Genomic DNA, 44,456 nt, shown 5'->3' on the forward strand with positions numbered 1-44,456 from the left:
CCCGCCTGCCAGCACTCGTACACGTCCTCCGCGATCTCCGCCGGCGTCATCGGCACGTTCGGGTTGTTCTCCTTCTTCGGCCACGCACCTGTCGTCGCTATCGTGATGATTCTTTTGTTTGTCATAACAAAGCACCTCATTTTCTGTTTTGCTTGTATTTCTCGTACCGGATACTTTTATAAGCAAACTTTGTGCCATTTTTGCGTTTCCCGCTCAAAAAAGGCTGCAAACAACTGGGGCACCTTGTTTTTTCTTTTTCTGTCTCTGCCTGTGCAAAAGATCAATTTAAAGCGGGCGGTGAAATTATTCACCGCCCGCTTTAAATTGATTGTCCGCTTTTTCGTTTTATTTGTTCAAAATTTTCTGTTTTTTACTTCATATTTTGCCTATTTTGCTTAACTATTCCCTCTTTGACTGGTGGTGATATTTTCCACCGACCGGTGAAAAATGTCACCGTCCATCTCCCTGTGCATTTTTTCTGCACGGCATTTCTTGACCAGTGTGGAATGATCCACGCCCAAGGCTGCGGCGGCGCGGCGCAGCGATCCCTCCCGGGCCACGGTCCGCTGGATCAGCTCCTGCTCAAAGGCACGCACCTGTTCTTTTAAGGTGCCGCCCGTGAGCGCGGCGTCCCGTGGAGGCATTTCCCCGGGATAAAGCGCACTGGCGATCTGCCGGCTGGACAGGGGACCATCCGGGTTCGTGACTACCAGGCGCTCCACCAGGTTCTCCAGCTCCCGGATATTACCCGGCCATGCATACTCCATCAGCAGTTCCAGCCCCTCCGGCGTGAAAGAGGCATCCTTATTGTATTTTTTGCCGAAGCTCTCACAAAATACCTTTGCCAGATAGGGAATGTCCTCCTGCCGCTCTCTCAGCGGCTTAAGTTCAATGGGTACCACATTCAGCCGGTAAAACAGGTCCTCCCGAAAACTCCCCCTGCGCACCTGCTCCCGAAGATCCCGGTTTGTAGAGGCAATCACCCGTATATCCAGCTTCACCGGGCGGCTTCCGCCGATGCGCATGAGCTCACGCTGCTGGATGACCCGGAGCAGCTTGCTCTGAAGGCTGTATGGCATTTCTCCAATCTCATCCAGGAGCAGCACCCCCGTGTTCGCCAGTTCAAACAGGCCGGCTTTGCCCGCCTTTCCCGCTCCTGTAAAGGCCCCCGCCTCATAGCCAAAGAGCTCGCTCTCCAGCAGCTCTGCGGGAATGGCGGCACAGTTTACCTTGATAAAAGGTTTTCCCACGCGGGCGCTGTTCTGATAGATCTCATTGGCCGCCAGCTCCTTTCCCGTTCCCGACTCTCCGGTGATCAGGACGGTCACATCGGCCGCGGCCACGGTATGGATCAGCTCCACTACCTTGCGCATGGCTTCGCTGTGGTAAAACAGGCGCTTGTCGCCCGCCTGCTGCCGGCGCAGGTAAGCCAGCTCCTCATTGGCCTTTTTGCTCTCCTCTGTGAGCGTGTGCAGCTGCTTTTCCAAATTCTTCAGTCCAGAGATGTCCCGGGTATTGGTGACCACCAGCGCCACATTGCCCTGTTCGTCAAACACCGGTGTTCCGGTAACCAGTACCTCCCGATTGAGTCCGAAGATGACGGCCACTGAGTTGACCCGTTCCTTTCGCTGAAGTACCCGCTCCGTGACCGAGCCTTTGTACAGTTTCCCCTCTGTCTCAATTTCCGACACCCGGCGACCCAATATCTGTTCCGGACGAATGCCGGTGGTGCGGGTATAGGCCTCATTGATAAACAGGACTCTGCCCTCGCCGTCGGTAATATGAATTCCATCGTAGAGATTTTCGCAGACTTTTCGGAAGTCCACCCGCCCTGGACACAGCTGCACCACCAGCCGGAACAGGGCGTCTCCCTCTTCTCGCGCTCCGCCCGAGGCCAGGAAGGCCTCCGTCCGCTCCCGCAGCGCCCGGCACATCTGTTTGTTGTCCATCCGTCCCCCTCCTGTTCTCCTGCCCGCTTACTTTGTCTGTTTTATTATTATACATGCCGAATCCGCCCCCGCGCAACTTTTTCCCGCCCTGCTCCGTCTTTTCTTTGGCGGGGCACTGTGTCTGTTTCGCTAAGGCGGCAGGTACCGCATTGGCCACCGCCAGCTCTTCCCGGGCAAAGTAATCCAGGATGGTCAACCCCCGCCGCTCCGCCAGGTCCCGGGCCGCCTGGCTCACCCTTCCGCCGCAGAGCACCTGTTCCGGCCGGAGGGCCGCCAGCACCCGCTCCAACGGCCAGCTTTGCGTGGAAAGCGGCGTATTGAGCCGCAGGTCTTCTCCCACCGCCGGCAGGGGAAGCACCACGCAGTCGGCCTGTGAAATTCCCTCCAACCCGCTCTCCGCCCGCACGCCGGGCAGCGCGCCCGCTTCTTCCAGGGCTAAGGTGTGGACCGCGTGGCCGTCGCCTGCCAGCAGCTCTGCCAGCTTGCTCTGGCGCAGGTCTCCGCCCAGCACCCAGATATTCCATCGATGTCTCATGGCACTCTCCTCCGTTATCCTGGCTGTTCCATCCTATTCCGGCGCCGGAAAAGGGTGCGCAGGTTTGACATTCCGCCTTCTCTCCGTTACAATCTCTTTAGCGCTGCGCGGAGATCCCACTTGCGCGGCCACGGAAAAAGAGGTATTCTAATATGATAGATCTTCCCTCCCTGCGCGCGCTTGTGCTTGCGCTGATTGCCGGCCTGTCCACGCTGCTGGGCGCCCTGGCCGTATTTACCACGCGGCAGCGCAGCCAGCGGCTTCTGGCCGTCAGCCTTGGCTTTGCCGCGGGTGTGATGCTGTCGGTGTCTTTTACCGATCTGTTCCCCAATGCCCGGGAGCTGCTCAGCGCAGCCTCCGGCACCCGGCCCGGCGCGGTACTCTCGGTGGCCGCCCTGGCCGGCGGCATCCTGCTGGCAATGGCTCTGGACCATTTGGTCCCCCACGAGGCCTTTGACCAGGCCACCGGAGAGGCTCCTCACAAAAACCTGCTTCGGGTGGGCGTGGTATCCACGCTGGCCATTGCCCTGCACAATCTGCCCGAAGGCATGGCTACCTTTATGGCCGGCTATGAGGACGCGACCCTGGGGCTGACCATTGCCTTCGCCATCGCCATGCACAACATTCCGGAGGGCATTACGGTAGCCATGCCCATCTGGTACGCCACTGGCAGCCGCAGACGTGCCTTTCGCTACACCCTGCTCTCCGCTCTGGCCGAGCCGGCGGGCGCGGGGCTGGCCTTTCTGGTGCTCCGCCCGTTCATCAGCGACATGCTGCTGGGCAGTCTGTTCGGCGTGGTGTCCGGCATCATGATCTATATCGCGGTGGAGGAGCTGATTCCCTCCTCCCGGCAGTACGGCCACGACCGCAGCGCCCTGTGGGCTACCTTCGCGGGCATCTGTCTGATGCCTCTGACGCACTTGTTCTGATGTTTGACAGGGTGGTGTTCGCCTTTGCCTTTGGACTATGACAAGTTAATGGCTCTCTCCGCGGAGCTGGGCTACCGTCTGATGGAGAGCGGCGCGGAGATTTACCGGGTAGAAGAGTCCATGCAGCTGCTGCTCCACGCTTACGGCGTCACCTTCGGCGAGGTATTCGCCATTCCCAACTGCATTATCGTGACGCTCACCGCCCCGGACGGCCGCCCTGTCACACAGATCCGCCGCGTCCCCGCCCACGGCACGAATCTGGACCAGGTGGAGCGGCTCAACGACCTGTGCCGCCGCCTGTGCCGGGGCACCCCGCCCCTGGACGAGGCGGCCGCCCTGCTGGAGGAAACCCTCCGCCGGCCGCGCAGCTACTCCCTGCCGGTACAGCTGTTCGCCTACTTTCTGGGCTGCGGCTCCTTCGTGCTGTTTTTTGGCGGCAGCTGGCGGGACGGCCTGTGTGGCGGGGTATGCGGCACGATTCTGGGTCTGTGTCTGACCGGGATGAACCGGCTGCGCACTAACGCCTTCTTTAAAACCATTGCCGGGGCGCTGATCTCCGCACTGATCGCTGTGCTTCTGGTCGGGCTGCGCCTTGGCGCGCATCAGGACCGGATCATTATCGGCACGCTGATGGTCCTGGTTCCGGGGATCGCGTTCACCAACGCCATGCGGGATGTGATGGCCGGAGACATGGTGGCAGGCATCAGCAAAATTACCGAGGCGCTGTTCATTGGCGCGGCCATTGCTCTGGGCACCGCGCTTGCCCTGGGCCTGGCGCGGATGCTGGGGGGTGGCTGAGATGGCGGTGTGGAACTCACTCCTCTTCCCCTGCCTGTGCGCCTTTGGGGGCTGTCTGGGCTTCTGCTTCCTCTTCAATGTCCACGGGCCGAACATGCTTCTGTGCGCCCTGGGCGGGACGCTGGGCTGGATGGCCTATCTGCTCTGCGCGCCGCTGGTGCACAGCGACATCATTCAGTCCTTTCTGGCCGCCCTGGTGATCTCCGTCTGGTCGGAGGTCATGGCCCGGCTGCGCAAGTGCCCGGTCACTACCTATCTGCTGCTGGCCCTGTTTCCCCTGGTCCCCGGCGGCGGCATCTACTATACCATGGAGCACGCCATGGCCGGAGAGACCCAGGCCTTTCTGGACTCACTGCTGCACACCCTCGGGCTTGCCGGCGCTCTGGCGGTGGGCGTGCTGATGGTGGCCTCGGTGGCGCGGCTGTTTACCGCCTGGCGGCAGCGCCGCCGCTGAAAGGAGGGCTCCCTGTGCCAAGCTATCAATATCTTCTCTTTGACGCGGACAACACGCTTTTTGACTTTGACCGCTCCGAACACGAGGCGCTCCGCCTCACGCTGGAGGAGGCGGGCTGTCCCTTCAACGATGTGACCGAAGGGCTCTATGTGGCCATCAACCGGGCGCTGTGGACCCGATTTGACCTGGGCGAAATTCCCCGGGAGCGGCTGGTGGTGGAGCGCTTTGACGCCTTCCTGCGTATCATGGGCCTGTCCGGCGATCCCCAGGCACTCAACCGCGCCTATCTGGACCATCTGGCCCACACCGTCATCCTCTATCCCGGCGCGGAGGACCTGTGCCGCCGTCTGGCCGGGCGGTATACCCTGGCCATTATTACCAACGGGGTGGCCCGTGCCCAGCGGGGCCGGTTTGAGCGCTCCCCCCTGCGGGATGTCATTCCCTGGCTGTTCATCTCTGAGGAGGTGGGCGCCAGCAAGCCCCAGCCGGCGTTTTTCCAGCGGGTCTTTCGGGATATGGGCATTGACGACCCCAGCCGCGCCCTGGTCATCGGGGACAACCTGCTCACTGATGTGTGGGGAGGGCTGAACGCGGGGGCGGACGCATGCTGGCTGAATCCCCGCCGCCTGCCAGTCGCTCCGGACGTGCGCCCCACCTGGGAGGCCGACGGCTTTCCCGCCCTGGAGGCGCTGCTCCTTGGGTAATTTTTTTACCCGGAACGTCGAAATCTGACCATTTCGGTCTCTTGATTTTATACATAAATGAGGTGTTCCTTTTTATGGCTTCCCACACGCCCCGTCACCTGGAACCGTCCCGCAAGAAGCGGCCCCGCTCCCCGAAGCTGCCCCTGCTGCTGGCCGCCGCCGCAGTTGTGGTCTGCGCGATTGCTCTCCCCTCCATCGGCGCGCCCGCCTCACCCGGCCCCAGCTCCTCCACCTCCTCGCCCCAGGCGGCTGCCACACCAACTCCCACGCCGGAGCCGACGCCCGCCCCACCCCCCACGCCTACCCCCACGCCGGAGCCGGTCTATGACTTTTCCCAGGCCGCGCCCGCATCCGACCCGGTGGAGATGGACTACTTTGCAGATGCGCTGTTTATCGGGGACTCCCGCACCGACGGCCTGCAGCTGTACAGCGGCATCAAAGGCGCCACCTTTTACTGTTACAAGGGGCTGACCGTGTTTGAGCTGCAGGACCGCAAGGTGGTGGAGCTGGACGGCGGCACCTATTCCGTGGCCGAGGCCCTGGAGCGGCGTCAATACGCCAAGGTATACATCTCCCTGGGCATCAATGAGCTGGGCTATTTTAACGATCAGGCATTTGAAGATACCTTCCGCGCCTTTCTCCGGCAGCTCAGGCAGCTGCAGCCCGACGCCGTGATCTATCTGGAAAATCTGGTTCCTGTCAATCCGGATAAGTGCAAGGAATACAAGCAACCCTACTATGTGACCAATGAACAGGTGGCGGTCTATAACGAAATCTTCTCCCGGCTAGCTCCGGAGGAGCATGTGGTGCTTCTGGACGTGGCCTCCGCCCTCAGCGACGAGACCGGCATTCTGGCCCGGGAGAACACGGTGGACGGCGTACACTTTACCAAGGCCTGGTACAAGACCTGGCTGGACTATCTGATGACCCATACGGTGGACCCGTTGGAATATCAGGCGGGGCAGAGCGCGCCCGTCGCTGAGGAAGGAGAAACTGCAAATGAAGCTTAAAAACCTGCGGCTGCTGCCGCTGCTGCTGGCCCTCTGTCTGGCCCTGGCCGCCTGCGGCAGTGGGGACAGCAAGGCCGGCGTGGACCCGGCCAAGACCGCCCAAGCCCTGCTGGACTCCGGCGCGTTTGCCGGCGCCCTGGACACCATGGACACTGAGACCGCCTGCCAGCTTTACGGCATCGACTACGGGGACGTGACCGACGGTATTGTCTACGGCTCCCTCTCCTCCGGTGCGGAGGAGATCGCCATCTTCCGCATGAAGAGCACCGACGCGGCCCAGGCCGCCCTGTCCGGCCTGGAGCAGCGGGTGGAGGATCAGCGCGCCGCCCTGAAGGACTACATGCCCGAGGAGGTGGCCAAGCTGGACGGGGCCATTGTGACCCAATTGGGAGACTCCGCCATCCTGGTGGTGGCCGCGGACCCGGATTTGGCCCAAAAAACGCTGGACGCACAATAACCTTTCCATCAGAAAAAGGGAGCGGACGAAATCGTCCGCTCCCTTTTTTATTTTTTTGCCTGTATAAAACAACTTTTCCCGCCCTATCCTGGTCTATTAGATAGAGCAACAGACAGAAAGGATGACCCGCCATGCCCCCCACCCGCAGAAAGCGCCGGAGGCGCCGCCCTTTTCTCCCCTATTTTTTTCGCGTTCTGGCCGCCGGGCTTCTGCTGGCGCTACTCCTGACCGGCGGTGTCACCCTGGCCCGCCAGGGGGAAGCGGTGCTGCCCACCCCTACCGCCGCCGCTCCCCTTCCCGAGTCCAGCTCCGCCCCACTCCCCTCTTCCACACCTGCCCCTGCGCCCATGCCGGAGCCGGAGGCTCCCTATGACTACGCTGCGCCGGTACCCGAAGCCGAGGCGGTGGGGGACGACTGGTTTTCCGACGCGGCTTTTGTGGGGGATTCCCGGACGGAGGGCCTCTGTCTCTACTCCGGGGTCCAGCCCGGCGCATGCCTGGCCTACCGCGGGCTGACCGTACAGTCCGCCCGCACCGAGGCCTCCATCCGGGTGAACGGAGAAAAGATGACCGCCCTGGAGGGCCTGGAGCGGGGCGCCTACGGGAAGGTATACGTGATGCTGGGCGTCAACGAGCTGGGCTGGTACAATGACCAGCGCTATTACGACAACTATGCCGACCTGATCGACCTGATCCGGGAGGTGCAGCCCGAGGCGCAGATCTATCTCCAAACCCTGATTCCGGTGACGAGCAAAAAATCCGCCGGCTCCTATATCAACAATCCGCAGATTCTGGTGTATAATGACATTATCGCTCAGCTGGCGGAGGAAAAGCAGGTTTTTCTGGTGGATGTGTGGTCGGCCTTTGCCGAGGCTGACGGCGCGCTGGACGAGGCGGGCAGTGTGGACGGCGTGCATCTGACCAGGTCGTACTATCAGCGCTGGCTGGACTACCTCAAGGCCCACACGGTGGCAGAATAAGCGAGCAAAGGAGCGCCGGGCGCTTTGGAACAGACCATTTTAAGCCCCCACCAGCAGCTGGTGGATTATCTGGTGTCCGGACAGGCGGATTTTTACCGTCTGGCGTTCAGCTATGTAAAAAACCGGGACGCGGCCCTGGACGTGGTGCAGGAGAGCATCGTCAAGGCTCTGTCCAAATCGGATACCCTGCGGGAAACCGCCTACCTGAAAACCTGGTTTTACCGCATCCTGCTCAATGAGAGCATGAACTATTTTCGCCGGGGAAGGCGGCTGGTCCCGTTTCCCGAGCAGCAGGAGGAGCCCGCCGCCCCTGACCCGGACGTGGGGGAGCGGCTGGACCTGTACGATGCCATTGACCGGCTGAGCCTGCAGGAGCAGGCTGTCATCCGTCTGCGCTTTTTTGAGGATATGAAGCTGGAGGAGATCGCCCAGGCAACCGGGGCAAATCTGAACACCGTCAAATCCCGTCTGTACAAGAGCCTGCGCAAGCTACGGGAGTGGACTGGAGAGGAGCTTAGCGATGAATGAGTCATGGACGCGCGCCAAAGCGCGCTACGAATCCGAAGGCGCGCCGCCCCCGGTGCTGGATTTTGCGGTGGCTTCGGCAGTGCGCGCCGGGGAACGCCGCCGCCGAAGCCGCCGGGCCGTCCGGCGAAGCCTTACCGCCGCCGCAGCCTGCTGCGCCTGCTTTGTCCTGCTGGTCAATGCCAGCCCTGGCTTTGCACACGCGGTGGACGCGGTCCCAGTATTAGGGCAGCTGGCCCGCATTTTTACGGTGGAGCAGTACACGGTGGACGATCGGGACCACCTCATCGACGTGCGTCTGCCCGCCCTGGAGCTGTCCGGCCATACTGATCTGGAGCAGCGGATCAACGTGGAGATTCAGTCCCGGATCAACGCGCTCCTGGACGAGGCGGAGGCCCGCGCCCGGAAAGCCCGGGAGGCCTATGTGGAAACCGGTGGCGAGGAGATTGACTTTATCCCCATTATCATCGATGTGGACTATGAGATCAAATGCCAGAACGGCCAGTACCTCTCCTTCCTGGTCACGGAGACGGAGACCCTGGCCAGCGCCTATACCCAGACCTATGCCTATAACATCGACCTGGAGGCAGGGCGGGAGATCACCCTGCGCGATCTGTTGGGCCCCGATTACGTGGAGATCGCCAACGCCGCCGTCCGGGCCGGCATTGCCGAGCGCAGCAAGGACCCGGACCAGGTATATTTCTCCCCAGGGGAGGGCGGCTTCCAGTCAATTGACCCCAATCAGCGCTTTTACCTCAATCAGGCCGGCCATCCGGTCATCCTCTTTGACAAATACGAGATTGCCCCCGGCTCCATGGGGCAGCAGGAATTTGAAGTTGTGCCGTAAAAAGAGGCAGGGGCCCGGCTTCGCCGGGCCCCTGCCTCTTACAGTTGAAGTTGCACTCCCGTCACCTGCGGCGGCCATTGAAATGGAGAATAAAAGCTCCCATGGTACAGACTGCGGCCAATGTGCTCACCGGCCATCCCAGGAATACCTCAATGTAGAAACCGCCAAACCAGGCCACAGCAGTAACAGAAACCGCAAGTGCAATTTTATTCATTGGGTCTCTCCATTCAGCGCTAGGGCACATAATGCAGTTCTAACAGCACTGAGCGTGGTTCCTTAATCCCCGCTACAGTGATTCCAATCGAGCCGCTTGGTTTACTGCCGCTTGAATCTATTGTCACTGTTAACGTTGGAATCCCAGAGATCCCAACCGTAGCGTGTGTATATGTTCCTGTGCTATTAAACCACGTCTCCAATTCTGGATACATAAGGTGGCCCTGGTACTCAAAGTGAACTTTAAAGTCGTAGAAAGTAGTTGATTGGGCCTCACTTATAACAACATCATTTGGAAGATTAAATACAGCGCCTGCACCATAAAAGCTTCCATTTGACGCATACTTTATATCACTCGTTTCTATTGCCTCATAACGGTCAAGGGTTGTGGTCTGTAATCCTGATATGCTTTGCTGCTTAAACTCCATATAGCCAGATGCCGTCCCTGGTGTAACTGTAGTATTCATGGAACAGGACCCAATCGAATCCGTCCCTCTGAAAAAGGGCATTGTCAACCAGCGGGCATCTGTGACAAATTTATAGTTAGAGGCACCTAGGTTGGTAACCGCATGCCATACCCGCATATAGGTGTCCTGAATATAGTCTTGGGCCATTTCTCCAATAGCGGGATCAGAAGTTACAGCCGCCGCCCCTCGCAATGCCTCTTCTTCCGAAATACAAGTCATTTCGCCGCTTACGCCATCTACCACAAAACAGGAAACTGCCGCCTTAATGCTCGGGCTGGAGGCGTATACATTCAAATCCTCAACAGAAGGGCTTTCAATGAAATCCTGTTCCATCCCTAAAGCTGATAGTGTCTCTTTCGTTTTTACATAGTTGTTAGCGGCCTCTTCCACCATAGCGCTTGCAGTCATTGGCTCTCTTTCCAGAATGCGAATTACTGTGTGGTTTTGACTAACCATCTCAAACACATTCTCTGTATCAGCGATTTCTTTAAGCTGACCTATAGGTGTGTCCACTTATGCGGCATACGCCGGAAGAGTAAGAAGTATTGTCAGACACGCAAGAATAGAAATAAGTCTTCTCCTATGCTTAAACATCTTTGTACTCCTCCATTCTTCCATAAATAGCTATCATGTGATTGAGCTGTTATAATCATCTGGTTATTTGCCAATCCATACTAGCCCATCGGTCTGCTCCTTTCCCAGCGCCGTAATCCAGCTGTCATTGTGGCTTCCTCTCTTGTTTCAATTTATCATGTCGTCGTTTAATTGTCAACAATTTTCTCATCCGCCCCCTTTTTGTTTTTGTTCATTTTTACAAGTATAACAAATTAGGCCTGTTGCAAAATAAAAATTTTGAAACAGGCCCAGGAAAAAGTTGGCGAGAACCGCCGCCGTGACGGTTCTCGCTAACTTTTTTAATGCACAAATTTTTCCGTTTGGGTCTGAAAACTGCATTTTGCGACAGACTCATCCTTGTCCCTTCATTTCTTCCACACCCCGGCGATGATCTTAACGATCTGGATGACCAGGGTGGGCAGGAAGGCCAGCAGGGCGATCTCACCCAGGCAGGCCGCGCTGAACAGGGGTGAGATGGCAAACAGGCCGGTCAGCCCGGGGATGAAGAGCACTGCCAGCAGCAGCAGGACACCGGCGAAGAAGGCCATCACCGAGTACTTGTTGGTGGAGAGCTTCAGCTTGAAGATGGACTCCTCCCCCCGGCAGTTGAAGCCGTGGAACAGGCGGGCCAGGGTGAGGGTGGAGAAAGCCATGGTAGAGGCCAAGGCCGCGTCCCCATTCCGGTACCCCAGGTAGAAGGCAATCATGGTGACAATTGCGATAAGCAGGCCCTGCCCGCCGATGCGCAGCAGGAGGGGCTTGTTGAGAATGGGCTCCTTGGGGTCCCGGGGCTTCTGACGCAGCAGCCCCCGCCGGGCGGGCTCCATGCCGATGGCAATGGCGGGCAGGGAGTCGGTGAGCAGATTGATAAACAGCAGATGCACCGGCTGGAAGGGCACGGGCAGGGCCATCAGCGAGGCGTAGAGCACGCAGAAAATGCCCGCCGCGTTGCCTGAGAGCAGGAACTGAATGGCATTTTTGATATTGGTGTACACGCTGCGGCCGTTGACCACGGCCTTGACGATGGTGGCAAAGTTGTCGTCGGCCAGGATCATGGAGGCCGCATCCTTGCTCACCTCGGTGCCTGTGATGCCCATGGCCACGCCGATGTCCGCCTTTTTCAGGGCCGGGGCGTCGTTGACGCCGTCGCCGGTCATGGAGACAATGCATCCCCGCCGTTGCCAGGCGTTGACAATGCGGATCTTATGCTCCGGAGACACCCGGGCATACACGGAAATCTTGGCCAGCCGCTGGTCCAGCTCCTTGTCGGTCATGGCGTCCAACTCCACCCCGGAGAGGGCCTCGTCTCCCTCCCGGAAGATGCCCAGCTGGCGCGCGATGGCAGCGGCGGTCACCTTGTGGTCGCCGGTAATCATGATGGTGCGGATGCCGCCCTCCTTTGCGTCGGCCACCGCCTGCACCGCCTCGGGCCGGGGCGGGTCAATCATGGAGATCAGACCAATGAAGGTAAAATCATTCTCATCCTCCAGGGTCAGCGGCCGCACTCCGTCAAGCTCCTTATAGGCAAAGGAGAGCACCCGCAGCCCCTCCATGGACAGCTCCATGTTAACCCGGGAGATCTCCTCTCGCCGCTCCGGGGTCATCTCCACCGGCCCCTGGCGGGTCAGTAGGTATTTGGACCGCTGGAGCAGCACGTCGATGGCGCCCTTGGTGAACAGGGTGGGAGTGCCGTCAATGTTGTGGAGGGTGCTCATCAGCTTGCGGTCGGAATCAAAGGCCAGCTCCCCCAGGCGGGGGTGCTGCTCCCGATAGGCCACCTCGTCCACGCCAAACTTTTCTCCCAGTATGACCAGGGCTACCTCAGTAGGGTCGCCGATGGAGGCACCGGTCTCTTGGTTGTTGGTGGCATCGCTGGCCAGCAGGGCGGCCTTGAGCAGCAGCCGCTGCACATCGTTGACCAGCTCCAGATCCGCCCCCTCCAGTAGGGAGCCGTCGGCGTACACCTTCTGGGGGGTCATCTTGTTCTGGGTGAGGGTGCCCGTCTTGTCCGAGCAGATGACGCTCACCGCACCCAGGCTCTCCACCGCTTTCAGGTCCTTCATAATCGCGTTCTGCCGGGCCATCTTCTGGGTCCCCATGGCCAGCACGATGGTGACGATGGAGGAGAGCGCCTCTGGAATGGCGGCCACGGCCAGAGCCACAGCAAACATCAGGGAGTCCAGTATGCCCATGTGGGTGCGGAAGATGGACAGCACAAACACCAGGGCGCAGATGGCCATGATCACCGTGGCCAACCCGGCGCTGAACTTGTCCAGGCTCTCCTGCAGGGGCGTCTTACGCTGCTGGGTCTGGTTCATCAGGGAGGCAATTTTGCCCAGTTCCGTGTCCATACCGGTAGCAGTCACCGCCACCGTGGCCCGGCCGTAAGTGACCAGGCTGCCGGAAAAAACCATATTCTTCTGGTCGCCCAGGGCCACCTTCTCATGTTCAATGGCCTGGTCGGTCTTATCCACGCCCTCACTCTCACCGGTGAGGGAGCTTTCGTTGACCTTCAGGGAGAAATTTTCCAGAATACGGCCGTCGGCCACCACCATGTCCCCGGCCTCCAGCAGCACAATGTCGCCGGGCACTACATCCTGGGAGGGGATCTCCACCCGCACGCCCCCCCGCATGACTTTGGCCGAGGGGGAGGACATGGCCTTTAGGCTCTCCAGCGATTTTTCCGCCTTGAGATACTGCACGGTGCCCAGAATGGCGTTGAGGATGAGCACGGCAAAGATCACAATGGTGCTCTCCGCATTGCCGGAGAAGGCGGAAATCAGGGCCGCGATGATCAGAATGACCACCATCAGGTCCTTAAACTGCTCCAGGAACACCTGGGCCACGCTCTTTTTCTTTCCCTCGGAGAGCTTGTTGGGACCGAACTGCTCCGCCCGGCGGCGGACCTCCTCAGCCCCCAGGCCCTCCGGGGCAGTCCGCAGGCATTCCTGCGTCTCCTGCCCGGTCTTGTTAAAATAGGTCTCCTGCATGTCAAAATCCGCTCCTTCCGGTAGATGAGGCAAACAAAAAAAGACCTCCCGGCAGCCAGCGCGTACAGCGCGGCCGCCGAAAAGTCTTGTTACCGCATCGGGCGCATACCGCCAGGTCCGCGCACGCGGGCCGTGATGTTGACGGCATGACTTTCAAACTACTCCCTTTTCAACTAAATGTTACTATACCACAGCCGGTCAGGCCTGTCAAATCTTTTTTAGCATGTCCTAACTTTTGCCCGGATATGCGGGGACAGCCCCCTTTTCCGGTCCGGCCTCAGCGCTGGTACTCGAACTCCAGGTTATACAGGGACACGGTGTCTCCGTCCTGGATGCCCATCTCCTCCAGCCGGTCAAAGAGACCGGACTGCCGCAGCATTTTATCAAACCAGTTGCGGGACTCGTAGTCCCCGAAATTTACGTTGGCCATCAGCCGCTGGAGGGCAGGGCCCTCCACAATCCAGGTGTCGTCCTCATGAAGGATGGTCATGGGCTCGGACAGGTCCACCTCCGGCGGGCGCTCCACATAGGTGGGCTCGTACACCGTGATGGGGGGCAGGCTCTCCAGTTCCCGGGCGGCCGCGTACATCAGCTCCCGGGTGCCCTGTTGGGCGGCGGCGGAGATTTCGTAAAAGGGCATCCCCAGCGCCTCCACATGGGCCCGCAGGGCCTCCAGCCCCGTCCGCTCCTGGGCAATGTCCGCCTTGTTGCCCGCCACGAGCATCCGGCGGGAGGCCAGCTCGGGGGAGTACTCCTTCAGCTCGGCCTGAATGGCCTCAAAATCGGCCACCGGGTCACGGCCCTCGCTGCCCGACACATCCACCACGTGGATGAGCAGGCGGCAGCGGTCAATGTGCCGCAGAAAGTCGTGGCCCAGGCCGGCCCCATCGGCCGCCCCCTCAATGATGCCGGGGATGTCCGCCAGCACAAAGGAGACCCCCTCCTCCACGTACACCACGCCCAGGTTGGGAAACAGGGTGGTAAAGTGGTAGTTGGCGATCTTGGGCCGTGCCTTGCTCACCACGCTGAGCAGGGTAGATTTGCCCACATTGGGGAAGCCTACCAACCCCACATCGGCCAGGAGCTTGAGTTCCAGCACCACCTCCCGGCTGATCCCGGGCAGCCCCGCCTTGGCAAAGCGGGGCACCTGGCGGGTGGGGGTGGCAAAATGCTTGTTGCCCCAGCCGCCATTGCCCCCCCGGCAGAGCACAAAGGGCTCCCCCGAGGACATGTCGGCGATGATCTCCCCGCTCTCGGCGTCCCGCACCACGGTCCCCCGGGGCACCTTGATCACCAGGTTCTCTCCGTCCTTGCCGGAGCAGCGCTTGCCCTGACCGTCCCCGCCGTTGCCCGCCACGTATTTGCGCTTGTAGCGGAAATCCATCAGGGTGGACATGTGGTCGTCCACCTGGAGAATCACATCGCCGCCCCGGCCGCCGTCGCCGCCGTCCGGGCCGCCTGCGGCCACATATTTTTCCCGGTGGAAGGCCACCGCGCCGTTTCCGCCGCTGCCCGCCCGGACCGCGATCTTGGCCGTATCTACAAATGAAGCTGCCATCGGCATCTCCCTCCTCTCAAAGGAAAAGCCCCGAACGGAGCCGTTCGGGGCTTAGTATACCCATATTACTGGGCGATCTCCACAATGGAGACCTGCTTGCGGTCCTTGCCCAAGCGCTCAAACTTGACCTTGCCGCTCTTGAGAGCAAACAGGGTGTCGTCGCTGCCCTTACCCACGTTGACGCCGGGATGAATATGGGTGCCCCGCTGGCGGACCAGGATGTTGCCGGCCAGCACGAACTGGCCGTCGCCCCGCTTCACGCCCAAGCGCTTGGACTCGGAGTCGCGGCCGTTGCGGGTGGAGCCCACGCCCTTTTTATGGGCGAAAAACTGAAGACCGATATTCAGCATTTTGTTACACCTCCAAACGAGTGTTGTCCGTTGCCGCAGGGAGGATCATTCTTCCTCCACTACGATGATATTTTCAGGGTACTCCTCGTGCAGCTGGGCCAGATAGACCATCAGGGCCGCCAAAAGGGTCTGGCAGGTCTCCTCATTGGTCGGGCTCAGTCCGCCGGGAAGCTTGAGGGTGATGGAAGCGTCCCGCTCCCGTACCTTGACCGAGGCCCCAAGGCCCAGCACGTCGTTGACGGCGCACTCGGTCAGACGCACGGCGCTGGTCACCGCGGCGCACACCAGGTCGGCGCCCGCCTGGGCGGAGCCGCTGTGGCCCTTCACGGTAAAGCCCGTGATGCGCTCACCCTCCATGGTGAATGACGCTGTAGTCATTACACAGAGATCTTGCCGATGGTCACCTTGGTGTAGGGCTGACGATGGCCCTGCTTACGGCGGTAGCCCTTCTTCGGCTTATACTTAAAGACGATGATCTTCTTGCCCTTGCCGTTCTTGACAACGGACCCGTCCACCTTGGCGCCCTCCACCACTGGAGTGCCCACGGTGATCTTGTCCCCGTCGATGACTGCCAGCACCTTGTCGAAGGTCACGGCCTCACCGGCCTCCACGGGCAGCTTCTCGATGAAGAGGGTGTCGCCCTCGGTCACCTTGTACTGCTTGCCGCCGGTCTCAATGATCGCATGCATGTAGTTTCAACTCCTTCATTACGGGCTCGCTGTCGGGGGAGAGAGAAGCGCGGAGTGTGCGCAGCGTGACAGCCTGGTCACGGCTTCTCTTCTTGCAATCCCATTCAAAGCGGCTTTGATAGTATATCAGCCCGAAAACCGGAAGTCAAGCCCTTTTCTCCGTTTCCCCTTACAAAGCGGGGAAAAACGCCCCGCACGCCGCCGGGACCAGGTAGGCCTGCCCGTGGGCGCCCAGGCACGCCGCGGTGAAGAGAGCCAATCCCGCCGCCGCGGCTCCGCAGAAGATGCCAGCCCCCTTCAGGGAAACTGCCTCCCGGTTGCGCCCCATGCTGAAAAAGACGCAGCTGAGAAGAATCAGCCCGCACCACAGCCCCACTCTGAGGAACATGCCCCAGAAGGCCAGAAAGCCCGGTGCAATGGGCCGCGCCGCCGTCTCGGCCAGGGAAAAGGCCATAAAGTGCGCCCTGACGCACAGCCCGATGGAGAGCACACCCGCGGCCACCGGCGCCAGAAACAGCCAATAGGTTTTTTGTCTTTCCATATCGATCTCCCCTTTCGTATTGCAGCCAAATTTCCACTACATTATATAGTTGCAGGCTTTTTCCGTCAGGGGGCCTGCTCGCCCTCCGGCGTGTACCAGGCCGCGTCCCCCACCATAAGCTCCTGCGTCCAGGCGCTGAATTCCTCCTCCGTCACCGTCTGGCCAGCAATTGCGTACTCCCATGAGTCCGCATAGCCCAGGATCTCCAGCGCGGCTATGCCGTTTTCGAAATATAATCTGCAATAGTGGTTGCTGGCCGCCCCGCTGGAGCCCACAAACACGCCGTTGGTCTGGATGGCGTTCATGCCCCGGTGGACCATCTGCACCCCATAAAAGGCGTCCTCCTCCCGCTTCAGGACCAGATAATCGCCGCTGCCGGGGCCCGCGATGCAGAGGATCAGCTCCGCGCCCCCGTCCCCGTCCAGCTCCTGAAGAGTCAGCTTGAGAAGCTGCCCTGTCTCTGTGGGAAGCCCGGCGCAGTACTCGGCCAGGGTAAGGCTCTCGCTCTCAGGCTCCTCCGCCGCCATATCCAGGGTGTAGGCAAAGGAAGCGCCCTCCTGCAAAATGGGCAGGAAGCCCTGAAGGGCCTCCCAGTCTCCGTCGGGGAGCCGCCCCTCCAGAGCGGCAGCGTTCAGCTGGGGGAACAGGGCCTCCGCCGCCAACTCAGGGGTGGGGGGGATGTCAGCGACCGGCGGCTTCGGAGCGGCGGCCGTGCAGGCGGACAGCAGCGCCAGCAGAAGCGCTGCCAGCAGAAGTGCAGGGGATCTCATAGAGACGCCTCCTTTATTTTTTATGTATAAAAGCATCCCAGTATAGCAGTCTACCCTGCGGGCGGTCTTTACACAGCGGCAACAAAGGGGTAAAAAAGGGTAACACCCGACCTGGGCCCCCGTTCACTCCGCCAGGCGGCCGAAATACCACCCGGTGACCCCCTCTTTCTTGGCCAGGCAGCCGCCCCGGACCCGCCGGACCACGCTGAGCACATCCCCCGGCTCCACCGGCAGGTGGTAGTCGGTGGAGTCCTCGCATTTGAGCATGCCGTCCTCCTCATACAAGTAGCTGTTGAGAATATCCAGCTCCCAGCCGGTCTCCAGGTGACGGCAGCGGGAGAACTCCCCGCCGTGCGACAGCAGCTCTACCCGGTTATGCCCCCAGCGGATGTTGATGGACCGCTCCGAGGGCGCCTGGGCATCCAGAGCGGCGGCCTTCGGCAGTCCGTCGTAGGCCGCCCAGGAAAAGGCCCCGCCCGGCTCCTCCGGCAGGATGAGGGCGTTGAGCTGCCCGTCCAGTTTGAGGACACAGCCCCCGTCGATGCTGGCGATGCGACTTTCCCCATCCAGCAGGGGCGCGGCAGAGGGCACATCCGGGTTGTAAAGGGTCACCGGCCAGTGGCCCACCACGCACCAGCGGCTAAAGTGGTGCCCCTGGTTGAGAAAGTCGTCGTTCTTCATGCAGTGCCAGGCGGACAGACGCTCCAGATCAGTCTCCCGGGGCACCCCGCCGTGGACAAACAGGTAGTGCTCGTTGACCAAAATCGTGGGCATGGCGCTCAGCCACGCCAGCTCCGCCGGAAACCGCGCCCGGAGCCGCCTGCGCATCTCCTCCAGGTCGTGGGGTGCCTGCCCCGCATAGCCCGCCGCCCGGGCCATCTGGAGCAGGAGGCTGCGCTCCCCCCACACCCCCAGATAGTGGTGGTAAAACGACTGGGGCAGCTGCGCCCCGTGGGCAAACTCCGCCACCAGACTGTCGCAGTTTCCGCTCAAGGCGTACACTGTCTGGTGTTTGGACAGCTCCATAAGAAAGCGCAGGGTGCCCAGGCTGTCCGGCCCCTTCTCAATTAGATCTCCCACCAGCACCAGAATATCGTCCCCGGTCACCCGGGCGGTCTGGAGCAGGCCCTTTAAAAACGGCAGATTGCCGTGAATATCGCTGATCGCCAGCACCCGCCGCCCGGCCGGGAATTGGGCGCGGAGGACTGCCGCCCGCTTTTCCATGGGATCACCTCTTTTTCAGGGATAGTGTATCACAGCGCCCCCCTCAGGGCAAGAAGGACCGGACGTTCTCCCGTGGAAACGTCCGGTCCGCGCTCGGTCATCTTCACTTCATACGGGCGGCAAAGGCCACCCAGCCCTTCTGCTCCCGGCGTTCCACCACTTCCAGCCCGTTTTTCTCCAGAGCGGCGCGCACCTCGGCGGCGCGGGTGTCAATGATGCCGGAGCATAGGAACACGCCCTCCGGGGCCAGGAACCGGCCCGCCTGGGCGGAGAGGGGGATGATTACGTCCGCCACGATGTTAGCCAGCACCAGGGCATACCGCCGCTCGGCCAGCTCCGCCGCCAAGGCCTCGTCCCCCAGCACATTGCCCGCACGCACGGTATAGCGGTCGGCCCCGATCCCGTTCATGGCGGCATTTTCATAGGCCACGCCCACCGCCTTGGGATCAATATCCACCGCCACGGCGGCAGAGGCTCCCAGGGCCAGGGCGGCAATGGACAGAATGCCGCTGCCGCAGCCCAGGTCCAGCACCGGCCGGCCGGGCACGGTATAGCGCTCCACCCCCATCAGGCACAGTTGGGTGGAGGCGTGGCTGCCCGTGCCGAAGGTGAGGCCGGGATTGAGGTACAGGGGCGTCCTGCCCGGGGGGACGGGCCGCCCCCGCTCCCACTCGGGCACAATGTAAAGCCGCTCCCCCACGGCCATTGGCCTATAGTACTTCTTCCAGCTGTGGGCCCAGTCGTTCTCCCCCAGTGCGGCGGAGGTGTAGTCCCGGTCCACGCCGGCCAGCCAGGCGTGCAGCTGGGCCTGGCCGTCCGCGTCGTCCGGCACATAGAACTTCACCCGGCACACGCCCCGCATCCGCTCCAGCAGCTCGTCGTCCACATAGTCCCAGTACTGACGGTTCTCCTCCAGGAAGCGCCGGAATTCCTCCTCGTCCTCGATCACCAGCCCTGTGACCCCGTTTCCGGTCAGCCGGGCGGTCAGATCGTCCAGCTCCTCCGGGCGGGCCTCCAGGGTGATCTCCAGCCAGCGAATATCCTCCATCAGCGCTGCCTCCCCAGGAAGAAGAGCGCCACAGTCCCCGGGCCGGAGTGGGCGCCGATGACCGGGCCTACCTGGTTGAGAAACACGGACTTGACGCCGAAGCGGCGCTTCACTTCCTCTGCCACCTTTTTGGCGTCCGCCTCGCAGTCGCCGTGGCTGATAAACACCACCTGCCCGGCCGGGTCCACCACACTCTCCTCCATGTGGTCCACCAGGGCGGTGAGGGAGGCGCCCCGCCCTCTGGCGGTCCCCACCTTTACCAGCCGCCCCTCGTTATCCATATGCATCACCGGCTTGATGGACAGCATGGTTCCCAGCACAGCGGTGGCAGCGGACACGCGGCCGCCCCGCTTCAGGAAATGCAGGTCCTCCACCGTAAACCAGTGGCACAGATGGAGCTTGTTTTCCTCTACCCAGTCCCGGATCTCGTCAATGCTCTTCCCCTGCCGCTTTTGGGCCACGGCGTGCCAGAGCAGCAGGCCCTGCCCCAGGGAGGCGCTCAGGGTGTCCACCACGTAGAACTTCCGCTCCGGATACTTTTCCGTGAGCTCCTTTGCCGCAATCCGGACCGAATCGCAGGTGGCGGAGAGGGCGGAGGAAAAGGTCAGGAACAGCACGTCCTTTCCGGCCGCCAGCACCGGCTCCAGCCGGGCGGTCACGTCGGCCACGTTGACCGCCGCCGTGGTGGCCATCTCCCCCTCGCGCAGAGCCTTGTAAAAGGCCTTTGGGGACATATCCCGGTTGTCCGGCCAGTTCAGATGGGTCTTCCCCTTGATCGTAAAGGAGAGCGGCAGCACCTCCAGCTCCATTTCCTTTACCATAGAAGCCGTCAGGTCTGCCGAGGAGTCGGTGGCCAGCAGATATTCGCTCATACGCGTCCCTCCAAAATCAATCTTTGGCGGTCTCCCGCTCATTTTTTCGCTTCAGCTTTTCCGCCTGACCGGCCAGAGGCGGCCGGCGGGCCATAATATCCAGCACCCGCTGGCAGGCCAGCTGGTCGGCATAGCTGCGCAGGGCCAGGCTTAAAGCCAGGCGGGGCAGCTCCTCTGCCCCGGCGCTGCCGTCCAGGCAGCCCGCCGTCACGTCCAGCGCCCGGTCCAACTCCTGCTGGAACATATCATAAAGGGCCTCCGGCTCCCGCCCCTCCGCAGCGGAGGAGAGCAGCCGGGCCGCGTCCTTCACCGAGAGCACCTGCTTGAGGGCGCACAGGGCGGTCAGATAGGCCAGATGGGTGCGGGAATACCGCTTCCCCTCCGCCCGGGGCAGGGCGCCGTCCTTGATATAGTTGTTTACCATGGCGGAAGTGAGGCTCTCCCCCTCCCCATAGTGGATCAGCTGCCGGGGCATATAGGAGATCAGCTGATCCATATACAGCCCGATATCCGGCAGCGCGTCCCATTCCGCCGGGCGCTCCCCCTCCAGGCGCCCCTTTAATTCCCGCAGTTCCTCCATGCTCGGCATCCCTTTCTAATCTTTAAAATGATATGATGCGGTTTTTGTTTTATTATAGCACGAGTCGCTCGCCTCTGTAAAGCACTTTTTTCCTGAAATTGGGTTTTTAAATTATAGTCAGTTTTGCACAATTTTTTTAGTTTTCGTTGACATTTTACCGTCGTTTTGGTATGTTAATTGTAAGGAAGCTGAAGCCAATGCTGCCATATACTGGCGCAGAGAAAGGAGCAGTCCAATGATTGATTAGTTAAGCCAGTTAGCGCCGTGATCCGTAAAGCCGATGAGACCTTAATCCTTTTATCTGACAACAATACAAAGGAGGATTTCCAAACGTTAAAACGGTTTAAACGAATCATCAGCTTACTTTTGTGCATGTCTTTGATTTTCGTGCCTGCCTCCGCGGTCGACTCTGAGGACCAGGATATGACCAGGAAAGTTTCGGTACTTATAACTGATACAGAGGCGATCCCTCTGGATGGCTTGGCTGCCTATGCGCTGACCAGAAGCGTTCCATCTGATGGTATTGTGCTTTCACTCCCGGTTACTACAAGGATAACCGAGGAAGCAACGAGTACCGTCATTGATTTGTCCGATACATATCAGCTTACCAGCCGTGAGCAGCAAATTGTCGCGGCAGACTATATCCTTGATCCCAGCGGATACTCTGCGGATTTTATTGCATCGACGGATTCGGACACAAAGTTGGAATTAACCACAGGCCTGGAATTCGGCGTAACCCGTGCCACTCCCAGTGCAAGCGGAGAGGATTATCAGGAACGGAATGACTGGTCCTCTACATTAAGCTATACCCGCAAAAGTGCAGAGCGATATTATTTCGGAAATCTTGCCGAAAATAACGGTTATCTCTATGACTGGGTACAATCTATTTGTATACAAGGGTTTGCACTAGAGCCTAGTAGCATTTCGCTCTCTTATAGCTATAATGTTTAAAGATGACTATGGAAATTTTGTAGAAAATATCATCGGAGTTTATCATAGGGATGATCCTGGTTTTAAGCCGCTCTCTGATAGTGCGGGATCCGGTGTTGCCTTTCAATATAAACCCGGAGTGCTCATATCTGCTTCCAGATTTTATCTGTCATGCTACGGAAACAACAGCAATATAAATCCGCCTGGGACCGCAGTTGGATCCACCGGAGGCTCCTTTAACATCTACGGAAATGTTGCTATGATTCCCAGAGAAGGGATTTCATTCTCCTATTCTTATCCCTTTGGAATTAGCGTTGGATCCTCCGGTCAGGATGTAGTCATAGATTGTCATACTATGCTTATGGCGCAGCTTTACCGCTAGCTATACCGCGAGAAGGTGAACACCTTGAATATTCCCTGCCTGATCGGCATCATTTTCCTCCCATTTTTGGTAAGGGAAATAATCCGCAATACCGTAAAACCGGATCCGCGGGACAAATTCCGGGACGCCCTTCCCTATTGCATAGTCATGGCCCTTGTCCTGATCCTGCTTTGGATCTCCGGCTGAACGGGATGCGGGAAGGAGGCTGATTTTTGAAGCGCAAAAGAATCCTGATTGTGATCGCCATAGTGTTCTGTGTGGTTTGTCTTACAGGAGGGATACTGTATACCGTGCTGGCCGCCCGGCTGCCATTTCTGACGTGGAGCAACAGTATTTCCGTCGATGCGCTCTCTGTAGCTGGTATGAACTATGGCTTTCAGTCGGGAGAACCATTTAGGACCTATACGCTGACCCGAGAAGAAGTGGACCAGGTGATCTCCTTACTCAACCAGCTCTCGCCAGAAAAAATCACATTTTATAATTCCGGCAGAGCGATAGGCGTGGACTTTCTTTTGTATCTGGAGGGAAACGGAAAACGTTATATTTTAAAATCCTACCTACAAACGCCAGAGCCACTTCTCTATGTTTCGGAAGATGATTGGGAGCCATCGTTTTACCCCGACCTATTTGGTTTTCGTTCCAGTACCTTTGTTAAGGACCCCGCGCTTTTTGAATTTCTGGTGAGCCTCATCCCCGAGGGCAGCCGCCACCCAGAATAAGACAGCAGACGTCCCCGCCCGGCCCGCTTTGAAAAGCGGGCCGGGCGTTTTTCCATTGCTCCTTTGCGCGGAGTGATCTTTTTCTTGACGCAAGTCCGAAATCGTACTATACTTTTCCATGCCGCAAGTCCAAAATCATACTTATCGAGAGGAGCCGCGCCCATGGAGCTTGAGCGGGAACTGCGTGCCTTTAACGCCTTTTTTAAAGAGATGGACGACCTGTATCACGATCTGGCGATAGGCGCGGGCCTGTCCGACAGCGCCTTTGACATTTTTTACACCCTGCGCACCCTGGGGGAGGGCTGCCTGCAGCGGGATGTGTGCGGCTGCTCCTTTGTGAGCAAGCAGACCGTCAACTCCTCCATCCGCACCCTGGAGCGCAGGGGGCTGCTCTCCCTGCGCCCCGGAAAGGGCCGAAATCTGCACATCTATCTGACCCCCGCCGGCCGGCAGCTGATGGAGGAGCGCATTGACCCGGTGCTCCGCATGGAGGTGCGGGCCTTTTCCACACTGTCCGCCGCAGACCGGGCCGAGCTGCTGCGGCTGAACCGGGCCTATCTGGACGCGCTCCGGTCCCACGCCGGAGCGCAAACCTTTGATCCACAGGAGAATCCGCTTTTATGAGAATTCAGCTTTCCGACCATTTCAACTACTCCCGCCTGCTGCGCTTTGTGCTGCCCTCCATCGTTATGATGGTCTTTACCTCTATCTACAGCGTGGTGGACGGGCTGTTTGTCTCCAATTTTGTGGGCAAGACCCCTTTTGCGGCCATCAACCTGATTATGCCCCTGCTGATGATGCTGGGCGCGCTGGGCTTTATGATCGGCACCGGCGGCAGCGCCCTGGTCTCACGCACCCTGGGAGAGGGAGATCAGGAGCGGGCCAACCGCTATTTCTCTATGCTGATCTATGTGACCTTCCTGCTGGGCGCGGCGCTCACCCTTCTGGGTCAGCTTTTCCTGAGGCCCATCGCCGGTTTCCTGGGCGCGCAGGGACCCATGCTGGAGCACTGCGTGCTCTATGGGCGCATCCTGCTGGTGGCCCTCATTCCCTTTATGCTGCAAAATGTCTTTCAGAGCTTCCTCATCACCGCCGAGCGCCCCCACCTGGGTCTGGCCACCACCGTGGCCGCCGGGGTGACCAATATCATTCTGGACTTTCTCTTTGTGGCGGTATTCCACTGGGGTCTGGCGGGGGCGGCTGTGGCCACCACCATCAGCCAGATGGTGGGTGGAATTTTCCCGCTGGTCTATTTCCTGCTGCCCAACCACAGCCTGCTGCGCCTTCGGCGGGCGCCCTTTGACGGACGCGCCCTGCTCAAAACCTGCGCCAACGGCTCCTCTGAGTTGATGACCAATCTCTCCGCCTCGCTGGTCAACATGCTCTACAATTTCCAGCTGATGCGCATCGCCGGAGAGGATGGCGTGGCCGCCTATGGCGTCATCATGTACACCAATTTCATTTTTGCCGCCATTTTTATCGGCTATTCCATCGGCAGCGCGCCCCTGGTGGGCTACCACTACGGCGCGGAGAACCGCCATGAGCTGCAGAACCTGTTCCGGAAAAGCCTCCTGCTCATCGGCCTGTTCGGGCTGGTCCTCACCGCCCTGGCCGAGCTGCTCTCCGGCCCCCTTACCGCGCTGTTTGTGGGCTACGACGCCCAGCTGCTGGACCTGACCCGGCGGGGCTTCCGCCTCTACTCCCTCTCTTTCCTGTTCAGCGGGTTCAGCATGTTCGGCTCCGCCTTCTTTACCGCGCTGAGCAACGGCCTGGTCTCAGCCGCCATCTCCTTCCTGCGCACGCTGGTATTCCAGGTGTCCGCCGTGCTGATTCTCCCCCTCCTCCTGGGCGTGGACGGGGTATGGCTGGCCATTGTGGCCGCCGAGCTGCTGGCCCTCGGGATAACCGTCCTCTTTCTGCTGTGCAACCGCTCCAAATATCATTACGCCTGAGCTTTTTCCCCTTTCCAGGCAAAAGGCCCCCGCTCCGCGCTTTCACGCGGAGCGGGGGCCTTTTTGAAAGCGTTATGCCGCGAATGAAATCAGCCGTTCTTGATGGCGGCCTGGGCGGCGGCCAGACGGGCGATGGGCACACGGAAGGGGGAGCAGGACACGTAGTCCAGGCCCACCTTGTGGCAGAACTCCACGGAGGAGGGGTCGCCGCCGTGCTCGCCGCAGATGCCCAGGTGCAGGTCAGGGTTGGCGGAGCGGCCCAGCTCAGCGGCCATCTTCACCAGCTTGCCCACGCCCTTTTGGTCCAGCTTGGCGAAGGGATCGTTCTCGTAGATCTTCTTGTCATAGTAGGCGCCCAGGAACTTGCCGGCGTCGTCGCGGGAGAAGCCGAAGGTCATCTGGGTCAGGTCGTTGGTACCGAAGGAGAAGAAGCCGGCCTCCTTGGCAATCTCATCGGCGGTGAGGGCCGCGCGGGGGATCTCGATCATGGTGCCCACCAGGTACTTCATGTCGGAACCGGCGGCCTTGATGATCTCGTCAGCGGTAGAGGTGACCACGTTCTTGACGTACTTGAGCTCCTTGACCTCGCCCACCAGGGGGATCATAATCTCGGGGATCATGTTCCAGTCGGGGTGACGCTTCTGGACGTTCAGGGCGGCCTTGATCACGGCACGGGTCTGCATAGCGGCAATCTCGGGGTAGGTGACCGCCAGACGGCAGCCCCGGTGGCCCATCATGGGGTTAAACTCATGCAGGCCAGCGATGATGTTCTTAATCTCCTGAACGCTCTTGCCCATGTCGCCGGCCAGCTTCTCAATGTCGGCCTCCTCAGTGGGCACGAACTCATGCAGCGGGGGATCCAGGAAGCGGATGGTGACCGGGCAGCCCTCCATGGCCTCGTAGATGCCCTCGAAGTCCGACTGCTGCATGGGCTCCAGCTTGGCCAGGGCCTTCTCCCGCTGCTCCACCGTATCAGAGCAGATCATCTCACGGATGGCGGGGATGCGGTCGGCGTCAAAGAACATGTGCTCGGTGCGGCACAGGCCGATGCCCTGGGCGCCGAAGGTCTTGGCCTGAGCGGCGTCGTGGGGGGTGTCGGCATTGGTGCGCACCTGGAGGCGGCGGTACTTGTCCGCCCAGCCCATGACCCGGCCGAACTCGCCGCCGATGGTGGCGTCCACCGTGGGCACGGCGCCGTCGTAAATGCTGCCGGTGGAGCCGTCCAGGCTGATCCAGTCGCCCTCTTTGTAGGTCTTGCCGGCCAGCTCAAACTGCTTGTTGGCCTCGTCCATCTTGATCTCGCCGCAGCCGGAGACACAGCACTTGCCCATGCCGCGGGCCACGACGGCGGCGTGGGAGGTCATGCCGCCGCGGACGGTGAGGATGCCCTGGGCGGCCTTCATGCCCTCGATGTCCTCAGGAGAGGTCTCCAGACGGACCAGGACCACCTTCTCGCCCCGCTCGGCCCAGGACTTGGCATCCTCGGCGGAGAAGACGATCTTGCCGCTGGCGGCGCCGGGAGAGGCGCCCAGCGCCTTACCGATGACCTTACTCTCCTTGAGCTTGGCCGCATCAAACTGGGGGTGCAGCAGGGTGTCCAGAGAGCGGGGCTCGATCATGGCGACCGCCTGCTTCTCATCAATGGCGCCCTCGTCCACCAGGTCGCAGGCGATCTTCAGGGCGGCGGCGGGGGTGCGCTTGCCGTTGCGGGTCTGGAGCATATACAGCTTGCCGTGCTCCACGGTAAACTCCATGTCCTGCATGTCGTGGTAGTGGTTCTCCAGGGTCTTGCAGACCTCCTGGAACTGGGCGAACGCTTCGGGGAACTTGTCGGCCATCTCGGAGATGGGCATGGGGGTGCGCACGCCGGCCACCACGTCCTCGCCTTGGGCGTTGGTCAAAAACTCACCGAAGAGCTTCTTCTCGCCGGTGGCTGGGTTACGGGTAAAGGCCACGCCGGTGCCGCAGTCGTCGCCCATGTTGCCGAAGGCCATGGACTGCACGTTGACCGCGGTGCCCCAGGAATAGGGGATGTCGTTGTCCCGGCGGTAGACATTGGCGCGTGGGTTGTCCCAGGAGCGGAACACGGCCTTGATGGCGCCCATGAGCTGCTCCTTGGGGTCGGAGGGGAAGTCCTGGCCGATCTTGGCCTTGTACTCGGCCTTAAACTGGCCGGCCAGCTCCTTCAGGTCGTCGGCGGTCAGGTCCACGTCCAGGGTGACGCCCTTCTTCTCCTTCATCTCGTCGATGAGCTGCTCAAAATACTTCTTGCCCACCTCCATAACCACGTCGGAGTACATCTGGATAAAGCGGCGGTAGCAGTCATAGGCCCAGCGGGGGTTGCCCGACTTCTTGGCCATGACCTCCACCACGTCCTCGTTCAGGCCCAGGTTGAGGATGGTGTCCATCATACCGGGCATGGAGGCACGGGCGCCGGAGCGTACGGAGACCAGCAGGGGATTTTCCAGATCGCCGAACTTCTTGCCGGTGATCTCCTCCATCTTGACGATGTAGTCCATAATCTGGGCCTGAATTTCATCGTTAATCTTCTGCCCGTCCTCATAGTACTGGGTGCAGGCCTCGGTGGTGATCGTAAAGCCCTGGGGCACGGGCAGGCCAATATTGGTCATCTCGGCCAGGTTGGCGCCCTTTCCGCCCAGCAGCTCACGCATGTTGGCATTTCCTTCGGAGAACAAATAGACATACTTGTTGGCCATGTTTCATATTCCTCCTAGATTTTTCATTCCGCCGCTCATTATACCATTTTCCTTGAAAAATGCAACCGAAATTGCATGTTTTTATTCATTTCTTATTCGATACGATTCCTTTTGATTCTACAGAAACATTAACTGTATTTATCTATCTTTAAGATTCTCTTCCAGGTGCGGCGCATCAATCGAACCTACGGCTTAACAGGGTTAATATGAATATAGACAAGACAAATAATGCATATTAATCCTTTTTGTCCGCCCGTTCGGTTGCAGCGGATTGGAGATCACCGCCTGGGGCAGCAGGTTCTATCTGGGCCAGGCCTATGAGGACGACTGCTATGTAAAGTTCATCCAGTACCCCCTGTCCAAGAAAGGACCGGTGTGCAAGACCCCGGCCGATCAGCAGGAGGCCATCCGGGGCCTTGAGGGCATAAAAAAGCCGGCCGTCCAGGCTTTTCTCGCCCAGACGGTCGGCTTTTTCTTAATTATACTCCATGTGGTAGGCTCCACATGATCCGTTAGTCATATGATGTTTCATTTATACCATGTGTAATAGCGTTTTGCCAAGCCCGCTCGGAAGAAGCCTGTGCTCAGTAATTGGACGCCACGACCGCTCCGCCGCCCAGAAGGGTGGTGGTGTTAGCCACGGCCATGATGGTAATGAGCACCGCACTGATGATGGCAAAGAGGTAGGGGTTCTTGGTACGCTTATACACCACACGGCTGAGAATGGGGGTCACAAACAGATAGACGATGGCAGGATAGAGCCAGATGCCGCTGATGCGCAGTCCCTCGGTGGCATACCACTTCAGAAGGCCGGTGCTGAAGAAGGTGCCGTACTGGATGGCCAGGAAGCCCAGCGCGCCCAGAATGTTAAACACCGCCAGGATCAGGATGTTGCCAAAGCCCTTCTTGCCGCCGATGGTATTGTAGTTGAAGCAGTTGACAGCCACGGAGTTGATGATGTAATAGATCAGGAACAGGGGCAGATAGCGCAGGGCAATGAGCACCTTGTCCGCATCAAAGGCCTTTAGGGTCAGGACCCACAGTCGGAAATCCGTCTTAAAGAAGTAATCGGCGAAGAACAGGATCAGGAACGCCAGGCCGCACGCCAGCAGCGCCAGCACGATGGTGCGCAGCAGCTTTCCGCCGCTCATCGTAATGCCGCGGGCAGCCGCGGAAAATCCGTGGCTCTTTCCATAGGTAAACGCATAGATGACCAGAAGAATCAGGGCAAACACACCGGACAGGACACACCACACACCCATGGTCAGCGGCCCGGTCTGGGGGAATACCGACGTGGTCTTGGAATAGATGTTCTGGATGGCCCACATATAGCTCACACCGGAAAACACGGCGCAGCAGGCCAGGGAGAGCCAGAACCAGAGCTTGCCGCCGCCGGACACAGACAGGGGCTGCACTAGCTCTTTTTCCTTCAGCACGGCAAAGAACGGGACATCCAGCATCACCAGGACGAAGGAGAGCAGGAACAGGACGATCCCCACCAGTCCGACAAAGTCAAAGGCCGTTTTCACCTGCCAGGCCTGGTCAGAGGCGGGCAGGGGATTGGGCGCGCCCAGCGCGTCCTGGAAGAATTGTACGCCGTAGCCCACGCACTCGCCGGAGAAATGCACCTGGGGGTGGGTGCAGTTGGGCTGATAGATCACCCGGAAGGCGTCTCCGTTCTCATAATACTGGCCGGGGACCACATCGCCGGCCACACCGTCGGCGCCCTGATTGAAGTTGACGAAATTCTTCGCGTCATTGGTGGACAGGAAGTCTCGGGGCGCCCCGGTCTCACCGTTCTCCCCTTCCGTCCAGAAGAAGAACTCATCATATTTGTCCGCGATGATGCCGACGTTTCTGTCACCGAAGTCCGCGCTGTGGTCATTGCCCAGATCGTCCACCCAGGTAGCTGCCTGGAACAGAACAGCGCTAATCAGGGGCTCCTCCCGCTCGTTGTCAATGGCCACCAGCATATTGCAGGAAGCGCCGCCGCTGGAATGGCCTGTGACGCCGATGCGGCTGGTATCCACATAGGGCAACGTACTGGCCTGTACCACCGCTGCGTCCACGCCTACGGCAGAGCTGTACAGATCCTCCGCACCCGTGGCCTCGCTGTCGCCGTGGCCGTGCATATCCACCGCCAGCACCACATAACCCCGGCGGGCATATTCGATGGAGTAAAGGTCCTGCATCTCCTTATTGTTATACCAGCCCTCCACCGTAATGATGCACGGGGCCGGGCTTTCCGCCGTGGCCGTGTCCGGCCGATACAGCTGCACACTGACAGCATATCCTGAAGAGTCAATGAGCCGGAGTTCTTCCACATGGACGCTTCCGAAACCGTCCTGAATGGCCGAGGATACGATCATACTGATCAGGCACAGGCACAGGGATATCGCCAACAAGATAGCAGGCCATTTCCGCCTAACGCTGCGGTTTTCTTTTGACATGGTGGTGCTCCTCCCTTTTTCTTTCACATTTTGTATTTACAGTTTCGGAACATACTCTGACACCAACACCCCCCCAGCGCGCAAAAAGAGCATGACACCCTGGCTGGCCGTCATGCTCTCTCCATTACTCACGAGCTTTATTGTGTTAAATTTATATTAGCAAAGCCGACTCATCTTGTCAAGCGCAACCTTTATTTTTTGTGCAAATTGCAATAAAATAGCAGGGGGTATTTTACACCCGGCACAGCCACCAGCCTCTTGCATTTCCCGGCGGAGCCTGCTATGATAAATATACACCGGTGCAGAGATGTTGAGATGCGCAGAGTGGTTCAGGCCGCTTTGCGCTTTTTCTTTGTGTCGGGCTGTTGGTTTGCATCTTGGAGGGACACAGTATGGATACCCATCAGCTTTTGGAGCTTCTGGACGCCGGGCCGGTGATCGCGGCAGTCAAGGACCCGGCCGGCCTGGCCCATGCCCTGGACAGCGACGTATCGGTCCTCTTTCTCCTCTATGGAGACATCCTCACCATCCGGGACACAGTGGCCCGGGTGCGGGAGGCGGGCAAGCGGGCCTTCGTCCACCTGGATCTGATCGAGGGCCTGTCCACCCGGGAGATCTCCGCCGACTTTATCGCCCGGAGCACCGCCGCCGACGGGGTGATCTCTACCAAGCCCGCCCTCACCCGCCGGGCCCGGGAGTTGGGTCTGGTGGCCATCCAGCGGATCTTTCTGCTGGACTCCATGGCCTTAAAAAGCGTAGAGCGCCACTTCTCTCAGGAGAGTGCCGATCTGGTGGAGGTACTGCCAGGGCTGATGCCCAAGATCATCCGGCAGCTCTGCCGCACCACCGGCCGGCCTATCATCGCCGGCGGACTCATTACCGACAAGGAGGACGTGACCGGGGCCCTGGGGGCCGGAGCGGTGGCGGTGTCCTCCACCAATCCCGCCGTCTGGAGCATGTAGCGGCGGACCAACTGCATAAGGATGTTTCCGGAGAGTGAGAGTGAAACAGCGCCAGCCCCTTGCCGGGGCGGTCCTGTTTTGCTCTTTTTTCTTTTTTAAGTAACGGTTTACGGGAGGTTTTGCTATGTACGACGTTCTCATCATCGGCTGCGGCATCGTGGGCGCGGCCACTGCCTTTGAGCTGTCCAAGTATCAGCTCAGGGTGGGGATCGTGGAGCGGGAAAACGATGTGGCCAACGGCACCACCAAGGCCAACTCCGCCATCATCCACGCCGGGTATGACCCCGTCCCCGGCTCCCTTATGGCGCGCCTCAACGTCCGGGGCTCCGCCCTGGCCCGGGAGCTGTGCGCCCAGCTGGATGTGCCCTATCTGGCCTGCGGGTCCCTGGTGCTGGGCTTCTCCCCGGAGGACAATGCCCACCTGGAGGAGCTGTACCGCCGCGGCGTACAAAACGGCGTCCCCGGCCTGGCTCTGCTGACGGGAGACCAGGCCCGGGACCTGGAGCCCAACCTCTCCCCCGCCGTCACCGCCGCCCTCCACGCCCCCTCCGCCGCCATCTGCTCCCCCTGGGAGTACTGTCTGGCCTTGGCGGAGACAGCGGTGCGCAACGGCGCTCAGCTTCATTTGGAGACCGCCGTCACCGGCCTGACCCCCGCGGAGGACGGCTGGCGGGTGGAGACCAGCCGGGGCGTGCTGGAGGCCCGGTATGTGGTCAACGCCGCCGGGCTGGACACTCAGGCCGTCCATGAGATGGCCGCACCCCCCGCCTTTACCATCCACCCCTCCCGAGGCCAGTACTTCCTGCTGGACAAGAGCGAAGGAGGCCGGGTGGGCCGGGTGATCTTCCAGTGTCCCAACGAAAACGGCAAGGGAGTATTGGTGGCTCCCACCGTCCACGGCAACCTGATCGTGGGCCCCAACGCCGAGCCGGTGGAGGGGGACGACACCGCCACCACCAGCTCCGGGCTGGCCTTTGTTCGGGAAACCGCCCTGCGCTCGGTGCCGTCGGTGGAGTTCCGCACCTCCATCCGCAACTTCGCCGGGGTGCGGGCTGTGGCTGACACCGGGGACTTTATTATTCAGGAGGCCGCCCCTCACTTCCTGGACCTGGCAGGCATCTGCTCCCCTGGCCTGTCCGCCGCCCCCGCCATCGGGGAGTACGCCGTGGAGCTGCTGGGGCAGGCGGGTCTGGCATTAGAGCGGAAAGCGGACTTCACCGCCAGCCGGAAACGGGTCCGGTTCCGGGAACTGCCGCCGGAGGAAAAGGCCAAACTAGCAGCGGAGCATCCGGCCTACGGCCGGGTGATCTGCCGGTGTGAAACCGTCACCGAGGGGGAGATCCTGGACGCCCTGGCCAGTCCTATCCCGCCCCGGTCGGTGGACGGAGTGAAGCGCCGGGCAGGGGCCGGTCTGGGCCGCTGCCAGGGGGGCTTCTGCGGTCCCCGGGTGGTGGAGCTGCTGGCCCGGGAGCAGAAGCGCTCACCGGGTGACATCCCCCAGGACAAGGCCGGCTCCTGGCTGCTGGCCTGTGAGACGAAAGGAGGGGCACGCTGATGTATGACCTCATTGTGATCGGCGGCGGCCCGGCCGGTCTGGCCGGGGCCTGCGCCGCGTGGGAGGCGGGTCTGCGCCGTATTCTCATCGTGGAGCGGGACAAGGAACTGGGGGGTATCCTCAACCAGTGCATCCACAACGGCTTCGGCCTGCACTATTTTAAAGAAGAGCTCACCGGCCCGGAGTACGCCGGGCGGTTTATCGAAATGCTCCGGGACACCGGCGTGGAGGTGCGGCTGGACACCATGGTGCTGGAAGTCACCGACCACCGGAAGGTCCACATGGTGGGCAAGGACACCGGCTACCGCATCGAGGAGGCCAGGAGCATCCTGCTGGCCATGGGCTGCCGGGAGCGCACCCGGGGTGCCATCGCTATCCCCGGCACCCGGCCCGCCGGCATCTTTACCGCCGGTGCCGCCCAGCGGTATGTGAATATGGAGGGCTGGCTCCCCGGCAGGCGGGTGGTCATCCTGGGCAGCGGCGATATCGGCCTCATCATGGCCCGGCGGATGACCCTGGAAGGCGCCAAGGTGCTGGCCTGCGTGGAGGTCATGCCCTACTCCGGCGGCCTGAACCGGAACATCGTCCAGTGCCTCCACGACTACGATATCCCCCTCTACCTCTCCCACACCGTCACTGACATCAGAGGTGTGGACCGGGTGGAACAGGTGGTGGTGTCCCAGGTGAACGACCGCCGCCAGCCCATTCCCGGCACCGAGATGGTATTCGACTGCGATACCCTGCTGCTCTCTGTGGGTCTGATCCCGGAGAACGAGCTGACCCGGCAGGCGGGCATCAACATTGATCCCCGGACCAACGGGGCGGTGGTGTGGGAGAATATGGAGACTTCCCTGCCCGGCGTATTCGCCTCGGGCAACGTGGCCCACGTCCACGACCTGGTGGACTTCGTCACCGCCGAGAGCCAGCGTGCGGGCAAGGCCGCCGCCCGGTACGTGCTGGAGGGGGAGGGCGAAACCGATTTCGCTCTGGAGATCGTCAACGGGGACGGGGTATCCTATACCGTCCCCCAGCACATCCGGCCGGGCCGGGTGGAAAAAGCCTGCGACCTGTTTTTCCGGGTGAACCGGGTGTGCGGCCCCAGCCGCATCAAGGTCACCTCCAACGGCGCGCAGATCGCCGCCTTTTCCAGGGACTATCTGGCCCCCGGCGAGATGGAGCACATCCTGCTGCCCCGCAAACTGCTGGACGGGGCCAGCGGCACCCTGACCGTATCCATTGAGGAGGTGGAGGCCAAATGAAAGAGCTGATCTGCATCGTCTGTCCCAAGGGCTGCCATCTGCAGGTGGATGAAGAGCATGACTACACCGTCACCGGCAACAGCTGCCCCCGGGGGGCGGAGTACGGCAAGGCGGAGCTGACCCATCCCACTCGGGTGGTTACCTCCACCGTCCGCTGTGAGGGCGGGGCCTACCCCCGCTGCCCCGTCAAGACCAACGGTCCCATCCCCAAGGGGGAGATCTTTGCGGCCATGGCCCTGCTGGACGACATTACCCTCACCGCCCCCGTCCGGGTGGGCCAGGTAGTGGTGGAAAATGTCCGGGACACCGGGGTGGATTTTGTAGCCACCCGGAATATGTAACGTGGAACGGAAGAGAGGGGCACAGTATTATGGCCAATTACATTCTGGCCCTGGATCAGGGCACCACCAGCTCCCGGGCCATTCTCTTTGACCGGGAGCAGAACATCCTGGGCGTGGCCCAGAAGGAGTTCACCCAGCTCTACCCCAGGGAGGGCTGGGTGGAGCACGATCCCATGGAGATCTGGTCCTCCCAGTACGGGGTGATGATGGAGGTCATCGCCCAGTCAGGTGTGGAGCCGGCGGACATCGCCGCCATCGGCATCACCAACCAGCGGGAGACCACCATTCTGTGGGATAAGGAGACCGGCCGGCCCATCTACAACGCCATCGTTTGGCAGTGCCGCCGGACGGCGGACATGGTGGACAAGCTCCTCACTGATGGGCTGGAGGACCACATCCGTAAGACCACCGGTCTTATTCCCGACGCCTATTTCTCCGCCACCAAGATCGCTTGGATTCTGGACCACGTAGAGGGTGCCAGGGAGAAGGCCCGCCGGGGTGAGATCCTCTTTGGCACAGTGGACTGCTGGCTGCTGTGGAAGCTCACCGGCGGAGCGGTCCACGCCACTGACGTGACCAACGCCTCCCGCACCATGCTTTACGACATCAAGAAGCTGGACTGGGACGACACCTTGCTGGAAGCCCTAGACATTCCCCGGGCCATGCTGCCAAAGGTGTGCTCCTCCAGCGAGATCTACGGCTATACCGATATTCAGGGGGCTCAGATCCCCATCGCCGGCATCGCCGGCGACCAGCAGGCGGCCTTGTTCGGCCAGGGCTGTTTCTCCCCCGGGGATGCCAAGAACACCTACGGTACCGGCTGCTTCCTGCTGATGAACACCGGGGAAAGGCCCTGCGACAGCGCCAACGGTCTGCTGACCACCATCGCGGTGGGGCTGGACGGCAAGGTGCAGTACGCTCTGGAGGGCTCTGTGTTCGTAGGCGGCGCGGTGATCCAATGGCTGCGGGACGAGATGCGGTTCTTCACCGACAGCCGGGACGCGGAGTACTACGCTCAAAAGGTGCCCGACAACGGCGGGGTCTACTTGGTGCCCGCCTTCACCGGCCTGGGCGCCCCCTACTGGGACATGTATGCCCGAGGGGTACTGGTGGGCCTGACCCGTGGCACCAAGCGGGAGCACATCATCCGGGCGGCCCAGGAATCCATCGCCTATCAGGTGGCTGACCTGGTCCACGCCATGGAGGGAGACACCGGCGTACCCCTCACCCAGCTGAAGGCCGACGGCGGCGCCAGCCGGGACGTGTTCTTGATGCAGTTCCAGGCGGACATCCTGGACCGTCAGGTCCTCCGTCCCGCCATCCGGGAGACCACCGCCCTGGGAGCCGCCTATCTGGCTGGCCTGGCAGCCGGGGTGTGGAAAGACTGTTCAGAGCTCTCCCGCCTGTGGCGGTGTGACACTACCTTTGCCCCGGCCATGGACTCCGGAAGCCGGGAAAAGCTGCTGACAGACTGGCACCGGGCGGTGGGCCGCTGCCGGGGCTGGATTTGCTGAAAAAAGAAAGCCTGGTGGCGAGCCCCATGGCCCCCCATCAGGCTTTTTCTCTGCATCAACCTGGATATGGAGCAGATCATGTAAGGCAGAAAGAGAAAAAGTGCACCGGACAGAAACTACTTCCTATCCGGTGCGCTTAAATCCTTTCCGGCCCTTTCCGCGTGTGGGTCGCGATGTGGGTCCGGCGGGTGATCCATATTGGGGCCCACACCAAAAATTATTTTTTACAATAAAAAACCCCCGAAAACCAAAGTTTTCAAGGATTTTTGGAGCTGCTGGGCGGATTCGAACCGCCGACCTCATCCTTACCAACTGATTGGGAGGGTGAGGTTTCTTGCTTTCGGGCGCTTTTGTGACCTTTCCGGTCCGGAGGGCCATACTCTTTGACACTCTTACATCCGTTGGTTCCGTCCGCTTGTTTCTCCGTGTGGGTCACGGTGTGGGTCAGGCGCGCATGGCCCGGACCAACGTCTTAAACTCCTGCTCGTCCCTGGCAAAGGTATAGGGCGCGTACTCACCGTAGGCCGTTGGACGGCTGATGGTCACCAGTTGGATACCCTTGGCTCCCACTTCCCGATCCAGAGTGCGCTTCAAATTTACAAGGCGTTCCCCATGGGTGGTTTTCAGGGCGTAGCAACCCCGCTTTTCCGTATCCTTAGCCACCAGATAACACATTCTCCAGCGCCTCCTCAAATTCTGACTGGTTTCTGATCTTCCCGTTTTCATAGCGGACTCTCAACTGCTGCCCGACCTCATTGGGGTATGCTTTTTTGTAGAGATAATCGTGCAGCCAGTTGTTGAGCTGTCGATCATACAGAGTGTTGAATTGGATCTCAATGGGATAGTGGTCGTTGTCCATCTGAAAGTATAGATGAACGCCTCGATAACCGTCATCCACTGCTTTGCCCTTGGACAGGTCCGCCACACTGAATGAGGGGGACGTTAGGGCCAGCACGCTGTCATAGCTGTCACAGAAAGCCCGAAATCCCAGAATGTCATTAAACACCTGGCTCACATGGCGGAAGGAATTGAGATACCGCTCATACTTTCCTACAATGGAGGCATAGCTCTTGATTCGGTAATCCAGTGCGATTTCGGAGAGTACGGTCTGCTCATCCAGCCATTCGGTCATGGACACCAGCTCCGCGATCAGCGCCTCTCGCTCAAAATGCCGCAATGTCCGTTCAGTGACAGGCCCAGTTGAGACCGATAGGAAAGCCGGGTAAGGAGCTCCATGGAGAGCCCGTTAAGCGCCAAAACATCTTCCGCCATCACTCCCACCTGCCCTTCTGCTGATAATATAGCATAGGCCGGTGCAAAAGAAAAGGGTACTTCCGGATCGGAAAAACGCATCCTTGCGATTCCCGATCCTGATTCAAGCAGCCTCGTATTTGCGATGGCATTCACAAGGTGGTCCCTACTCCGCCGCCACATCGTGCCGCCGGAGATGGCGGACGGCCAGGAAGGTGAACACCGCTGTGTAAACAAAAGCAGAGAGCAGAAAGGGCGCGAAGTTCAGTTCCATATTCGGGTTATTCGCCCGCATCCCAATGCACAGCAGAGAGTATGGGAAGGCATAGCCAAACCCTTGGGCCGTGACCAGCAGCCCGGCGATGCCGCCCACCAGCCCAAAGGCCACCGGCGGGGCAAATGCCCGGATGATGAGACTGAAATAGAGCTGCACCGCGCACACCGACACGCCGCCGACAGCCCCGCATGCCAGCCATTCGGGAAGTTCCGGCGGGATGGGAGCGGTGAGACCCACGATTTTCCCGCTGATGATAAACAGCGCCCCGATCCAGACCTGGGAGAGCAGGGACATGACTGCGGCCCAGATCAGCTTGGCAAGGCACAGGTCCCCCACCGGCACCGGCGCGGTGAGAAAGCTGTTCCAGTTGTGGTCCGTGTGCTCCAGCCGCCACTGCCAGGCGCAGAACACCCCTAAGAGGGCCGGCAGGAAGAACATGGAGGAGAACAGGGTGTGCTGGCTCCAAAGACTGTACCACTCGCTCTGCAGCAGCCCCAAATTCCCCAGATAGTTCATGGTACCCAGGATAGCCGGGAAAACGGGCAGCACTACAAAGGCCAGCCAAACCGGCGACCGGCGGAATTTGATCAGCTCTGCCCTCAGACAACGCAGCAGCATCCCTCACACCTCCTTCCGCACAAACAGCGCCCTGCCCACCAGCAGAAACAGCGCCGCCCACAGGCACAGGAGCACCAGGTCGGTGGGCACCGGCCACTCCCAGTAAAACCAGGTGAACCGGGTGTCCGGGTCCCAGTTCATCCCCACAAGGGATAAAAGGCCGTAGTAGCCCCAGGGGATACACCGGGTCAGAGCCGGCGGGAACAGGAGCGAAAGGATTCCGAGAAAGCTCCCGGAGATCCCGCACACCAGGGCCACCGCCTGGTTGGCAAAGCGCAGAGACAATCCCTGCTGCAGGGCGTAGACCATCATGGACACCGCCCAGGAGATCAGGGTGAAGAGCCCGAACCGCCCCCAGGGTACCTCCTCCGGGAACTGCCACAGGATGCCCACCCCCATGAAGAGCGCCCACCGGACCAGGAGCAGGGCGGCCAGCACCAGGGCGCCCCAGGCCAGTTTGGCCCCGTAAAGCCGCCCCGGCGCCGCCATGGTCTCCAGTAGTTTGAGGGTCGTACCCTTGTGCTCCAGCTCGCAGTTGCGGCTGGCGATGGTGGCCACGCTGATGGGCATGATGATGGCGTCCACCATGGCCAGGTCGTAAAGCAACAGCATCCAGCCCTGGACCAGATCCTCGGCGTCCTGCCGAAGGAAGGTGGAGACGATCCACAGCAGCTCCGCCGCCAGCACAGCGGCGCATACCAGCAGGATCTTCCGCCGGCGGCATTTGAAAAACTCCAGTCTCAGCAGTTTCACAGGCTCGCCGCCTTTCCCGTCAGCTCCAGGAAGATGTCCTCCAGACTCTTCTGCCGCTCCTCCAACCGGATGACGCCCAAATTGCGTACCCCCAGCAGGCGGGTGAGCTGGGCAGCCAGCTCATCGGAGAGGATGGGGAGGATGAGGTAGCCTTCTTCCTCCTGACAGGGGACGGACTTCTCCTTCAGGATAGCCCGGGCCACGGTGTTATTGGTGGTACGCAGGGCCAGGTGGTGGCGGCTGCGGCCGTGGAGGGCCTCCAGGGTGTCCTGGAACACCAGCTCTCCCTCCCGGATGATGGCCACATGATTGGCCATCTGGTCGATCTCGCTCAAGAGGTGGCTGGACACCACCACCGTCATGCCGAACCGCTCCGGCAGGGAGCAAATCAGTTCCCGCATCTCCTGGATGCCCGCCGGGTCCAGGCCGTTGGTGGGCTCGTCCAGGATCAGCAGCTTGGGATAGCCCAGCAGGGCCGCCGCCAGACCCAGCCGCTGCTTCATGCCGAGAGAGTAGTGGGCCACCTTCTTGCCCCGCTGGCCGTCCAGCCGGACGATCTGCAGCACCTCCCGGATGTTCTTCTCCGGCACGCCCCGGAGGGTCTGGACGATCCGCAGATTTTCCTCTCCGGTGAGGTGGCCGTAGTAGCTGGGGCTCTCGATGAGGCTCCCTACCTGCCGGAGCACAGAAAGGCGGTTCCCGCCGTCCATCTTCTTACCCAGCACCCGGATGTCCCCCGCCGTGGGGCGCACCAGGCCCAGGATCATTTTCAGGGTGGTGGACTTCCCCGCCCCGTTGGGGCCCAGGAAACCGTAGACGCTGCCCTCTGGCACATCCAGGTCCAGGTGGGCCACCCGCAGGGCGTTTCCATACTGCTTGCACAGGTCGTGTGTCTCAATGATGTTCATGGCAAGACCTCCTTATGTCCCCAAGGATAGCACCCCCGCCTTACGCCACGATGAAGCCTGCCTTACGTTTACCTTACTTCTCCGGCTGAGTCTGGACGGCTGGACAGGATTTGCTATAATGAGTGAAAGAACAGTAAAGGAGGCCGCAGTATGGCCTATCGCATTTTGATCGTGGACGACGAGGCCGCCCTGCAGAACATGGTGAGAGAGATCCTGGCCCAGGCGGGCTATGAGACGGTCTCCGCCCTCACCTGCACCCAGGCGCTGGATTAGTTCCGGATCATCCAGCCAGATGCGGTGCTGCTGGACGTGAACCTGCCGGATGGGGACGGTTTCTCCCTGTTCGGGGAGCTCCGGGAGGGCCGGGACGTGCCGGTGCTGTTCCTCTCTGCCCGGGACGAGGACGCCGACCGGCTCCAGGGGCTGGGCCTGGGGGCGGACGACTACATCACCAAGCCCTTTCTTCCCCAGGAGCTGCTGCTCCGTCTGAACGCGGTGCTCCGGCGGGTATATCGGGAGGAGGCCCAGGCCGCCCGGCTGAGGGACGTGGAGATGGACTGGGGCAAGAGCGCTGTCCGCCGAAACGGGGCGGAGACCGCTCTCACCGCCAAGGAGTTCACTCTGCTGAAGAAGCTGTGGGATGCCCGGGGCAACATCGTCACCATCGACGCCCTGTGCGCCGCGTTGTGGGACGGGCCCCTGGTGGGCTATGAGAACACCCTCATGGTCCACATCCGCCGCCTGCGGGAGAAGATCGAGGCGGACCCCTCCCACCCAAAATATCTGCTGACGGTGCGGGGTCTGGGCTACCGCCTGAACCGGGAGGGGGCGAAATGAGTCTGCGGAGCATTTTCAAAGGGGCCTTGCTGGTGACCGCTTCGGCGGCCCTGATCGCCGTCATCACCATAGTAGGAATCCTGGCCTTCGTCTTCTACCACTCCAATGGCGGTCGGAGCTGGGATGCCCCGGTGTCCAGAATTTCCTCCGCCCTGACCTGGGACGGGACGGATTATGACTTTTCCGGTGATGAACTGCTGGAGAATGACCGCTGGGCTGTCTTAATCAGCGAGGACGGTCGGGTGGTCTGGTCCCTCCGAAAACCCGCCGACGTGCCGGAGCAATATACTCTCACGGACGTGGCCTCCTTTACCCGGTGGTATCTCAATGACTACCCGGTGCAGTGCCGCATCCGGGATGACGGACTGCTGGTGGTGGGTTCGCCCAAGGGGAGCGTGTGGAAGCACGGCATCTCCACGCCCGCCCAGCTGCTTCACGCCGCGCCGCTGTGGTGCGGTATCATTTTCCTGCTGGCCCTGGGGTGCGTACTGCTGCTCCCCTACTTTGCGGTGCGCCGGTGGTCCCAGCAGGCCCAGCGGGTGCGGGATGCCGCCCGATCCGACTGGATCAACGGCGTGTCTCACGACATCCGCACCCCACTCTCCATGGTCATGGGCTACGCCGCCCAGATGGAGGAGGCGGAGGATCTGCTGCCGGAGCGCCGAAAACAGGCGGGGATCATCCGCTCCCAGAGCCAGGAGATCCGGAACCTGGTGAACGACCTGAATCTCACCATGCGGCTGGACTGCGCCATGCAGGCGCTGCGGAAGGAACCCATCCAGGTGGAGGTGTTCCTCCGCCAGACCGTTGCCGACTTCCTCAACGGCGGCATGGGAGAGGGCTTCGATTTCGAGATGGATCTTCCGGCGGAGCCTCTACCTCCCATCGAGGCAGATCCCTTCCTGCTCCGCCGGGCGGTGAACAATCTGCTGACCAACTGCGTGCGGCACAACGCTCCGGGCGGATCCATCCGCCTGGGGGCCAGGGCCGAAGGGAAATCGGTCGTCCTTTTTGTGGAGGGCGGCGCGGCGGCGGCTCCGGTGGAGGCCGCCCCTGCCCGCCATCTGGAAACGGACGGCGCCGCCGCCCACGGCACGGGCCTCAAGCTGGTGCGGCAGATCGCCGAGGCCCACGGCGGGAAAGCAGCGTTCAACGGCGGCCCGCCGTTCCGGTGCGAACTCTGGATGCCTGTAAAGCCTCGGTAAGGTGGAGAGACTAAGTCGGTTCCTTCGAAAACGAATTCTCCCACTCCTCGCTGGGATAGCAGAGCGCCTGGCTTACCATTGGCAGCCAGGTGTTTTTTTGTGAGAAGAAGTCCAGAGCCACTTTGGACGGCCTGTGGGCCGATTGCCCGAAAGAGCACGGAGCACGACTTCTACCGCATGTTAAATCCTGATACGCAATACAAACAAAGAGCAAATTTTTCTCTCTGCCGTTGTCCCCCTGTGCGTTCTCCCCCTGTTTGGCCGGGTAAGCGGCTGTGTGCCTCGATGACGGGAGGGACAGATCCCTGCCCCTCTCGGCGGGTACGGGCCGGATTTGGGCGCTGTTCGCGGATTTGTGAATGGGCACTTCCGGCCCTGCTGATGGCTCTGCGGAGGACGAAAATTATAGCAGGATAAAGACCGGGGTCGCCGGTGGCGCCTCCGGCCAGTCACATCTGTCCGCAGTGCGGGCAGTTACGAGGGTTTTGCGGTGTATCAAAAGTGGGGTCAAAATCCGGCCTGTGCTATCACCTCTGCGGTCACGATCCCTGAAATCCTACTGCCACAGCGAAAAAAACAGGGGTCACACCCCAGAAAGCAATTTATAGGCAGAAAAGAGAAAATTCGTCTTCCCTCCTCCCCCCAGAGCCATCTGTGTTGGGCTCCCCCCCTCAAAAATTGCGCCGCATGAAACAAAATAAGCCATTTTCTCCGCAGAACGTTGGGGCGGAGAAATGTGAATTGTTTGATAACTCTGCGCTTTGGTCCTGGCTATTCTTCTCTTTCTGCGGTATGCTGTGTCGTTGCAAAGGAGGCGATCACCATGGCAAAGAAGCGGGCCAACGGCGAGGGAAATATCAGAAAAAGGAAGGAGGGCCGGGAAAAGCTGAAAATCGCTATGGCTGAGTGTCAGGGGTTGGACGTCAGCAGAGAAGCCGAGGAGCACACCGTGGCCACCTGGCTGAAAATGTGGTACGAACTCTATGCCAAACCCAACGTTCGCACCGCCACCGCAAACCGCTACCAGCTCATCATCGACACCTACACTGTCCCCCGCATCGGGAATATCAAATTGAAAAAGCTGACCACCCGGCACCTGCAAAAGCTCTACAAGGAGTTATTAGAAAATGGCAGAATCCACATCGGAAAGAACCAGAGCAACGGACTCAGTACCACCACTGTTCGCAGCGTCCACCTGATGCTCCACGCCGCTCTAGACCGTGCGGTGAAAGAGCGGCTCATTCCCCGAAACCCCTGTGAGGACTGCGTGGTGCCAAAGCCCCGGAAGCTGGACATGAAGGTCCTCTCCCTGGAGCAGATGGGGGCCTATCTGGAGGCCGCCCAGCGGCGGGACCTGCTCCCCATGTTCTATCTGGAGCTGGTCAGCGGCCTGCAGAAGGGAGAACTGGTGGCCCTGCGGTGGGACGATCTGGATATCCCCAGCAAAACCATCTCGGTGAGCAGGCAGTATGTACGCAACCCGGATGGCTCACTGGAACTGACCCGCCCCAAGACAGAGAATTCCGTGCGGCTGGTGTCCATTCCGCAGACGGCGGTGGACCTGCTGATCCAGGAACACGAAAAGCACCCGGACAACCCATATCTGTTCCCCTCGCCCCTGACCGGAGAGATGTACCACCCAGACAGCGTGGTGAACCTCCACAAGAAGATCCTGAAAGACGCCGGATTGGAGCATCTCAGATTCCACGATCTCCGGCACACTTTCGCCACCACAGCCCTGCAAAACGGCGTAGACGTGAAGACGGTGTCCTCCATGCTGGGGCACTTCGATGCGGGTTTCACCCTCCGCACCTACACCCATGCTACTCGGCAGAAGCAGGACGAAGCTGCCCAAACCATGGGAGCCTTCATAGAGCAAGTCATGTAAAGAGAAAACGCACCAAAATGAGAAAGCGCACTGGTCGGGAAGCAAAACTTCCTATCCAGTGCGCTTCAAACCTTTCCGGCCGTTTCGGCATGTGGGTCACGGTGTGGGTCGCAATTTTTTTGGCATTCCAAAAACTCATTTTTTACAACAAAAAAACACCCGAAATCCGAAGATTTCAGGTGTTTTCTGGAGCTGCTGGGCAGATTCGAACTGCCGACCTCATCCTTACCAAGGATGCGCTCTACCTACTGAGCTACAGCAGCATTGGCGACGCGGAAGGGACTTGAACCCTCGACCTCCGGCGTGACAGGCCGGCGTTCTAACCAACTGAACTACCGCGCCATCTTTTGTATCAAAAGACAGCTGTCGCTGTTTTTCCTCTGGCAGGGGCAGAAGGATTCGAACCCTCGGCACTCGGTTTTGGAGACCGATGCTCTACCAGCTGAGCTATACCCCTATATGGTGGGCCTTCGGGGACTCGAACCCGGGACCGGCCGGTTATGAGCCGGCTGCTCTAACCAACTGAGCTAAAGGCCCATACCGTTCCACTGTATGAAAGAAACTGGCCTGCCGTCACGGCTACGTGGCGGCAAGCCGCATCTTTTGGCTCCCCAAGTTGGACTCGAACCAACGACCCTGCGGTTAACAGCCGCATGCTCTACCAACTGAGCTATTGAGGAATATGAAAGGGTCTGGCCTGGGCAGACCAGACCCTTTTCATGTTGGCGTTACCTATCTTTCCGGCCCGTCTCCAGGCAAGTATTTTCGGCGCAGGTGAGCTTAACTTCCGTGTTCGGGATGGGAACGGGTGGACCCTCACCGCAATCAACACC

The 44,456-nt window shown here is 60.3% G+C and carries 43 protein-coding genes, 5 tRNA genes, 1 rRNA gene, 1 pseudogene and 1 riboswitch; of the genes and pseudogenes, 21 read left to right on the plus strand and 29 right to left on the minus strand.

From position 1 onward, the window contains the following. From H9Q75_RS12140 to H9Q75_RS12725, 3 genes are all read right to left on the minus strand, one after another. Positions 1–140: 3-keto-5-aminohexanoate cleavage protein (locus H9Q75_RS12140; protein WP_341480950.1), on the minus strand; the 140-nt coding region annotated here is incomplete at its 3' end. A 255-nt stretch (positions 141–395) separates the two neighbouring features. Then, complete coding sequence (locus H9Q75_RS12145; protein WP_341480951.1) at positions 396–1,850, minus strand: sigma-54 interaction domain-containing protein; 1,455 nt, start codon at positions 1,848–1,850, stop codon at positions 396–398. After that, positions 1,744–2,484, minus strand: coding sequence for a dipicolinate synthase subunit A N-terminal domain-containing protein (locus tag H9Q75_RS12725; RefSeq protein ID WP_243200833.1), 741 nt, complete (start codon positions 2,482–2,484; stop codon positions 1,744–1,746). The genes H9Q75_RS12145 and H9Q75_RS12725 overlap by 107 nt, the downstream gene beginning before the upstream one ends. A gap of 152 nt (positions 2,485–2,636) precedes the next feature. Between H9Q75_RS12725 and zupT the strand changes: the two genes are divergently transcribed. The 9 genes from zupT to H9Q75_RS12190 all read left to right on the plus strand — a co-directional run bounded on the left by zupT (position 2,637) and on the right by H9Q75_RS12190 (position 9,188). Continuing rightward, on the plus strand, positions 2,637–3,413 hold the full coding sequence (zupT, locus tag H9Q75_RS12150) for a zinc transporter ZupT (RefSeq protein WP_186567500.1): 777 nt from the start codon (positions 2,637–2,639) through the stop codon (positions 3,411–3,413). A 24-nt stretch (positions 3,414–3,437) separates the two neighbouring features. Then, positions 3,438–4,211, plus strand: a complete 774-nt coding sequence (locus tag H9Q75_RS12155) for a threonine/serine exporter family protein (protein WP_207720851.1) — start codon at positions 3,438–3,440, stop codon at positions 4,209–4,211. Between the two features lies 1 nt (position 4,212). Continuing rightward, on the plus strand, positions 4,213–4,665 hold the full coding sequence (locus H9Q75_RS12160) for a threonine/serine exporter family protein (RefSeq protein ID WP_207720852.1): 453 nt from the start codon (positions 4,213–4,215) through the stop codon (positions 4,663–4,665). 14 nt (positions 4,666–4,679) lie between these two features. Beyond that, the gene (locus H9Q75_RS12165) at positions 4,680–5,369 is read left to right on the plus strand and encodes a YjjG family noncanonical pyrimidine nucleotidase (protein WP_186567502.1); all 690 of its coding nucleotides are present in this window, start codon (positions 4,680–4,682) and stop codon (positions 5,367–5,369) included. Between the two features lie 74 nt (positions 5,370–5,443). Then, entirely contained in the window at positions 5,444–6,379 is a 936-nt protein-coding gene (locus H9Q75_RS12170) for a GDSL-type esterase/lipase family protein (RefSeq protein ID WP_186567504.1), read from the plus strand. Then, positions 6,369–6,836 carry a DUF4358 domain-containing protein gene (locus H9Q75_RS12175; protein ID WP_186567506.1) on the plus strand — a complete coding sequence of 156 codons (468 nt, stop codon included), beginning with the start codon at positions 6,369–6,371 and terminating at the stop codon, positions 6,834–6,836. The genes H9Q75_RS12170 and H9Q75_RS12175 overlap by 11 nt, the downstream gene beginning before the upstream one ends. 131 nt (positions 6,837–6,967) lie before the next feature. Beyond that, on the plus strand, positions 6,968–7,816 hold the full coding sequence (locus H9Q75_RS12180; RefSeq protein ID WP_186567508.1) for a GDSL-type esterase/lipase family protein: 849 nt from the start codon (positions 6,968–6,970) through the stop codon (positions 7,814–7,816). Positions 7,817–7,840: 24 nt separating this feature from the next. After that, positions 7,841–8,344 carry an RNA polymerase sigma factor gene (locus H9Q75_RS12185; protein ID WP_186567510.1) on the plus strand — a complete coding sequence of 168 codons (504 nt, stop codon included), beginning with the start codon at positions 7,841–7,843 and terminating at the stop codon, positions 8,342–8,344. Next, complete coding sequence (locus H9Q75_RS12190) at positions 8,337–9,188, plus strand: DUF3298 and DUF4163 domain-containing protein (RefSeq protein ID WP_186567512.1); 852 nt, start codon at positions 8,337–8,339, stop codon at positions 9,186–9,188. The genes H9Q75_RS12185 and H9Q75_RS12190 overlap by 8 nt, the downstream gene beginning before the upstream one ends. Before the next feature lie 61 nt (positions 9,189–9,249). Here the strand turns inward: H9Q75_RS12190 and H9Q75_RS12195 are convergent, their stop codons facing one another. The 13 genes from H9Q75_RS12195 to H9Q75_RS12255 form a co-directional block, all read right to left on the minus strand. Beyond that, entirely contained in the window at positions 9,250–9,402 is a 153-nt protein-coding gene (locus tag H9Q75_RS12195) for a hypothetical protein (protein ID WP_186567514.1), read from the minus strand. A 19-nt stretch (positions 9,403–9,421) separates the two neighbouring features. Continuing rightward, positions 9,422–10,324 carry a hypothetical protein gene (locus tag H9Q75_RS12200; protein WP_186567516.1) on the minus strand — a complete coding sequence of 301 codons (903 nt, stop codon included), beginning with the start codon at positions 10,322–10,324 and terminating at the stop codon, positions 9,422–9,424. Between the two features lie 524 nt (positions 10,325–10,848). Then, entirely contained in the window at positions 10,849–13,473 is a 2,625-nt protein-coding gene (locus tag H9Q75_RS12205) for a cation-translocating P-type ATPase (RefSeq protein WP_186567518.1), read from the minus strand. A 277-nt stretch (positions 13,474–13,750) separates the two neighbouring features. Next, positions 13,751–15,031 carry a GTPase ObgE gene (gene obgE / locus H9Q75_RS12210; RefSeq protein ID WP_186567520.1) on the minus strand — a complete coding sequence of 427 codons (1,281 nt, stop codon included), beginning with the start codon at positions 15,029–15,031 and terminating at the stop codon, positions 13,751–13,753. A 65-nt stretch (positions 15,032–15,096) separates the two neighbouring features. Next, the gene (rpmA, locus tag H9Q75_RS12215; protein ID WP_186567522.1) at positions 15,097–15,381 is read right to left on the minus strand and encodes a 50S ribosomal protein L27; all 285 of its coding nucleotides are present in this window, start codon (positions 15,379–15,381) and stop codon (positions 15,097–15,099) included. 45 nt (positions 15,382–15,426) lie between these two features. Continuing rightward, a complete protein-coding gene (locus H9Q75_RS12220; protein WP_186567524.1) occupies positions 15,427–15,759 on the minus strand; it encodes a ribosomal-processing cysteine protease Prp in 333 nt (110 codons plus the stop codon). Beyond that, the gene (gene rplU, locus H9Q75_RS12225) at positions 15,759–16,070 is read right to left on the minus strand and encodes a 50S ribosomal protein L21 (protein ID WP_186567526.1); all 312 of its coding nucleotides are present in this window, start codon (positions 16,068–16,070) and stop codon (positions 15,759–15,761) included. The genes H9Q75_RS12220 and rplU overlap by 1 nt, the downstream gene beginning before the upstream one ends. Positions 16,071–16,239: 169 nt before the next feature. Next, complete coding sequence (locus H9Q75_RS12230) at positions 16,240–16,611, minus strand: hypothetical protein (RefSeq protein ID WP_186567528.1); 372 nt, start codon at positions 16,609–16,611, stop codon at positions 16,240–16,242. A gap of 65 nt (positions 16,612–16,676) precedes the next feature. Continuing rightward, positions 16,677–17,381, minus strand: a complete 705-nt coding sequence (locus tag H9Q75_RS12235; RefSeq protein WP_186567530.1) for a hypothetical protein — start codon at positions 17,379–17,381, stop codon at positions 16,677–16,679. Between the two features lie 123 nt (positions 17,382–17,504). After that, the gene (locus tag H9Q75_RS12240) at positions 17,505–18,605 is read right to left on the minus strand and encodes a metallophosphoesterase (RefSeq protein WP_186567532.1); all 1,101 of its coding nucleotides are present in this window, start codon (positions 18,603–18,605) and stop codon (positions 17,505–17,507) included. Between the two features lie 103 nt (positions 18,606–18,708). Continuing rightward, positions 18,709–19,653, minus strand: coding sequence for a 50S ribosomal protein L11 methyltransferase (prmA, locus tag H9Q75_RS12245; RefSeq protein ID WP_186567534.1), 945 nt, complete (start codon positions 19,651–19,653; stop codon positions 18,709–18,711). Next, the gene (locus H9Q75_RS12250; RefSeq protein WP_186567536.1) at positions 19,653–20,525 is read right to left on the minus strand and encodes a DegV family protein; all 873 of its coding nucleotides are present in this window, start codon (positions 20,523–20,525) and stop codon (positions 19,653–19,655) included. The genes prmA and H9Q75_RS12250 overlap by 1 nt, the downstream gene beginning before the upstream one ends. 16 nt (positions 20,526–20,541) lie before the next feature. Then, positions 20,542–21,105, minus strand: a complete 564-nt coding sequence (locus H9Q75_RS12255; RefSeq protein ID WP_186567538.1) for a DUF1836 domain-containing protein — start codon at positions 21,103–21,105, stop codon at positions 20,542–20,544. A gap of 423 nt (positions 21,106–21,528) precedes the next feature. Here H9Q75_RS12255 and H9Q75_RS12260 point away from each other — a divergent pair, with 423 nt between their 5' ends. The 4 genes from H9Q75_RS12260 (at position 21,529) to H9Q75_RS12275 (ending at position 25,088) form a co-directional block, all read left to right on the plus strand. Further along, positions 21,529–22,056: a hypothetical protein gene (locus H9Q75_RS12260; protein WP_186567540.1), complete on the plus strand. Its 528-nt coding sequence runs from the start codon at positions 21,529–21,531 to the stop codon at positions 22,054–22,056. A 573-nt stretch (positions 22,057–22,629) separates the two neighbouring features. Further along, positions 22,630–23,136: a hypothetical protein gene (locus H9Q75_RS12265; RefSeq protein WP_186567542.1), complete on the plus strand. Its 507-nt coding sequence runs from the start codon at positions 22,630–22,632 to the stop codon at positions 23,134–23,136. A gap of 162 nt (positions 23,137–23,298) precedes the next feature. Then, positions 23,299–23,760 (plus strand): MarR family winged helix-turn-helix transcriptional regulator, encoded by a 462-nt coding sequence (locus H9Q75_RS12270; protein WP_186567544.1) that lies wholly within the window; start codon positions 23,299–23,301, stop codon positions 23,758–23,760. Beyond that, the gene (locus H9Q75_RS12275) at positions 23,757–25,088 is read left to right on the plus strand and encodes an MATE family efflux transporter (RefSeq protein WP_186567546.1); all 1,332 of its coding nucleotides are present in this window, start codon (positions 23,757–23,759) and stop codon (positions 25,086–25,088) included. The genes H9Q75_RS12270 and H9Q75_RS12275 overlap by 4 nt, the downstream gene beginning before the upstream one ends. A gap of 89 nt (positions 25,089–25,177) precedes the next feature. On the opposite strand, the gene ppdK is transcribed toward H9Q75_RS12275, so the two are convergent. Together ppdK and H9Q75_RS12290 are read right to left on the minus strand one after the other, a co-directional pair. After that, positions 25,178–27,805 carry a pyruvate, phosphate dikinase gene (ppdK, locus tag H9Q75_RS12280; RefSeq protein ID WP_186567548.1) on the minus strand — a complete coding sequence of 876 codons (2,628 nt, stop codon included), beginning with the start codon at positions 27,803–27,805 and terminating at the stop codon, positions 25,178–25,180. A 447-nt stretch (positions 27,806–28,252) separates the two neighbouring features. After that, positions 28,253–28,335: riboswitch (ZMP/ZTP riboswitch) on the minus strand. 54 nt (positions 28,336–28,389) lie between these two features. Then, entirely contained in the window at positions 28,390–30,255 is a 1,866-nt protein-coding gene (locus H9Q75_RS12290; protein ID WP_186567552.1) for an alpha/beta hydrolase, read from the minus strand. Positions 30,256–30,647: 392 nt separating this feature from the next. Here H9Q75_RS12290 and H9Q75_RS12295 point away from each other — a divergent pair, with 392 nt between their 5' ends. From H9Q75_RS12295 to glpK, 5 genes are all read left to right on the plus strand, one after another. Further along, positions 30,648–31,217, plus strand: coding sequence for a glycerol-3-phosphate responsive antiterminator (locus H9Q75_RS12295; RefSeq protein ID WP_186567554.1), 570 nt, complete (start codon positions 30,648–30,650; stop codon positions 31,215–31,217). A 124-nt stretch (positions 31,218–31,341) separates the two neighbouring features. Continuing rightward, positions 31,342–32,772, plus strand: coding sequence for an NAD(P)/FAD-dependent oxidoreductase (locus tag H9Q75_RS12300; protein ID WP_186567556.1), 1,431 nt, complete (start codon positions 31,342–31,344; stop codon positions 32,770–32,772). Beyond that, entirely contained in the window at positions 32,769–34,031 is a 1,263-nt protein-coding gene (locus tag H9Q75_RS12305; protein WP_207720854.1) for an NAD(P)/FAD-dependent oxidoreductase, read from the plus strand. Before H9Q75_RS12300 ends, H9Q75_RS12305 begins: the two co-directional genes overlap by 4 nt. Further along, a complete protein-coding gene (locus H9Q75_RS12310; RefSeq protein WP_186567559.1) occupies positions 34,028–34,372 on the plus strand; it encodes a DUF1667 domain-containing protein in 345 nt (114 codons plus the stop codon). The genes H9Q75_RS12305 and H9Q75_RS12310 overlap by 4 nt, the downstream gene beginning before the upstream one ends. Before the next feature lie 29 nt (positions 34,373–34,401). Then, entirely contained in the window at positions 34,402–35,886 is a 1,485-nt protein-coding gene (glpK, locus tag H9Q75_RS12315) for a glycerol kinase GlpK (RefSeq protein ID WP_186567560.1), read from the plus strand. Between the two features lie 444 nt (positions 35,887–36,330). Here glpK and H9Q75_RS12320 read toward each other — a convergent pair whose 3' ends face one another. The 5 genes from H9Q75_RS12320 to H9Q75_RS12340 all read right to left on the minus strand — a co-directional run bounded on the left by H9Q75_RS12320 (position 36,331) and on the right by H9Q75_RS12340 (position 39,693). Next, positions 36,331–36,561, minus strand: coding sequence for a DUF6718 family protein (locus tag H9Q75_RS12320; protein WP_186567562.1), 231 nt, complete (start codon positions 36,559–36,561; stop codon positions 36,331–36,333). After that, positions 36,542–37,018: a nucleotidyltransferase family protein gene (locus H9Q75_RS12325; RefSeq protein ID WP_243200834.1), complete on the minus strand. Its 477-nt coding sequence runs from the start codon at positions 37,016–37,018 to the stop codon at positions 36,542–36,544. The genes H9Q75_RS12320 and H9Q75_RS12325 overlap by 20 nt, the downstream gene beginning before the upstream one ends. 285 nt (positions 37,019–37,303) lie before the next feature. Beyond that, complete coding sequence (locus tag H9Q75_RS12330; RefSeq protein WP_186567564.1) at positions 37,304–38,032, minus strand: ABC transporter permease; 729 nt, start codon at positions 38,030–38,032, stop codon at positions 37,304–37,306. A 3-nt stretch (positions 38,033–38,035) separates the two neighbouring features. Then, positions 38,036–38,785, minus strand: coding sequence for an ABC transporter permease (locus tag H9Q75_RS12335; protein ID WP_186567566.1), 750 nt, complete (start codon positions 38,783–38,785; stop codon positions 38,036–38,038). Further along, positions 38,782–39,693, minus strand: coding sequence for an ABC transporter ATP-binding protein (locus tag H9Q75_RS12340; RefSeq protein WP_186567568.1), 912 nt, complete (start codon positions 39,691–39,693; stop codon positions 38,782–38,784). Before H9Q75_RS12340 ends, H9Q75_RS12335 begins: the two co-directional genes overlap by 4 nt. A 150-nt stretch (positions 39,694–39,843) precedes the next feature. Between H9Q75_RS12340 and H9Q75_RS12345 the strand changes: the two are divergent. From H9Q75_RS12345 to H9Q75_RS12355, 3 genes and pseudogenes are all read left to right on the plus strand, one after another. Then, positions 39,844–40,530, plus strand: a pseudogene (locus H9Q75_RS12345) (response regulator transcription factor). After that, positions 40,527–41,735: a sensor histidine kinase gene (locus H9Q75_RS12350; RefSeq protein ID WP_186567581.1), complete on the plus strand. Its 1,209-nt coding sequence runs from the start codon at positions 40,527–40,529 to the stop codon at positions 41,733–41,735. Before H9Q75_RS12345 ends, H9Q75_RS12350 begins: the two are co-directional and overlap by 4 nt. An 823-nt stretch (positions 41,736–42,558) precedes the next feature. Beyond that, a complete protein-coding gene (locus H9Q75_RS12355) occupies positions 42,559–43,623 on the plus strand; it encodes a tyrosine-type recombinase/integrase (protein WP_186567583.1) in 1,065 nt (354 codons plus the stop codon). Positions 43,624–43,810: 187 nt separating this feature from the next. Here the strand turns inward: H9Q75_RS12355 and H9Q75_RS12360 are convergent. The 6 genes from H9Q75_RS12360 to rrf form a co-directional block, all read right to left on the minus strand. Beyond that, positions 43,811–43,886 (minus strand) — tRNA-Thr (locus H9Q75_RS12360). A gap of 2 nt (positions 43,887–43,888) precedes the next feature. Then, positions 43,889–43,965: transfer RNA gene (locus tag H9Q75_RS12365), tRNA-Asp, on the minus strand. Positions 43,966–44,004: 39 nt separating this feature from the next. Continuing rightward, positions 44,005–44,080 (minus strand) — tRNA-Trp (locus H9Q75_RS12370). A 3-nt stretch (positions 44,081–44,083) separates the two neighbouring features. Then, positions 44,084–44,160 (minus strand) — tRNA-Ile (locus H9Q75_RS12375). A 67-nt stretch (positions 44,161–44,227) separates the two neighbouring features. Further along, positions 44,228–44,303, minus strand: a tRNA-Asn gene (locus tag H9Q75_RS12380). Positions 44,304–44,343: 40 nt separating this feature from the next. Next, positions 44,344–44,456, minus strand: a 5S ribosomal RNA gene (gene rrf / locus H9Q75_RS12385); the annotation flags it as partial.

It is taken from the genome of Lawsonibacter celer, from assembly GCF_014281125.1.
GTDB classification, from domain to species: domain Bacteria; phylum Bacillota; class Clostridia; order Oscillospirales; family Oscillospiraceae; genus Lawsonibacter_B; species Lawsonibacter_B celer.

What these genes read in the sequence shown, in the direction of transcription:
- H9Q75_RS12355 (WP_186567583.1), top strand. Translation starts at nt 42,559, where the DNA reads ATGGCAAAGAAGCGGGCCAACGGCGAGGGAAATATCAGAAAAAGGAAG.
- H9Q75_RS12200 (WP_186567516.1), bottom strand. Translation starts at nt 10,324, where the DNA reads ATGGTTAGTCAAAACCACACAGTAATTCGCATTCTGGAAAGAGAGCCA.
- obgE (WP_186567520.1), bottom strand. Translation starts at nt 15,031, where the DNA reads ATGGCAGCTTCATTTGTAGATACGGCCAAGATCGCGGTCCGGGCGGGC.
- H9Q75_RS12235 (WP_186567530.1), bottom strand. Translation starts at nt 17,381, where the DNA reads ATGAGATCCCCTGCACTTCTGCTGGCAGCGCTTCTGCTGGCGCTGCTG.
- H9Q75_RS12255 (WP_186567538.1), bottom strand. Translation starts at nt 21,105, where the DNA reads ATGGAGGAACTGCGGGAATTAAAGGGGCGCCTGGAGGGGGAGCGCCCG.
- H9Q75_RS12205 (WP_186567518.1), bottom strand. Translation starts at nt 13,473, where the DNA reads ATGCAGGAGACCTATTTTAACAAGACCGGGCAGGAGACGCAGGAATGC.
- H9Q75_RS12290 (WP_186567552.1), bottom strand. Translation starts at nt 30,255, where the DNA reads ATGTCAAAAGAAAACCGCAGCGTTAGGCGGAAATGGCCTGCTATCTTG.
- H9Q75_RS12295 (WP_186567554.1), top strand. Translation starts at nt 30,648, where the DNA reads ATGGATACCCATCAGCTTTTGGAGCTTCTGGACGCCGGGCCGGTGATC.
- H9Q75_RS12170 (WP_186567504.1), top strand. Translation starts at nt 5,444, where the DNA reads ATGGCTTCCCACACGCCCCGTCACCTGGAACCGTCCCGCAAGAAGCGG.
- prmA (WP_186567534.1), bottom strand. Translation starts at nt 19,653, where the DNA reads ATGGAGGATATTCGCTGGCTGGAGATCACCCTGGAGGCCCGCCCGGAG.
- H9Q75_RS12250 (WP_186567536.1), bottom strand. Translation starts at nt 20,525, where the DNA reads ATGAGCGAATATCTGCTGGCCACCGACTCCTCGGCAGACCTGACGGCT.
- H9Q75_RS12190 (WP_186567512.1), top strand. Translation starts at nt 8,337, where the DNA reads ATGAATGAGTCATGGACGCGCGCCAAAGCGCGCTACGAATCCGAAGGC.
- H9Q75_RS12340 (WP_186567568.1), bottom strand. Translation starts at nt 39,693, where the DNA reads ATGAACATCATTGAGACACACGACCTGTGCAAGCAGTATGGAAACGCC.
- glpK (WP_186567560.1), top strand. Translation starts at nt 34,402, where the DNA reads ATGGCCAATTACATTCTGGCCCTGGATCAGGGCACCACCAGCTCCCGG.
- H9Q75_RS12275 (WP_186567546.1), top strand. Translation starts at nt 23,757, where the DNA reads ATGAGAATTCAGCTTTCCGACCATTTCAACTACTCCCGCCTGCTGCGC.
- ppdK (WP_186567548.1), bottom strand. Translation starts at nt 27,805, where the DNA reads ATGGCCAACAAGTATGTCTATTTGTTCTCCGAAGGAAATGCCAACATG.
- H9Q75_RS12175 (WP_186567506.1), top strand. Translation starts at nt 6,369, where the DNA reads ATGAAGCTTAAAAACCTGCGGCTGCTGCCGCTGCTGCTGGCCCTCTGT.
- H9Q75_RS12300 (WP_186567556.1), top strand. Translation starts at nt 31,342, where the DNA reads ATGTACGACGTTCTCATCATCGGCTGCGGCATCGTGGGCGCGGCCACT.
- rpmA (WP_186567522.1), bottom strand. Translation starts at nt 15,381, where the DNA reads ATGCTGAATATCGGTCTTCAGTTTTTCGCCCATAAAAAGGGCGTGGGC.
- H9Q75_RS12180 (WP_186567508.1), top strand. Translation starts at nt 6,968, where the DNA reads ATGCCCCCCACCCGCAGAAAGCGCCGGAGGCGCCGCCCTTTTCTCCCC.
- H9Q75_RS12310 (WP_186567559.1), top strand. Translation starts at nt 34,028, where the DNA reads ATGAAAGAGCTGATCTGCATCGTCTGTCCCAAGGGCTGCCATCTGCAG.
- H9Q75_RS12270 (WP_186567544.1), top strand. Translation starts at nt 23,299, where the DNA reads ATGGAGCTTGAGCGGGAACTGCGTGCCTTTAACGCCTTTTTTAAAGAG.
- H9Q75_RS12325 (WP_243200834.1), bottom strand. Translation starts at nt 37,018, where the DNA reads ATGACCGAATGGCTGGATGAGCAGACCGTACTCTCCGAAATCGCACTG.
- H9Q75_RS12240 (WP_186567532.1), bottom strand. Translation starts at nt 18,605, where the DNA reads ATGGAAAAGCGGGCGGCAGTCCTCCGCGCCCAATTCCCGGCCGGGCGG.
- H9Q75_RS12230 (WP_186567528.1), bottom strand. Translation starts at nt 16,611, where the DNA reads ATGGAAAGACAAAAAACCTATTGGCTGTTTCTGGCGCCGGTGGCCGCG.
- H9Q75_RS12725 (WP_243200833.1), bottom strand. Translation starts at nt 2,484, where the DNA reads ATGAGACATCGATGGAATATCTGGGTGCTGGGCGGAGACCTGCGCCAG.
- zupT (WP_186567500.1), top strand. Translation starts at nt 2,637, where the DNA reads ATGATAGATCTTCCCTCCCTGCGCGCGCTTGTGCTTGCGCTGATTGCC.
- H9Q75_RS12320 (WP_186567562.1), bottom strand. Translation starts at nt 36,561, where the DNA reads ATGTGTTATCTGGTGGCTAAGGATACGGAAAAGCGGGGTTGCTACGCC.
- H9Q75_RS12195 (WP_186567514.1), bottom strand. Translation starts at nt 9,402, where the DNA reads ATGAATAAAATTGCACTTGCGGTTTCTGTTACTGCTGTGGCCTGGTTT.
- H9Q75_RS12160 (WP_207720852.1), top strand. Translation starts at nt 4,213, where the DNA reads ATGGCGGTGTGGAACTCACTCCTCTTCCCCTGCCTGTGCGCCTTTGGG.
- rplU (WP_186567526.1), bottom strand. Translation starts at nt 16,070, where the DNA reads ATGCATGCGATCATTGAGACCGGCGGCAAGCAGTACAAGGTGACCGAG.
- H9Q75_RS12220 (WP_186567524.1), bottom strand. Translation starts at nt 15,759, where the DNA reads ATGACTACAGCGTCATTCACCATGGAGGGTGAGCGCATCACGGGCTTT.
- H9Q75_RS12260 (WP_186567540.1), top strand. Translation starts at nt 21,529, where the DNA reads ATGACCAGGAAAGTTTCGGTACTTATAACTGATACAGAGGCGATCCCT.
- H9Q75_RS12330 (WP_186567564.1), bottom strand. Translation starts at nt 38,032, where the DNA reads ATGCTGCTGCGTTGTCTGAGGGCAGAGCTGATCAAATTCCGCCGGTCG.
- H9Q75_RS12350 (WP_186567581.1), top strand. Translation starts at nt 40,527, where the DNA reads ATGAGTCTGCGGAGCATTTTCAAAGGGGCCTTGCTGGTGACCGCTTCG.